This window comes from Rouxiella aceris (assembly GCF_012933545.1).
GTDB classification, from domain to species: domain Bacteria; phylum Pseudomonadota; class Gammaproteobacteria; order Enterobacterales; family Enterobacteriaceae; genus Rouxiella; species Rouxiella aceris.
This window is the reverse complement of sequence record NZ_JAADJU010000013.1, coordinates 1-56,344: the sequence shown is the minus strand read 5'-3', so window position 1 is coordinate 56,344 and position 56,344 is coordinate 1. Positions and strand designations below refer to the sequence as shown.

At 51.9% G+C, this 56,344-nt stretch carries 60 protein-coding genes (1 of these 60 cut by a window edge); 14 read left to right on the top strand and 46 right to left on the bottom strand.

Annotation, left to right across the window (positions count from 1 at the left end):
- The 5 genes in view from GW590_RS20880 to GW590_RS20860 are tightly spaced (at most 43 nt apart) and all read right to left on the bottom strand, a layout consistent with a single transcriptional unit that may run on beyond the window.
- Positions 1 to 1,134 carry the 5' portion of a 6-phospho-beta-glucosidase gene (locus GW590_RS20880; RefSeq protein ID WP_169405011.1) on the bottom strand. Its footprint begins 303 nt before the window's first position, so the window shows 1,134 of its 1,437 coding nt (coding positions 1-1,134); it begins with the start codon at positions 1,132 to 1,134; its stop codon lies beyond the left edge, outside the window.
- Positions 1,135 to 1,177: 43 nt separating this feature from the next.
- On the bottom strand, positions 1,178 to 2,617 hold the full coding sequence (locus tag GW590_RS20875; protein ID WP_169405010.1) for a glycoside hydrolase family 1 protein: 1,440 nt from the start codon (positions 2,615 to 2,617) through the stop codon (positions 1,178 to 1,180).
- Positions 2,618 to 2,631: 14 nt separating this feature from the next.
- Positions 2,632 to 2,952 (bottom strand): PTS lactose/cellobiose transporter subunit IIA, encoded by a 321-nt coding sequence (locus GW590_RS20870; protein WP_169405009.1) that lies wholly within the window; start codon positions 2,950 to 2,952, stop codon positions 2,632 to 2,634.
- 2 nt (positions 2,953 to 2,954) lie between these two features.
- Entirely contained in the window at positions 2,955 to 4,259 is a 1,305-nt protein-coding gene (locus tag GW590_RS20865) for a PTS sugar transporter subunit IIC (RefSeq protein ID WP_169405008.1), read from the bottom strand.
- On the bottom strand, positions 4,259 to 4,579 hold the full coding sequence (locus GW590_RS20860; RefSeq protein WP_169405007.1) for a PTS sugar transporter subunit IIB: 321 nt from the start codon (positions 4,577 to 4,579) through the stop codon (positions 4,259 to 4,261). Before GW590_RS20860 ends, GW590_RS20865 begins: the two co-directional genes overlap by 1 nt.
- Positions 4,580 to 4,966: 387 nt before the next feature.
- On the opposite strand from GW590_RS20860, the gene GW590_RS20855 reads away from it, so the two are divergent.
- Positions 4,967 to 5,986: a LacI family DNA-binding transcriptional regulator gene (locus GW590_RS20855; RefSeq protein ID WP_169405006.1), complete on the top strand. Its 1,020-nt coding sequence runs from the start codon at positions 4,967 to 4,969 to the stop codon at positions 5,984 to 5,986.
- Here GW590_RS20855 and GW590_RS20850 read toward each other — a convergent pair.
- The 6 genes from GW590_RS20850 to GW590_RS20825 form a co-directional block, all read right to left on the bottom strand.
- Positions 5,983 to 6,396, bottom strand: coding sequence for a hypothetical protein (locus GW590_RS20850; RefSeq protein WP_169405005.1), 414 nt, complete (start codon positions 6,394 to 6,396; stop codon positions 5,983 to 5,985). The two genes, GW590_RS20855 and GW590_RS20850, sit on opposite strands and share 4 nt — an antisense overlap.
- 134 nt (positions 6,397 to 6,530) lie before the next feature.
- Positions 6,531 to 7,922 (bottom strand): hexose-6-phosphate:phosphate antiporter, encoded by a 1,392-nt coding sequence (gene uhpT, locus GW590_RS20845; RefSeq protein ID WP_169405004.1) that lies wholly within the window; start codon positions 7,920 to 7,922, stop codon positions 6,531 to 6,533.
- Between the two features lie 138 nt (positions 7,923 to 8,060).
- A complete protein-coding gene (uhpC, locus tag GW590_RS20840) occupies positions 8,061 to 9,389 on the bottom strand; it encodes an MFS transporter (RefSeq protein ID WP_169405003.1) in 1,329 nt (442 codons plus the stop codon).
- Positions 9,390 to 9,397: 8 nt separating this feature from the next.
- Entirely contained in the window at positions 9,398 to 10,903 is a 1,506-nt protein-coding gene (gene uhpB, locus GW590_RS20835) for a signal transduction histidine-protein kinase/phosphatase UhpB (protein WP_169405002.1), read from the bottom strand.
- On the bottom strand, positions 10,897 to 11,487 hold the full coding sequence (gene uhpA / locus GW590_RS20830) for a transcriptional regulator UhpA (protein ID WP_169405075.1): 591 nt from the start codon (positions 11,485 to 11,487) through the stop codon (positions 10,897 to 10,899). The genes uhpB and uhpA overlap by 7 nt, the downstream gene beginning before the upstream one ends.
- Before the next feature lie 172 nt (positions 11,488 to 11,659).
- On the bottom strand, positions 11,660 to 11,944 hold the full coding sequence (locus GW590_RS20825; RefSeq protein ID WP_169405001.1) for a hypothetical protein: 285 nt from the start codon (positions 11,942 to 11,944) through the stop codon (positions 11,660 to 11,662).
- 385 nt (positions 11,945 to 12,329) lie between these two features.
- Between GW590_RS20825 and GW590_RS20820 the strand changes: the two genes are divergently transcribed.
- Positions 12,330 to 13,052, top strand: a complete 723-nt coding sequence (locus GW590_RS20820; protein ID WP_169405000.1) for a 2-phosphosulfolactate phosphatase — start codon at positions 12,330 to 12,332, stop codon at positions 13,050 to 13,052.
- A 24-nt stretch (positions 13,053 to 13,076) separates the two neighbouring features.
- Here GW590_RS20820 and GW590_RS20815 read toward each other — a convergent pair whose 3' ends face one another.
- The 10 genes from GW590_RS20815 to GW590_RS20770 all read right to left on the bottom strand — a co-directional run bounded on the left by GW590_RS20815 (position 13,077) and on the right by GW590_RS20770 (position 22,749).
- On the bottom strand, positions 13,077 to 13,337 hold the full coding sequence (locus GW590_RS20815; RefSeq protein WP_169404999.1) for a hypothetical protein: 261 nt from the start codon (positions 13,335 to 13,337) through the stop codon (positions 13,077 to 13,079).
- Between the two features lie 306 nt (positions 13,338 to 13,643).
- A complete protein-coding gene (locus tag GW590_RS20810) occupies positions 13,644 to 14,654 on the bottom strand; it encodes an AraC family transcriptional regulator (RefSeq protein WP_169404998.1) in 1,011 nt (336 codons plus the stop codon).
- A gap of 21 nt (positions 14,655 to 14,675) precedes the next feature.
- The gene (locus GW590_RS20805) at positions 14,676 to 15,425 is read right to left on the bottom strand and encodes an SDR family NAD(P)-dependent oxidoreductase (RefSeq protein WP_169404997.1); all 750 of its coding nucleotides are present in this window, start codon (positions 15,423 to 15,425) and stop codon (positions 14,676 to 14,678) included.
- A gap of 156 nt (positions 15,426 to 15,581) precedes the next feature.
- A complete protein-coding gene (locus tag GW590_RS20800) occupies positions 15,582 to 16,505 on the bottom strand; it encodes a metallophosphoesterase (protein WP_169404996.1) in 924 nt (307 codons plus the stop codon).
- Positions 16,506 to 16,519: 14 nt separating this feature from the next.
- Positions 16,520 to 17,362, bottom strand: a complete 843-nt coding sequence (locus GW590_RS20795) for a carbohydrate ABC transporter permease (RefSeq protein WP_169404995.1) — start codon at positions 17,360 to 17,362, stop codon at positions 16,520 to 16,522.
- A complete protein-coding gene (locus GW590_RS20790; RefSeq protein ID WP_169404994.1) occupies positions 17,359 to 18,270 on the bottom strand; it encodes a carbohydrate ABC transporter permease in 912 nt (303 codons plus the stop codon). Before GW590_RS20790 ends, GW590_RS20795 begins: the two co-directional genes overlap by 4 nt.
- 11 nt (positions 18,271 to 18,281) lie before the next feature.
- On the bottom strand, positions 18,282 to 19,562 hold the full coding sequence (locus GW590_RS20785; RefSeq protein WP_169404993.1) for an ABC transporter substrate-binding protein: 1,281 nt from the start codon (positions 19,560 to 19,562) through the stop codon (positions 18,282 to 18,284).
- A gap of 86 nt (positions 19,563 to 19,648) precedes the next feature.
- On the bottom strand, positions 19,649 to 20,752 hold the full coding sequence (locus tag GW590_RS20780) for an ABC transporter ATP-binding protein (protein ID WP_169404992.1): 1,104 nt from the start codon (positions 20,750 to 20,752) through the stop codon (positions 19,649 to 19,651).
- 145 nt (positions 20,753 to 20,897) lie between these two features.
- On the bottom strand, positions 20,898 to 21,239 hold the full coding sequence (locus GW590_RS20775) for a type VI secretion lipoprotein TssJ (protein WP_169404991.1): 342 nt from the start codon (positions 21,237 to 21,239) through the stop codon (positions 20,898 to 20,900).
- A gap of 115 nt (positions 21,240 to 21,354) precedes the next feature.
- A complete protein-coding gene (locus GW590_RS20770; protein ID WP_169404990.1) occupies positions 21,355 to 22,749 on the bottom strand; it encodes an NAD-dependent succinate-semialdehyde dehydrogenase in 1,395 nt (464 codons plus the stop codon).
- Positions 22,750 to 22,886: 137 nt separating this feature from the next.
- On the opposite strand from GW590_RS20770, the gene ptrR reads away from it, so the two are divergent.
- A complete protein-coding gene (gene ptrR, locus GW590_RS20765; RefSeq protein WP_169404989.1) occupies positions 22,887 to 23,747 on the top strand; it encodes a putrescine utilization regulator PtrR in 861 nt (286 codons plus the stop codon).
- Positions 23,748 to 23,776: 29 nt separating this feature from the next.
- Here the strand turns inward: ptrR and GW590_RS20760 are convergent, their stop codons facing one another.
- Positions 23,777 to 24,028 (bottom strand): DUF1272 domain-containing protein, encoded by a 252-nt coding sequence (locus GW590_RS20760; protein ID WP_169404988.1) that lies wholly within the window; start codon positions 24,026 to 24,028, stop codon positions 23,777 to 23,779.
- A gap of 42 nt (positions 24,029 to 24,070) precedes the next feature.
- Complete coding sequence (locus GW590_RS20755; RefSeq protein ID WP_169404987.1) at positions 24,071 to 24,808, bottom strand: siderophore-interacting protein; 738 nt, start codon at positions 24,806 to 24,808, stop codon at positions 24,071 to 24,073.
- A 67-nt stretch (positions 24,809 to 24,875) separates the two neighbouring features.
- On the opposite strand from GW590_RS20755, the gene GW590_RS20750 reads away from it, so the two are divergent.
- The 4 genes from GW590_RS20750 to GW590_RS20735 all read left to right on the top strand — a co-directional run bounded on the left by GW590_RS20750 (position 24,876) and on the right by GW590_RS20735 (position 32,136).
- On the top strand, positions 24,876 to 25,313 hold the full coding sequence (locus GW590_RS20750; protein WP_169404986.1) for a MarR family winged helix-turn-helix transcriptional regulator: 438 nt from the start codon (positions 24,876 to 24,878) through the stop codon (positions 25,311 to 25,313).
- 141 nt (positions 25,314 to 25,454) lie between these two features.
- Positions 25,455 to 26,792 (top strand): SrfA family protein, encoded by a 1,338-nt coding sequence (locus GW590_RS20745; protein ID WP_169404985.1) that lies wholly within the window; start codon positions 25,455 to 25,457, stop codon positions 26,790 to 26,792.
- A 2-nt stretch (positions 26,793 to 26,794) separates the two neighbouring features.
- The gene (locus tag GW590_RS20740) at positions 26,795 to 29,779 is read left to right on the top strand and encodes a virulence factor SrfB (RefSeq protein ID WP_169404984.1); all 2,985 of its coding nucleotides are present in this window, start codon (positions 26,795 to 26,797) and stop codon (positions 29,777 to 29,779) included.
- Positions 29,776 to 32,136: a virulence factor SrfC family protein gene (locus GW590_RS20735; protein WP_169404983.1), complete on the top strand. Its 2,361-nt coding sequence runs from the start codon at positions 29,776 to 29,778 to the stop codon at positions 32,134 to 32,136. Before GW590_RS20740 ends, GW590_RS20735 begins: the two co-directional genes overlap by 4 nt.
- A 192-nt stretch (positions 32,137 to 32,328) precedes the next feature.
- Here GW590_RS20735 and GW590_RS20730 read toward each other — a convergent pair whose 3' ends face one another.
- The 6 genes from GW590_RS20730 to GW590_RS20705 all read right to left on the bottom strand — a co-directional run bounded on the left by GW590_RS20730 (position 32,329) and on the right by GW590_RS20705 (position 37,043).
- Positions 32,329 to 32,511, bottom strand: coding sequence for a hypothetical protein (locus tag GW590_RS20730; RefSeq protein WP_169404982.1), 183 nt, complete (start codon positions 32,509 to 32,511; stop codon positions 32,329 to 32,331).
- 128 nt (positions 32,512 to 32,639) lie between these two features.
- Positions 32,640 to 33,299, bottom strand: coding sequence for a methionine ABC transporter permease (locus GW590_RS20725; protein WP_169404981.1), 660 nt, complete (start codon positions 33,297 to 33,299; stop codon positions 32,640 to 32,642).
- The gene (locus GW590_RS20720) at positions 33,299 to 34,315 is read right to left on the bottom strand and encodes a methionine ABC transporter ATP-binding protein (protein ID WP_169404980.1); all 1,017 of its coding nucleotides are present in this window, start codon (positions 34,313 to 34,315) and stop codon (positions 33,299 to 33,301) included. Before GW590_RS20720 ends, GW590_RS20725 begins: the two co-directional genes overlap by 1 nt.
- 55 nt (positions 34,316 to 34,370) lie before the next feature.
- The gene (locus tag GW590_RS20715; RefSeq protein ID WP_169404979.1) at positions 34,371 to 35,186 is read right to left on the bottom strand and encodes a MetQ/NlpA family ABC transporter substrate-binding protein; all 816 of its coding nucleotides are present in this window, start codon (positions 35,184 to 35,186) and stop codon (positions 34,371 to 34,373) included.
- Positions 35,187 to 35,317: 131 nt separating this feature from the next.
- The gene (locus tag GW590_RS20710; RefSeq protein WP_169404978.1) at positions 35,318 to 36,337 is read right to left on the bottom strand and encodes an isopenicillin N synthase family dioxygenase; all 1,020 of its coding nucleotides are present in this window, start codon (positions 36,335 to 36,337) and stop codon (positions 35,318 to 35,320) included.
- A 316-nt stretch (positions 36,338 to 36,653) separates the two neighbouring features.
- Positions 36,654 to 37,043 carry a winged helix-turn-helix transcriptional regulator gene (locus GW590_RS20705; protein ID WP_169404977.1) on the bottom strand — a complete coding sequence of 130 codons (390 nt, stop codon included), beginning with the start codon at positions 37,041 to 37,043 and terminating at the stop codon, positions 36,654 to 36,656.
- Between the two features lie 109 nt (positions 37,044 to 37,152).
- On the opposite strand from GW590_RS20705, the gene GW590_RS20700 reads away from it, so the two are divergent.
- Positions 37,153 to 37,887: an SDR family NAD(P)-dependent oxidoreductase gene (locus GW590_RS20700; protein WP_169404976.1), complete on the top strand. Its 735-nt coding sequence runs from the start codon at positions 37,153 to 37,155 to the stop codon at positions 37,885 to 37,887.
- Between the two features lie 167 nt (positions 37,888 to 38,054).
- On the opposite strand, the gene GW590_RS20695 is transcribed toward GW590_RS20700, so the two are convergent.
- Entirely contained in the window at positions 38,055 to 38,906 is an 852-nt protein-coding gene (locus tag GW590_RS20695) for an AraC family transcriptional regulator (RefSeq protein ID WP_169404975.1), read from the bottom strand.
- A 112-nt stretch (positions 38,907 to 39,018) separates the two neighbouring features.
- On the opposite strand from GW590_RS20695, the gene GW590_RS20690 reads away from it, so the two are divergent.
- A complete protein-coding gene (locus tag GW590_RS20690) occupies positions 39,019 to 39,552 on the top strand; it encodes a helix-turn-helix domain-containing protein (protein ID WP_169404974.1) in 534 nt (177 codons plus the stop codon).
- 125 nt (positions 39,553 to 39,677) lie between these two features.
- On the opposite strand, the gene GW590_RS20685 is transcribed toward GW590_RS20690, so the two are convergent.
- From GW590_RS20685 to GW590_RS20620, 14 genes are all read right to left on the bottom strand, one after another.
- The gene (locus GW590_RS20685; RefSeq protein ID WP_211186864.1) at positions 39,678 to 39,893 is read right to left on the bottom strand and encodes a hypothetical protein; all 216 of its coding nucleotides are present in this window, start codon (positions 39,891 to 39,893) and stop codon (positions 39,678 to 39,680) included.
- A 229-nt stretch (positions 39,894 to 40,122) separates the two neighbouring features.
- Positions 40,123 to 40,962, bottom strand: coding sequence for an ABC transporter substrate-binding protein (locus GW590_RS20680; RefSeq protein ID WP_169404972.1), 840 nt, complete (start codon positions 40,960 to 40,962; stop codon positions 40,123 to 40,125).
- A 97-nt stretch (positions 40,963 to 41,059) separates the two neighbouring features.
- Positions 41,060 to 41,797: an amino acid ABC transporter ATP-binding protein gene (locus tag GW590_RS20675; protein ID WP_169404971.1), complete on the bottom strand. Its 738-nt coding sequence runs from the start codon at positions 41,795 to 41,797 to the stop codon at positions 41,060 to 41,062.
- Complete coding sequence (locus tag GW590_RS20670) at positions 41,794 to 42,558, bottom strand: amino acid ABC transporter permease (protein WP_169404970.1); 765 nt, start codon at positions 42,556 to 42,558, stop codon at positions 41,794 to 41,796. Before GW590_RS20670 ends, GW590_RS20675 begins: the two co-directional genes overlap by 4 nt.
- 6 nt (positions 42,559 to 42,564) lie before the next feature.
- Positions 42,565 to 43,236 (bottom strand): amino acid ABC transporter permease, encoded by a 672-nt coding sequence (locus tag GW590_RS20665; RefSeq protein ID WP_408014953.1) that lies wholly within the window; start codon positions 43,234 to 43,236, stop codon positions 42,565 to 42,567.
- A 75-nt stretch (positions 43,237 to 43,311) separates the two neighbouring features.
- Positions 43,312 to 44,061 (bottom strand): SDR family oxidoreductase, encoded by a 750-nt coding sequence (locus GW590_RS20660; protein ID WP_169404968.1) that lies wholly within the window; start codon positions 44,059 to 44,061, stop codon positions 43,312 to 43,314.
- A gap of 185 nt (positions 44,062 to 44,246) precedes the next feature.
- Positions 44,247 to 45,014 (bottom strand): LamB/YcsF family protein, encoded by a 768-nt coding sequence (locus GW590_RS20655; protein ID WP_169404967.1) that lies wholly within the window; start codon positions 45,012 to 45,014, stop codon positions 44,247 to 44,249.
- Entirely contained in the window at positions 45,011 to 45,433 is a 423-nt protein-coding gene (locus tag GW590_RS20650) for a hypothetical protein (RefSeq protein ID WP_169404966.1), read from the bottom strand. The genes GW590_RS20655 and GW590_RS20650 overlap by 4 nt, the downstream gene beginning before the upstream one ends.
- Positions 45,434 to 45,461: 28 nt before the next feature.
- The gene (locus GW590_RS20645; protein ID WP_169404965.1) at positions 45,462 to 46,442 is read right to left on the bottom strand and encodes a 5-oxoprolinase subunit C family protein; all 981 of its coding nucleotides are present in this window, start codon (positions 46,440 to 46,442) and stop codon (positions 45,462 to 45,464) included.
- Entirely contained in the window at positions 46,439 to 47,107 is a 669-nt protein-coding gene (gene pxpB / locus GW590_RS20640) for a 5-oxoprolinase subunit PxpB (RefSeq protein WP_169404964.1), read from the bottom strand. The genes GW590_RS20645 and pxpB overlap by 4 nt, the downstream gene beginning before the upstream one ends.
- Before the next feature lie 21 nt (positions 47,108 to 47,128).
- Positions 47,129 to 48,295: a pyridoxal phosphate-dependent aminotransferase gene (locus GW590_RS20635; protein WP_169404963.1), complete on the bottom strand. Its 1,167-nt coding sequence runs from the start codon at positions 48,293 to 48,295 to the stop codon at positions 47,129 to 47,131.
- A gap of 122 nt (positions 48,296 to 48,417) precedes the next feature.
- Entirely contained in the window at positions 48,418 to 49,341 is a 924-nt protein-coding gene (gene nac, locus GW590_RS20630; protein WP_169404962.1) for a nitrogen assimilation transcriptional regulator NAC, read from the bottom strand.
- 224 nt (positions 49,342 to 49,565) lie between these two features.
- Positions 49,566 to 50,549: a hypothetical protein gene (locus tag GW590_RS20625; RefSeq protein WP_169404961.1), complete on the bottom strand. Its 984-nt coding sequence runs from the start codon at positions 50,547 to 50,549 to the stop codon at positions 49,566 to 49,568.
- 152 nt (positions 50,550 to 50,701) lie between these two features.
- Complete coding sequence (locus GW590_RS20620) at positions 50,702 to 51,304, bottom strand: hypothetical protein (protein ID WP_169404960.1); 603 nt, start codon at positions 51,302 to 51,304, stop codon at positions 50,702 to 50,704.
- A 189-nt stretch (positions 51,305 to 51,493) separates the two neighbouring features.
- On the opposite strand from GW590_RS20620, the gene GW590_RS20615 reads away from it, so the two are divergent.
- From GW590_RS20615 to GW590_RS20600, 4 genes are all read left to right on the top strand, one after another.
- Complete coding sequence (locus GW590_RS20615; RefSeq protein WP_169404959.1) at positions 51,494 to 51,823, top strand: DMT family transporter; 330 nt, start codon at positions 51,494 to 51,496, stop codon at positions 51,821 to 51,823.
- Between the two features lie 176 nt (positions 51,824 to 51,999).
- Positions 52,000 to 52,518, top strand: a complete 519-nt coding sequence (locus tag GW590_RS20610; protein ID WP_169404958.1) for a DUF2975 domain-containing protein — start codon at positions 52,000 to 52,002, stop codon at positions 52,516 to 52,518.
- 1 nt (position 52,519) lies between these two features.
- Positions 52,520 to 52,723 (top strand): helix-turn-helix domain-containing protein, encoded by a 204-nt coding sequence (locus tag GW590_RS20605; protein ID WP_169404957.1) that lies wholly within the window; start codon positions 52,520 to 52,522, stop codon positions 52,721 to 52,723.
- Positions 52,724 to 52,844: 121 nt separating this feature from the next.
- Positions 52,845 to 53,441 (top strand): Ail/Lom family outer membrane beta-barrel protein, encoded by a 597-nt coding sequence (locus tag GW590_RS20600; protein ID WP_169404956.1) that lies wholly within the window; start codon positions 52,845 to 52,847, stop codon positions 53,439 to 53,441.
- A 15-nt stretch (positions 53,442 to 53,456) separates the two neighbouring features.
- On the opposite strand, the gene GW590_RS20595 is transcribed toward GW590_RS20600, so the two are convergent.
- Positions 53,457 to 54,152, bottom strand: a complete 696-nt coding sequence (locus tag GW590_RS20595; RefSeq protein WP_169404955.1) for a GntR family transcriptional regulator — start codon at positions 54,150 to 54,152, stop codon at positions 53,457 to 53,459.
- Between the two features lie 332 nt (positions 54,153 to 54,484).
- On the opposite strand from GW590_RS20595, the gene GW590_RS20590 reads away from it, so the two are divergent.
- Positions 54,485 to 54,931, top strand: a complete 447-nt coding sequence (locus GW590_RS20590) for a MarR family winged helix-turn-helix transcriptional regulator (protein WP_169404954.1) — start codon at positions 54,485 to 54,487, stop codon at positions 54,929 to 54,931.
- A gap of 28 nt (positions 54,932 to 54,959) precedes the next feature.
- Here GW590_RS20590 and GW590_RS20585 read toward each other — a convergent pair whose 3' ends face one another.
- Positions 54,960 to 55,844: an NAD(P)-dependent oxidoreductase gene (locus GW590_RS20585; RefSeq protein ID WP_169404953.1), complete on the bottom strand. Its 885-nt coding sequence runs from the start codon at positions 55,842 to 55,844 to the stop codon at positions 54,960 to 54,962.
- Positions 55,845 to 56,344: the final 500 nt, after the last annotated feature.

Below are 56,344 nucleotides of genomic sequence, written 5' to 3'. Positions count from 1 at the left end.
GCCGTTTTCAACAATAAATAGCGGTTTTTGATAGCGTTCATATAACGCATTAAGCGTATAGCGCAAACCTACCGGGTCGATTTGCCATCCCCATTCCGAGGCAGCAACATGCGGATTACGTTTACTGCCATCAACCGACTCAATACTGGCAGCAGTATCTCTGGCCGCAAACTGTACGGCATTACTCATATAGTAACTAAAGCCCAAATAATCGGTACAGCCTTCACGCAGAATGGTGGCATCTTCCGGCTGCATGGCAATCTGGTAGCCTTTAATTTCCCACTCTTTAAGCAAATAAGAGGGATAGTAGCCGCGCATTTGTACATCACCAAACAGATAGCGTTGACGCATTTGCTGTTGTGCAAAGATCACATCATCTGGATCGCAGGACCAGGGATAAATCGGCACCATGGCCAGCATGCAACCAATCTTGAAATCAGGGTTGATCTGGTGCCCGCGTTTGACCACACGGGCGCTGGCGACGAATTGATGGTGCAGAACCTGATACATCGCCTGTTCCGGATTAGGCTGATCGGTAAAAATCACCCCGGAACAGGAGTAGCCAAACAGTGGAATTTTCCAGTTGCGCTGATTATTGATTTCGTTAAAGGTCATCCAATATTTCACTTTGCCCTGATAGCGCTGCATCACCACTTCGCTAAAATGACAAAAGAAATCGACTACCTTACGATTTAACCAGCCGCCATACTCTTTGACCAAATGATAAGGCATTTCAAAGTGCGACAAGGTAATCACCGGCTGAATATTATATTTCAGCAGCTCATCGAACATATCATCATAAAATTGCAGCCCGGCTTCATTGGGTTGCTGTTCATCACCATTGGGAAAAATACGCGACCAGGCGATAGAAGTACGGAAACATTTAAAGCCCATTTCGGCAAACAGCGCGATATCCTGTTTGAAATGCGTGTAAAAATCCACCGCCTGATGATTGGGATAACGGTAACCCGCCTGTACGCCATCGGTCACCACGCGGTCAACGCCGTGGGCGCCACCGGTCAACACATCAACAATACTTGGTCCTTTACCTCCCTGATCCCATCCGCCTTCAACCTGATGCGCGGCAACGGCTCCACCCCAAAGAAAATCATTAGGCAATTGCTTGCTAAACATATCCAATCCTTACTGTGCTAAAAAAACATACGGGTTATCTGATTCAGTATTCAACCTGGTAGTGCAGATCCTCGCCATTACTGCGGATCACCTGCTGGTACCAGAAAAAACTTTTCTTTTTAAAACGCGCCAGATCCTTCAGGTCTTTTTCGTCACGGTTGACATAAATAAAACCATAACGTTTGCCAATTCCCTGATGGGTACTGACCAAATCAATGGCTGACCACGGGCAATAGCCCATCACCTCTACGCCGTCACTGATGGCTTGTTGCAGTTGTTCCAGGTGACAACGCAAATATTCGATGCGGTAATCGTCATAAATCTTATTGCCCGATGCCAGTTCATCGAACGCTCCAAGACCGTTTTCGGTAACGATCAACGGCAGGCGGTAACGTTCGTAGATTTCGCGCGCGGTGATGCGAAAACCCAGCGGATCGATATACCAGTTAAATTGATTTTTCTGCAGATAGGGGTTATCAACCCCCACATAAACACTGCGATCGATGCCGGCCATTTGCTGATCGACCGCCCTGTTCGCCGCCCCGGACTCCGGCTTATCTTTGGCGCTATCTGCACCCACCGTCGCTGAAGCGTAATAATTAAAAGCAATGAAATCAGGCTTGCCCTGGCGCAATAACGCCATCTCGTCGTCGGTGATCTGTGGCAGATAGCCTTTCTCTTTAAGAAAGCTCCAGGCGGTGGCGTTGTAGCGACCAAAACAGGCAAGGTCGAGATACAACCAGTTACGGATAGCGCTAAAATTATTGGCCGCCAGTACATCTTCCGGACGGGAAGTGGCCGGATAGATACAGGAAATATTGGGTGCGGGGCCAATTTTGGCGGTCGGCAACATCTGATGACAGGCAATCATTGCCCGTGCCTGTGCCAACATCATATGGTGATTTTGCTGATACAGCGCCCTTTGTGGGTCCGGCGTATCCGCCGGCAAGGTGCCAATCACCTCTCCTTTAAGGATCATCATATTTTGTTCGTTGATGGTCAGCCAATACTTGACCCGATCGCCATAAAGCCTGAATGCCGTGCGGGCATACTCCTCAAAAGCAGCAATAGTCTCGGGGTTGGACCACCCTCCCTGTTGCTGTAAAGCCCATGGCAAATCAAAGTGGTATAGCGTGACCAACGGCTCAATATGATACTGCCCCAGCAAATCAATCAGACGCTGGTAAAAGGCGACGCCCAGAGGATTGATCTCTCCTGTCCCCTCGGGAAACAACCGCGCCCATGAAATGGAAAAACGGTAAGTTTTCAGCCCCAGTTCAGCAAACAGGGCGATGTCTTCTTGCAGATGATGATAGTGATCGCTGGTTACTTTAAAATCACTTAACTCTGCGTTAAAAACGGCATGGTCGATCACTGAAGGGCCTTTGCCCTCTTCGTTCCACGCGCCCTCGACCTGGTAAGCCGAAGTAGAAGCCCCCCACATAAAGCCCTGTGGGAAAGGGGTGAGCTGTTGATGTTGCATGGTTCCCTCCTGGTTCAGCGATTTTTCAACACTGAAATCTCACGGTGTAAATAAATAATTTCTTCAACCAGTTCACGGCAAAGCATGGCGTTCATCAGGTGATCTTGCGCGTGGACCAGGATCAAACTTACCGGGATATTGCCGACGCCCTCATCGGCACCGATCAGTTGTGTTTGGATCAGATGTGCTTCACGGGCGGCCGTTTTGGCAGCCGCCAGGTGTTGCTCAGCCAGCGGCCAGTCATAGGCCCGGGCGGCGCGCAGCGATTCCATGGAGAAAGAGCGCGATTCTCCCGCGTGGATGATCAATTCCATAATGATGTTTTCAAGTTCCATAATCAGTTCTCCACCGGTTGCAAACTGGGTTCTTCTTGTTCAAGTAATTGTTTTTCATATATTTTGAAAAACGGATAATAGATCAGCGTTGAGACGCAAATCAGCACAGCTACCAGAATAATGGCGCGGAAATCCCAGCCGGTTGACCAGGCGGCACCAATTGGTCCTGGCGTCGTCCAGGGTGCAAGCGAAACCACATGGTTCACCAGGCTGGTTCGGGTGGCGATGTAGGCGATAATGGCGTTGACCAGCGGCGCGGTAATAAAAGGAATAAACAGCAGCGGATTCATTACCACCGGTGAACCAAATATTACCGGTTCATTAATATTGAACATGCTGGGCACCAACCCCAATTTGCCAATCGAACGCAAATGGGCCGAACGGCTGCGCAGATAGAGGAATACCAGCCCCATGGTGGAGCCTGAGCCGCCGATCACAATAAAGAATTGCCAGAATGGCTCGATAAACACCTGGGTCAGTGGCTGACCGGCATTCAGTTCCTGCTGATTGATGCCAAGGTTGGTCAACCAGAACGCCTGCAAAATACCGCCGACAATGACCGCACCGTGAATACCGGCAAACCACAGCAAATGACAAAGCAGCACGGCAATAAGAATGGCCGGTAACGAATCCGAGGCAGAAATAATCGGGGCAAAAATCGACATAATCGCCTGCGGCAATAGCATGCCAAACTGATGCTGAATAAACAGACTTAAAGGAAAAAGCGTAATAAAAATTGCCAGTATCGGGATCAGTAAATCAAAGGACTGCCTGATTTTGGGCGGCACCTGCTCAGGCAATTTAAAACCGATATGGTATTTTTGCAGCACATGCATTAATTCGGTGGCATAGAGGCTAACCAGAATGGCGGTAAAGATCCCCTCCCCGCCTAACGAACCTACCGGCAGCGCGCCATGGCTTTGCGGCGAAGCCACCACCAGAAACGACATTAACGACAGTGACGCGGCCATAAAGCCATTCATTTTGTAACTTTGCGCCAGGTTATAAGCAATGGCGGCGGCAATATACACCGCCATAATGCCCATGGTCATATTATAGGGCATCATAATCTGATCAGAATAACGTGCCACCATGCCCAGCCACCACTGAGCAAAACCCCATTGGCTATCGGCGCCAAATGGCGGGTGGGCAAATAACAACATAAATGAACCGACAATTAAAAAAGGCATCGAAGAGATAAAACCATCTTTGATTGCCACTACATGGCGTTGACTTGAAAGTTTTGCCGCGACCGGGCTGATTTTATTTTCAATTACGCTAAACAATGACTCACTGAGTGTGCTCATTATTTTACCTCATTTGACGCGATCATTTTCAAGGTTTCATTGAGGATTTTTTCACCGTTCATCATGCCGTAGTCCATGGTATTGATCACCACCACGGGTTTGTGCTGCTGGTCGGCAATCGCCTTGAATTCTGCCAGTTTATACTTGATTTGCGGCCCGAGCAGGCAGCAGTCATAGTTTTGAATTTGCTCACTAAACTCCTCAAAACCTATGGCATTGATCTCAACGTCGATATCACTTTGTTTGGCGTATTTTTCCATGCGTTGGACAAGCATACTGGTAGACATTCCGGCGGCGCAGCACAGTAAGATCTTATTCATTTTTTATCCCTCGGTGTGGTGTCGTAATAGAAATATACAAGACAACGCCGTTTCTGCAACCGGTTTCAGATTAGTTAAGCTGATTTGTGATGGCGATCGCACAGAAAAAATACAGATATAATTTTTGTCAACAACACTGGTTTTACTGCTGAATGGGATTATTATTATGAATAAGCATACAATTAAAAATAAATGTACTACCTATTAATTATTGCATATTAATTCAGCAGTTAATAATATCAACTACTGAGGTGTGCAGAAAAAAACACTCATGCTGGTGCAATAAAGCATCGCCCTTTAGCTGATCATCAGATGATTGAATAACTTGTTAGACTCATCAGGAAAAAGGTACGATAGATGAATAAAATGTCTGCTATGGAATAAACAATGATCACCATGCTTGATGTCGCCCTTAAGGCTGGCGTTTCCAAAGCCACGGTATCACGCGTGTTAGCCGACAATAGCTATGTCAGCAAAACAACCCGCGATCGCGTATTTAAAGCGATAGCAGAAACCGGCTATCGCCCCAACCTGCTGGCACGCAATCTGGCAACCAGCAAATCGCAGAGCATCGGTTTGATGGTCAGTAACACGCTGTACCACGGCCCCTACTTTAACGAACTGTTGTTTCAAACCGCGACCATGACCGAAAGCTACGGCCGTCAGTTGGTGCTGGCCGACGGTAAACATAGCGCCGCCGAGGAACGCCAGGCCATCGAGTTTTTACTCGACTTACGCTGTGACGGTATCATTGTTTATCCGCGCTATCTGGATGCCGCGCAGTTATCGCAGATAATTGATGCCTCCTCGAAACCTATTATCATCGTCAACCGACAGCTTGAGGCGAATCCCCGCCACTGTGTCTTTGCCGAGCATCAACAATATAGCTATAACGCCGTCGAGCATCTGATTAAACAAGGCCATCGCGACATCGCTTTTATTACCGGCATTCCGGGATCGCCAACGGCAGAGAGCCGTCTGCGCGGTTATCGACAGGCACTGGAAAAATATAACCTGCCCTTTCGTCAGGCGTGGCTGGAAGAAGGTGACTGGACAATGCAAAGTGGTCTTACGGCGACTAAGGCACTGTTATCCCGCGATATCAGCTTTAGTGCTCTGGTGGCCAGTAACGATGATATGGCCATTGGTGCGGCAAATCAGCTACACGCCGTCGGCAAAGCCATTCCACAGGACGTATCGCTGGTCGGTTTTGACGATATTCAGATGGCTTGCTATTTTATTCCATCACTCAGCTCGGTACGCGTACCGGTGGCCGAGATGATTAAAACGTCATTAATCCAGTTGGTTAATATGATGGAAAACCGCCCTTTAGCACCGTTGCCGCCGTTTCCCGGTGAATTGATAATCCGCGACTCCCTGGGCGCTGGCCCTTATGCCGGATATTAATCGGGTTTTAACCAGGCACCTTCACAAAATAACCGCGTCGCGGCCAGGCTCTGTTGGTGCCGCGCTGGGGCATCCCCCGGTAGCTGGGCCAGTTGCAGCAGCATGGCAACAAAAAACTCGGCCAGCAGCGATAATGCAATATCCTGACGAAATACACCACTTTGCTGCGCCGCTTGCAGATTTTCCTGCATAATCTCGCTTAATACTCGCTGATCGCTGCGACCTTCTGCAGATAACAAAAAAAGTTGTCGGCTGGCTTGTTCATTCTGCGCCAGAAAATTCAGCAGCTTACGAAAGCTCAGGGCAATGCGATCCATCACCTGATTTTCAGGTACCTGCGGATCGATTTTCAGGGTTCTCGCCAGGGTAAATAACTGCTGGCGAAACAGAGCGGTCGGGGTAGCGGTCAAAGGTTGTTCCTGTCTGGCGATTGGAGAGAAGAATTTAGGCTGGGGTTATTATTGTGAGTCACTAAGCCGTTGTCCAGAAACCTTTCCCAAGACTAAAGGGGCTTACCGCATGCCGGCAAGCCCTGCTTGTCACTCTAGTTGCTGGCTATCGCATGCACTCGTTTATCGCGGCGGATTTTACGTTCTTCAAGCACGGCCACCATCGCCATCAGCACAATACAACCAATCGCGGCGCTGTCGAGCGCGGCAAAGGTACCGGCCCAACCGGTCAGACCGAAGACTGGTGTACCATCGGCGATCATTCCCAGTCCCAGCTTGGCAAAGCTGTCACCAATCAGATAAGCGAAGGTACCTTTAATGCCATCGGCGGCACCAATGGCTTTTTTCGGTACAAAACCTACCGCCGCCACGCCAATCAGCAGTTGCGGGCCAAACACCAGAAAACCCAAGGCAAACAGTGAAGCCAAATAGACATACTGATTACTGGCATGCTGATAAACGCCCAGGGTGGCGATAATTAATGCCAGGGCAATACAGGCAACCAGCGCCCGACGGCCGTTCGCCAGATCCGACAACCAGCCCCACAGCAATGTGCCGACCAGTGCGCCCACTTCAAACAGGGTGAAGCCCTGAATCGCCACTTCTTTGGAAAGTTTCAACTCCTGAAAAGCATAGACCGTTGACCACTGATCGATACCGATCCGCACGACGTACAGGAAGATATTGGCGAAGCACAACAGCCAGATCACTTTGTTTTTCAGCACATACTCGACAAAGATCTGCCATTTGCTCATCGACTGATCTTCGGTCTCCTGGTCTTCTTCGCTGATCTCTTCGTCGAACAGCTCTTCCGCTTTGCCCAGGCCGTAAGATTCCGGTGAGTCACTGCCGTAGCGCAGACCAATAAAGCCGACAATCAACGCGATAATGGACGGAAAGATAAACATGCCGATAACGTGCCCACCAAACAGGTAGTTCGCCCCCAGCAACGCTACCCCGGCGGCACCCGCCCCGCCAAGATTGTGCGAGATATTCCACATCCCCAGATAGGTCCCGCGCTTGCGGCGCGGCGTCCATTTGGTGATGGTAGAATAACTGCAAGATCCCCCCGCGCTCTGGAAGAAGCCGCTCAGTGCATAAAAAGCAATCATCATAAACAGGCTGATGGAACCAGCTCCCATACTGGCACTAAATCCCAACATGCAGATAGCAGACAGGATCAGCATAAACGGCAGGAACTGCTTGGTGTTTTTGCCGTCCGCATAGTAAGAAACCAGGGTTTTACCCACGCCGTAGGTGATGGAAAAACCGAGGCCGATCATGCCCAATTGCGTCATACTCAGCCCGTAGGTCGAGATCATGTCATTTTGCGCGATATTGAAATTCTTGCGGATCAGATACATGGTCAGGTAGCCGATAAAGACTACCAGGTAGGACTGCATAAAGGGTTTAAACCACATCTTGCGCCGCACTTCGAGCGGCAGATCCAGGGTCGGCTTACGCACCTGATTTAATAAGGCCAGCATTGTTTACTCCTGATTTGGTTACCTGCGTAATAGCAGGCATTGTAAAAATCAGCAGCCGCTTTGGCCTGAGACAGAGTCGTGGGCAAACCGGGAAAATTTCCTAGTTTTGCGCCTGTCGTAGTAAAAAGGCGAGATGTATCACACTTCACCTTGGACACGAGGTGCCTGGGCATGGAGAAACGGTAACAGCAACAGTGCGGAGATCCCCGCGGCGATGGCAATCACCACAAAGAAACCATTCCAGTGCCAGATATCGATCACTCGCGCCAGCGGCCAACCGGAGAGCGAAGCTCCCAGATAGGCAAACAGGCCAACAAAACCGGTTGCCGCCCCTGCAGCTTCTTTGTGTGAGCACTCCGCCGCCGCCATGCCAATCAGCATCTGCGGGCCAAAAACAAAGAAACCGGTCGTGAAAAAGCAGGCCGCCTGCATCACATAACTGGCAAATGGCATCAGCCATAGCGACCCCACCGAAAGCAGGATCCCGGCAGCAAAAATCAGGTTCATTGGCCCCCGGTTGCCATTGAAGAGTTTGTCCGAACCCCAGCCAGCCACCAACGCCCCGATAAAGCCGCCCAGTTCAAACATGGTGACCGCCGAGTTGGCAGTGACCAGATCCACGCCGAGGGTTTCAGACATATACAGGTTACCCCAGTCATTGATCGCCGCGCGTACCACGTAAACCAGCACATAACATAGCGACAGCAACCAGATATAGGGGTTAGCCAGCACGTATTTATAGAGAATTTCCCGGCGGCTAAGCCCGGCACCTTCTTGCTGCTGAGCAATTTCCAACTCGTCGTGCCGCCAGTCTCCCACCGGCGGCAAACCCACGGTTTGCGGGCGATCGCGCAAACGCCAGCAGAGGAATATTCCGGCGCATATCGCCAAGGTACCAGCGATCATCATACCGGCACGCCAGCCGTAATGCAGCGCCACAGCACCGACCATAATGGGGATCAGCGCGCCGCCGACATTATGCGCGGTATTCCATAACGCCCACCAACCGCCACGCTCGGTCCGCGAGTACCAGGCGGTCAGCAAACGGGCGCAAACCGGCGATCCCCAGCCCTGGAAAAAGGCGTTCAATGCCCATAGCAGCGCAAATGCCCAAAGAGAGGTGGAGAAGCCAAACAGAATATTCATAACACCCGTGGCGATTAGCCCCAGCCCCATAAAATAGCGGGCGTTGGAATGGTCGCTGACAATGCCGGAGAAAAATTTCGACAAACCATAGGAAATATAAAACAGCGTCGCCAGCAGGCCAATATCAGTACGCGCCATTACGCCGCTGGCGATAATTTCCGGTGCCGCAGCATTAAAGCTTTTACGGGTGAAATAAAACAGCGCATAGCCTAGCCAAATGGTAACCAGAATATGTCGGCGCCAGTAACGATAACGCACGTCAATTTCCCCCTGATCACTGATTGGGGAGGGGTTGGCGGGCACTTGCAGAAAAGTAAACATGCTCATCCTTACTTGCTCAGGGGCAAACTGACGCTAACCCGCGTACCGTGAGTACAGGAGATGGCGAGGGTTCCGCCCAGTGCGGTTACTCGCTCACACATACCGGCCAGCCCAAAACCCTGCTGTTCGTAGCCTGTCGGCATGCCGCTACCATCATCTTCAATCACCAGCATCAGTCGTTGATCCTGCTGCCAGCCCTGGAGCGTTACCGCACTGGCGCTGGCATGTTTGACAATATTATTCAGTCCTTCCTGACAGACACGAAACAGCGTGACGCGCTGCCCTTCCGTCAGTTTCAGTTCATCGATTTGCCACTGCAGATGACTGACCACACCGCAGCTTTCCAGCTCCATTTCGCGCATCAGTGAACGAATTGCCTGTTCAAGGGAGAGATCGTCCAACTGTCTTGGCCGCAGCCTTCGCAACAGGCGACGCACGGAATCATAAATCCCCAGGGAGAGCTGCTCGATAAGCGCGCCCCCCTGCTTCGCCCCTTCGTTTCCCGCTGCCAGCCGTTGCACAATTCCTGCCTGAGTGCGGATTGCCGTAATGGTCTGTCCGATATCATCGTGCAACTCACGAGCTACTTCACGCCGCACACTCTCTTCGGTTTCCAGCAAACGTTCAGTCAGTCGGCGGTTGCGCGTCAGCTCGGTTTGCAACGACTGGTTCAGTTCGCGCAAACGTTGAATACCAGCCCCCAACAGCAGCCCGGTGAGGCTTTGGGCCAACAGCGAAAGCAGCAGATCTACCGGATGGTCGTGCCAGGTCTGGCTGGCGATCAGCGCAATAGCGTTCATCAGTGTGGCAATAAGCGCGCCCTGCCAGCCGTAATGCCAGGCCAGAGCAACGATAGGTAACGCCAGACAAAATGGCATAAAGCGGGAAAGCTCAACAGGAAGCGCCAGTTGTAGCCACAGGCTGATCACGAACAGCAGCAAATACCAGATCAGATGGCGGGCGCGCCAGTTCACCGGCTGTGATACCAGCGCAGGCCCCAGCGGTTGCCAGACCGTGCTGGTCAGATAGTGCCATATTACCAGGCAGGTCGGGGCCAGCGTCAGGCCACCGGTTAAGGTTAACAACAGGGCGTTGAATGTTTGCTGTCCCTGTCCGAACCATGGCAGCGATTGTAACAGCGCGGCAGCAACTAGCGCTCCGCCCTGATGCAGCAGGGTACGCCAGTCGCGCTGATGTCGATAACGGGAAGTCAATGCCACCGGCAGCAAGGTTAACAGGCTGCCAACCATCAATAACGGCAAATGTGCCAGTGCCACTTCCTGTCCCAGCCAGCCGAGCATTAGCCACTCCGCCGCGAGCAATACAGGCCAGTAAGCGCGCGGGCATTGCAACATCAACCCCAGGCGCAGACCGAAGGGGAACAGCAATGCCGCCAGTTCTGGCTGTTTAACCAGATGCAGACTGATACTCCACAGGCAAAACCACGCGGCAGAGAAGATAAAAAAGCTGGCAACTACGGCGATAAGCCGCGAGATAAAGGATTGCTTCACCATCCGTCAAACAGCTTCCTTGCCAGCTCGACATCATTGCTGACGCCCAGTTTTTCCAGCAGGTTGGCGCGATGAACGTGAACGGTCTTCGGGGAAAGTCCCAGCTCGCAGGCAATCTCTTTTACCGCCATGCCCTGTGCCAGTTTTTCTGCAACCTGACGTTCACGTCGGGTTAGCGGATCCTGGCGTCCGGCGGCCAGTTTGATGGCAATATCCGGCGTCAGATAACAGCCACCTGACGCCACGGTATGCACGGCGGCAATCAACTCGTCCGGGCTACAACGTTTAGACAAAAAACCGCGCGCCCCGGCATTCAATGCCTGCTCCACCAATGCCGGGCTGTCATGCACCGAAAGCATTATGGTCGCCAGGCCTTTTGGCAGTTGACTCAGTAATTCCAGTCCGGAAATATCCGGCATTGAGATATCGCAGATGCACACCTGCACCCCCCGCCCCGGCAACCCGGCCAGCGCGTCACGCCCACAGCCGAACTCAACCACGACCTGAAAATCCGGTTCCAGTCCCAATAACTGCGCAAAACCCGATCGGACAATAAGATGATCGTCAATAAGGGCAATGGTTATCATCATACTTTCCCTGTGAGATAAAAAAACGCGCCTACCTTAACGATAAGCGCGTTACTGTTCAAGCCGTAAGCAATGCGGGTATTGATCCGGGCAACCAGCGAGGATATCAGGATGCCAGAAAACATAAACCTCGCCGAAGCGAGGTTTATGTTTTCCGTTAGCAGAGCTGCCGCTACATCATCGGTTTGATATGTTGATCAATTAATAAGTTGGTTAGCTCGTCAATCGGAATTTTAGGACAGGAATCACAATAACCCACCAGGTACCAGTGTCCGTCCGCGCATTTTTCGGGGCTCACTTTATAGCTTTCATTGTGCCCCCGATAAAAATCGGCATCGTTCTGTGCACGTTTGCCTGAGTTATCACCGCGAAAAAAGAGTGAAAACTGCTGATTTTCGTCGATATGTTTCTGTCCATGGCGGCTTCCGCCCAGAAGTAAATAATGATATTCAGACATTATTTTCTCTTCTCCTCCCAATAAATTGAATGTTTTTAGCGTTTTTTCACCCGATGTTATAATCCCATCATTATTACCGCAGTTCCTTCACTTCTGCTGCGTCAATTAGTCCGGGTAAATATCAAAAAACAATCACTTTCAGGGGCGAAATAAACGAGCAATTTATCGGTCAGCCTGACTCTGCACCCCTTAAAAAAGTATAGATCAGATCACTCTTAAAAGCAGATTACCGCTCAAATATGTGATTAAAATCACGCTATATTTTGACCGTTTCACTTTGGCGCAGCAAGGTTGGCAAAGTGGATTTTTGCATTTTTAGCCGTCGTTGAAAGAAAAAACTGTCGTAAGATAAATTTATAACCACACCACGAGAAGGGGGCGAATAATGAGTGATTTTGCGCAACATACTTACGATGTACGCCTTGAGTGGGGAATGGCGGCAGTAGAGCATCTGGCGCAGGATGTCGACTGCATTGTAGTGATTGATGTGATCTCTTTTGCAACCTGTGTCAGCATTGCCGTAGACAGAGGCGCCATGCTGTTGCCTTATCCCTGGAAAGACCACTCAGCCAAAGAGTACGCACAGCAAAAAGGGGCCACAGTTGCCCATGCAGAGCGGCGCGTTGACGATGCTGAATTTTCTCTTTCGCCACAATCATTATTAACCTTGCCGGCAGACTACCGGCTGGTACTGCCCTCACCTAACGGCTCGGCCATTACCTTTAAAGCAAAAGAGACTGCAGCCACTATTTTCTGCGCCAGTCTGCGCAACCTACAGGCTACAGCGGCAGTCTGCCAGAAGTTTTCGCGTATTTTGCTGGTACCCTGTGGAGAGAGATGGCCGGATGGTAGCCTGCGCCCGGCACTGGAAGATTTAACTGCCGCCGGCGGTATTGCAGCCGGTTTGCGCGGCAAACAGCTGTCACCAGAAGCGCAGGCCGCCGCTGTGCTCTATCAACATTCTGACCTGTCCCGGCTTAAAGACTGCGGCTCTGCGCGAGAGTTGATCGGTCGGGGATTTGCCCGCGATGTCGACTTATGTTTACAACAAAATGTCAGCAGCCTGGCGTGCATACTGAAAAATGACGCTTTTATCGCTGCTGCTTGAGTGTGCGTTATGTAGCGGAGATCTTTATTTTAAAGCTGGCCAGAAAAGTAATAACGCGGACGGTAGAAATATAACAAGGGCAATAATGATCTCTTCGCCTGCACCATACCCTGCGCGGGTGATGCCGATGATCATATTTGCCAGCACAATGCCGAACCAAAAAATGGCGAGAGTAAAAGGCACCAGTCTCAACAGCATTGGATAGGGCTGAATAAGGGGGCTGATTAAAAACCGGTATGCAGCGCAGGTAAAAACCCCGACTAATAGAAATAACAATGTTCGCATAACTCTGGTCACCCGATTGCAAAATAGCCTGTTTGTTGTCAACACAGACCTGGAAAAAACTCCCGGCCAGCTTCTCGCGCCCTTCTCTGCGTAAGAATAAGGCCGAATGATGCGGATTAACAAGTCCCCCAGGACGATACGCAGGAGAAGCTCTCCGCTGTTTATCTGAATGAGTAAGTTAGGTGCTTTCAGCCATCCCTACTGAGTTCGATTGATATATTAGCGTTTATCTGAGAAGGATAAAGAGAGGGGATTGGATATGATAATTCCAATATTATTAATAATGGAATTATCACAAAGGGAAAGTTAAGCGTTATTTAGCTGCAAGCTACGCCAGGCAGAAGGCGTTTGGTTTTCCCAAAGTTTAAAAGCGCGAAAAAACGAACTCTGATCTTCGTAGCCAAGCAATAAAGCCACTTCCGTAAGATCAAGTTCAGGATCGGCCAGCAATTTATGAGCGCGCGTTCGCCGAACAGTCGACAGAAGGCTGTTGAAACTGGTTCCTTCTTCGCTGAGCCGGCGTTGTAACGTGCGCTCACTGACGCCCATCTCCCTGGATACGGCAGGAATATCAGGACGCCCGGCACTAAGTTGGCGGCCCAGTAACCAGCAGACCGTATCGCTAAATGAGTGTTGATGCTGGTGCTCAACAAGTTGCTGATCGAGGGCCGGTGCCAGCATTGCCAATAGTTCAGCGTTATAGGAAACAAAAGGACGATCCAAATCGGAACGATGCAAGTGCAGGCGATTATGTTGCGCCCCGACACGGACACGACAGCCAAACCAGGCTTCATGTAGCGAAACATCCATTGGGGTATGTCGCAGTTCAACCAGGCTGGCGTTGAGGGCGACGCCAGTGCCGCGCCGCACGATCTCCATCAAGGTTGCTAAACTGGCATCAACTAAAGGCGCAGGTTCAGCCTGTTCAGCGTAAAGCCAACTCAGTTCGATAAAGCATTGATTGTCTTCTTCTTCGAGGTGCAGTTGTTCAGGAATACACAACCTTTTGTAGCGTGCTATACGCAGTAGTGCATCACGAAAATCGCGCGCGTGATAAGCCGCCAGCAGGCTGGGTGGCAACTTCCCGGTGGGCAGTGCAGCAATCAATTTAAGACCGATGCTCGCATCTCCGCTAATATCAAATATCCCCTGCCAGATTGCAAAATACTGGCAGGTAGTGATAGCCCCGGGGTTGGTGAAAACCCCCAGGGGGAGTTGCGCCTGACGAAGTAGCGCAGATACGCTAATGCCCACATTTTCCAACCCGAGCCATAAGACTGCCGGGACTTTAATACGATCAGCAAAATTCTCGGTCATAAATAGGGCTCGGTGATTAATTTATAAAGCCTGCAGGCCGCCATCGATGGAAAGAACATGCCCTGTCACAAACAAAGACTCATCCGATAACAACCAGGCAATACCCTGGGCAATTTCCAGTGGCTCCCCGATGCGTTTAACCGGATGCATCGCTGCCACCGCTGCTTCGTCGAACTGCCCCAACGCGAACAACCCTTCAAGCAGTTCAGTGCGTACGCCGCCCGGTGCCACGACATTAATACGAATATTCCTGGCTGCATATTCCAGCGCGGCTGATTTGCTCATGCCTATAACGCCGAACTTGGTGGCGGCATAAGGACCAAACAGTGGTGAACCCTTAAGGCCGGCGATGGAGCTGATATTAACGATAGCACCGCTATCCTGCTGCAGCATTTGGCGAATTGCATATTTCATTACGTAATAGGTGCCCATCAGGTTGATGTCGACCATGGTTTTGAACACAGCGGTATCCGCATCGGCAAACAGTTTAGCCTCAAGAGAAACCGCAGCGCAATGTGCCAGCCAGTCAATCCGGCCATGCTCAGCCACTACATTATCGATCAGGCTGCGGACCGCCTCTTCATCGCTGACATCGCAACGAATAAACTGCGCCTGGCCGCCAGCGGCAAGAATCTCCTCTACAAGCTGATTGCCTTCTGGCACCCGACGGCCGCTGATAATCACCATGGCGTTTTTTGACGCAAGAAGTTTAGCAGTGGCTTTACCAATGCCGGAAGTTGCGCCGGTAACAAGGGCGATAGGATGATGCATAGTGGAGTACTCCTGTCTGGGATGAGATGTTCAGTCGTGCTGAACCAATATCCATCAGGTTACAGGCTTACTTTGTAGGGGTAAGTAACAAGGCGCGCCACTCTTATTGCATAACGCGCCAATTTTTATCAGCCAGATCGCTTTCTGGTCCAGCTATCATTCCAGAGGCAATACGCGGCTGATTTCCGGGCCATAACCGTTGACTGTCAGTTCACCATTTTTCAGCTCCACCATGGCAAACGGCAGGCGGTCCGCGCCGTCAACCATCCCTTTAAGGGTGATAAAGTCGGTGCTGCCAATACGGGTATAACCGCCCTGGTGATCGTGACCGGCAAAATAGGCCCGCACCTGGTAGCGGCAAAGCAAATCAATCAGGGTGTCACTATTCCACAGATTATGGCGATTAATAGGTGCCAGCGGAAAATGACCGAATACCAGAATGGTTTCTCCCTGCTCACGGGCCTGTTGCAGCGTTTGTTCTAACCATACGAGCTGCTGTTCCCCTACCGCGCCGTTCCAGCTTTGCGCCTGGGGTTGCTGTTGTGCACTAAGCCTGGTCAATATCGCCTCGGCCTGCTGGCGCTCATCGCCGTTGGCCGCGTTGCAATAAAGGCTAATATCGTTGCCATCAATAACAATAAAGCGATAACCAGGCTGACTAAACTGGTAATAGCTTTTTGGCAGCGGCAGCTTCGGATTGTGCGCCGCCAGATTGTCGCTGATCACTTGGGCATCATGATTGCCTATCACCACCGCATGGGGATGACGAAGCCGCTGATACAGCGGCAATAAGGTGGCAAAACTTGACCAGTCACGGTCGACCAGATCTCCCAGTGTCACCACAAACTCAAGGCGTAACTCATTGAGTTCACTAATCGCCTTATCCAGTTTGCCCAGGCTGTTACGGTAAAAGCACTGTTGCGATAAGTTAGCATCGGCGTCGGCATACTGCGGATCGGCAATCAAACCAAAACGTAGCGTGGTTTTGGAATGTGGCAGATTGGCCAACTGCGGCGGTGAATAGAGGGCGCTAACCGGCCCTAATGCGTGACACTGTAACGAAGTTAATGGAAGCGTCATAGCCTGACTCCTGCTTAGCGAATACCTGCGCGCATAAAGGATTGCACAAACTGGCGTTGAAACAGTAAAAACAATAGTAACAGCGGTAATGAGGTCATCAGTGTCGCTGCGCCAATAAGCGCCCACTGTATCCCCTGTTCCGGCGCGGAAAACAGCTGCAAGCCGACGGTCAAAGGACGCACCTTGACTGAATCGGTGATCACCAGCGGCCAGAGAAAATCGTTCCAGTGAAAACTAATGGAAACCAGCGCAAAGGCCACATAGATAGGTTTTGCCAGCGGAATATAGATACGCCGCAAGATATAAAACCGGCTTGCCCCTTCAACAATTGCCGCTTCTTCCAGTACCAGCGGAATACTTTTAAAGGTCTGGCGCAGCAGGAAAATAGCAAAGGCCGAGGCAAAATAGGGCAGCGCAATACCCAGCAAACTGTCGCGTAATCCCAGCGCGCCAATGGTCTGGTAATTTTTAAGGATCAACACATCGGGGCTGATCATCAATTGCAGCAAAATCAGGGCAAAAATTATCCCCGCCCCGCGCAGGCGAAAACGCACCAGCGCATAGGCTGCCAGGGTCGCCAATATCAACTGGCAGACCACAATCATCAATACCAGTAGCGTGGTATTGAGAAAATAGCGGCCAAAGGGTGCCGCTTGCCAGGCATGAACAAAGTTCTCTAAGGTCAAGGGGGCAAACAACCTAAAACTCCCCTGCTCTGCGGCGGGATGAATGGCCGCCCAGACTGCAACCAGAATGGGCAAGAACCATAGCAGCGCCGCCAGACACAGTGTCAGATTCAGACCTGCGCGGCCAAAGGAGAACGCGGCTGGCGGTGCCACTGTTATTGTCGACTTCATTGGTAATGTGCTCGCTTATCCAGTAAATGAAATTTAACCAATGCAATTGAGGCGAGGATCACCAGCAATACGGTGGTCATTGCCGAGGCATAAGGCAGATCCCAAAAACTGAACGCCGTGCGATAGATATAAAACAGTAACAAACTGGTGCTGTTATCCGGCCCGCCGTTGGTCATGGCGATCACCTGATCGACAATGCGAAAGGCATTCATCGACGCATTGATCAAAATAAACAGGGTTGTTGGCATCAATAACGGCCACTGTATTTTACGAAAGAAGTAGTGCCGTGAGGCCCCTTCTATCTCCGCAGCTTCCGCCAGTCGCGGGTCAATTTGTTGCAGGGCGGCGAGATAAAAAATCATAAAAAATCCGGCTTCGCGCCATACCGATACCGCCATCAGGCTATAAAGCGCGGTATGGGGATCCCCCAGCCAGTTAACCGCAGGCAGTGAGAATATCGATAATAATTTATTTAACAGACCCAGTTGCGGGGTGTAGAAAAACAGCCAAAGATTGGCAATGGCCACCATCGGCAATAGTGACGGGATAAAAAATGCCGAACGGATCAGCGCATTACCCCGCACTCGGCGGTTAACCCCCAGCGCCATCAGCAACGCCAGCCCTACCGCCAACGGAATAGTGATTAACGCATAGAGTAAATTGTTGCGCAGTGACAGCAGAAAGGTGTCGTCATCCAATAACGCCCGGTAATTATCCAGCCCGACAAACTGGGCTGGATGTCCATTTCGCGCCGCACTGAATACGCTCTGCCAAAGGGTTGCCAACGCCGGATAGTGGGTAAAAAGCAGCAGAAAACCCACCGCCGGTAAAACCAGCAAATACCCGTAAACTTGCAGCGACACCGTTTTGCCGGGTGCCGTCGGTGCCAGAGAATAGAGCGTACTCATAGCGGCATCCGTTATTGGTAAGGTTTTAACAGGCGATCGGCCTGTTGCTGAGCCGCTGACAACGCCTGCTCAGGGGTTTTGCTCTGCGTTACCGCAGCCTCGACGGCATGGTTTAGCAGTTCCTGAATTTGTACACTGTTATAGGTCGACAGCTCAGGCTGGGAATATTTTAACTGCTCACGCGCCACCAGTGCCTGTGGTACCTGTTGCACATAAGTTTTCATGGCATCCGTCTCCCAGGCCGCAGGCGAGGTTGCGACATAACCGGTAGCAATGCTCCAGCGAGCTGCCTGCTCAGGTGCCGATACCCAGCGAATAAACTCCATCGCTGCCTTTTGCTGTTCCGGGCTGGCATTTTTAAACACATACAGGTTACCGCCGCCGGTCGGGCTGCCGCGCTGAGTCTTCTCCGGCAGCATGGCGACGCCAAACGGGAACTTGGCGTTGTCATGGACGGTGGTCAAGTTGCCGGTAGTAGTGACCATCATGGCAGTTTTACCGTCGATAAAATCTTGCGGTGTCGTTCCCCAGGCAATCGCACCTTTGGGAGAAACGCCCTCTTTTTGTGCCAGGTCGGTCAGCCATTGCAGGGCTTCGACGTTAGCTGCCGTATTAAAGGTTACCGCCGTGCCTTTGCCGTTATCCAGGTGACTGCCGTTGGTGGCTGCGATCCCCTGAAAGTTCCAGTAACCGTTTGGCGTCGACGGGATCTCAATGCCCCACTGTTTAACGTCGCTACCTTCACGCATTACCAGCTTTTTGCCGAACTCCACCACCTGCTGCCAGTTTTGCGGCGCGCTTTCGCCGTTTAATCCGGCTTTTTCGAAGGCCTGTTTGTTCCAGTACAGCACCACCGTTGAACGCTGGAACGGAATACTCCACACCTTGTTCTGGATATGACGAATAAACGCCGGATAGAAACCATCGATCCAGGCTTTACCGGCAGCATCGTTGGCGAGATCACTGACCGGGACAATGGCACCGGCATCAATCAACGAATAGGCTTCAATATCGCCAATCACCGCCATTTGTGGCGCATTACCGCCGCGAAATGCGGTTAATGCCTTGGTCACTGTGGTTGCGTAGTCGCCGGTATACACCGGTTGAATGCTGATATCCGGATGGGTTTTCTCAAAATCCGCCACCAGACTCTCAACGGTATGGCTGATTTTACCGCCCACCGCGATGGGGTAATACATTTGCAGCTTGACGGCATCAGCGGCAAAAGCCGACGTAGCCGAGACTAAAACCAGCGCAGCAGCCAGACGTGACAAGCGAATTGCAACAGACATATTGTTCCCTTCAGCAATGGAGAGTTATAGGTAAAAGATGGTTTGCATAGCCATTATCATTTTAAAAATCGGTACTCAGGCGGGGGTCACACGGCCAGCCGGTTGGTCATCGTCAGAATATTTTCACCAAAGTGGCGGCAGCGTTTGCCGCTGCTGGTTGAGAAAAAATATTGCGCCGCTGGCGACCATTGCAGTCCTATCTGGCTGCCTTCGGCCATTGATTTCATACCGGGGATTTTTACCGTGATGGTCGCCGGAGTTTGCGCCAGGCGGCAGACTACCAGGGTATCTGCGCCCATATATTCCAGACTGATCACTTCACCGTGCAGCGATGCATTTTCTACGGCACAGAGCTGAATATCTTCGGCACGCAGACCCAGGCTAAGCGCCTGATCTGCGGCATTCTCCAGTAGCGGCAACGTCATATCGGCCAGATAATGCTGACGCCCTTCCGCGCGTAGCGGCAGGATATTCATTGGCGGCGCACCGATAAACTGGGCGGTAAACACGCTCGATGGGTTGTTGTATAAGTTGTCGGGAGTATCTTGCTGCTCAATGGCACCGTCATTAAGCAGAATAATTCGGTCAGCCATACTCATGGCTTCGGTCTGATCGTGGGTAACGTAAATCATGGTCAGCCCAAGTTTTTTTTGCAGCGCGCGGATCTCGCGACGCATACTTTGCCGCAGTTTGGCATCGAGGTTGGATAAGGGCTCATCCATCAGACAGAGTTTGTTATTGGCGATCACCGCACGGCCCAACGCCACCCGCTGTTGCTGGCCACCGGAAAGCTGAGACGGCAGGCGATCCAGCAAAGTTTCCAGCTCCATCAATTTGGCCACGTCAGCCAGACGCGGCGCAAATTGGCGCTTGTCTTCGCCCCTGGCGCGCAGGCCAAACAGCAAATTTTCTCGGACGCTCAAATGCGGAAAAAGAGCATAGGACTGGAATACCATGGATAACTTACGCTGCGATGGTGAGAGTCGGCTGACATCCTGCTGCTGAAAATAGATGGCACCGCTATCAGCAAATTCCAGACCGGCCAGGGTACGCAGCATGGTCGATTTGCCACAGCCCGAGGGGCCGAGCAAGGCGATAAACTCCCCTTCCTGCACATCAAAACTGATGTCATTTAGGGCGATTTTTTCGCCCCAGGCCTTGCTGATACGATGAAGTGATAAATAGCTCATAAGCGCTGCGCATCTTTGCAGTGAGTGATGGCCATAAATTAACGAGCTTGTATGTACTTTTTATTAACAGAATATGACGCTTGCACGATGGCCGGAGGCTTGGGTACTGGCAGACCGCGGCCAGCATGCGCTTTATGTAAAACAATTATTGCCGCCATGGACGTAACCTCAGGCGATTTTCCCGCAAATCGATAATACGTGCGGCATTCGCCTTCAACTCGCCGCGTGATAGCACCAGACGCCAGGTGTTTTGGCTGAGATCCGGGGACTGAAAAAAACCCACCACGGCGATAAATTGTGCCTCGGCATGCAAGGGCATCTGTACGCTAAGCTCACGTCCCGGCAGAAATGCCTGTTTTTTATCATTAGGCTGACTTCTGCGCGAGGCTTTATAGGCATCTGAAAGCGAGTTATTAAGGGCTAAAAAGCGATATAGAAGAGAAAAAAGGGCAAAAGAGAGTGGGATGGAAAAATATGGCGATCGCAACCTTCGGTCGCTACAAAAGAAAAACCCCACATAATAATGCGGGGTTCTTTAGCAGTCTGAATCCACGCCGTAGCGTGGATTTCGTTCAGGACTCAAGGGAACAGGGTAACGGCGATTAAGGTTGTTCAATCCACAAGGTTTGTGGATTGGTAAACTCACGGAGACCAAAGTGGGAAAGTTCGCGACCAAAACCGCTTTTCTTAACACCACCAATAGGCACACGCGGATCGGAAAAACTCGGGCTGTTAATAAAAACACCGCCGGTATAGATCTGCAATGCCAGCTTACGAGCCTTCTCGATATCGCGACTCCACAGGCTGCCGCCCAAGCCAAACTCGGAGTCATTAGCCAGACGTATTGCCTCGGCAGCATCCTGTACTTCAATCAACGAGGCGACCGGACCAAACAGCTCCTGGGTAAAACTGGTCATACCGGCTTTAACATTAGTTAACACCGTCGGCGCATAGTAATTACCCTCACCGGCTATTTTCTCGCCGCCAAGCAGCAAGGTTGCCCCTTCTGCCAGCGTGGCCTGTACCTGTTGGTGTAATTCTTCGCGCAGATCGTATCTGGCCATCGGCCCGATATAGGTGGCGGTTTCACGCGGATCGCCGATTTTTAGCGCCTTGACGGCAGCGACAAATTTCTCGGTGAACGCCGCCAGCACTGGCGCTTCAACCAGAATACGTTTGGCGGCAATACAGATCTGCCCATTATTGACAAAGCGACCGGCAATGGCACCTTTAACCGCAGCATCGAGATCGGCGTCGGCCAGCACAATAAAGGCATCGCTTCCACCCAGCTCCATAACGCATTTTTTCAATGCGGCACCGGCCATGGCGGCAATAGCAGCCCCGGCACGCACACTGCCGGTCACGGTGATCGCCGCAATGCGTGCGTCCTGAATACTGGTTGCCACTGCTGCATTGTCGGCATTAATCACCGCAAACAAACCTGCAGGCGCACCGGCAGCGCTAATAATCTCCTGCAATAACCAGGCGCAGCCCATGACATTTGGAGCGGGTTTTAACAGATAGCTGTTACCCGCCAGGATAATCGGCACCGCACCGCGCATCACCTGCCAGACCGGAAAATTCCACGGCATTACCGATAACACCGGCCCCAACGGCAGATAATTGACCCAGGCCTTGTTATCCGGCACCAGAGTTGGCTCAGGGTCGAGCATCGCCGGTCCGTGTTCGGCGTACCACTCACACAGGCTGGCGCTTTTTTCCACTTCGGCCAGACCCTGGCTGATCGGTTTGCCCATCTCCAGCGTCATCATCTCCGCCAGTGCGTTGGCATTTTTTCTTAAACCGGCGGCAATGCTGATTAACAGTGCAGTGCGCGCAGGCAAGGCGCTGTTCTTCCAGCGACTAAACGCCTCGGCAGTTTGTTGCAGTGCGCTTTCCAGTTGGTCTGCACTGGCAAAAGGGTAATGTTTAATGATTTCGCCGCTGGTCGGATTGCGGGAAAAAGCCCCTGTCGGGGTAGCAACTGATTGGGTCATGGATATTCTCTCGTTGGCGGCAAAAAATTGTCGGCACCCTGCAGGTGCATCGCTTGTCTGTAGAAAATCCTATGCTTGTTAAACCTTTTTTTAAAATGAATAATAAAGAAAATAACTGTCTCAATTCGAGAATACCTATGGACCTGACTCAACTGGAAGTCTTTGCCACCGTAGCCGCCGAAGGCAGCGTCACCGCGGCCGCCGAGAAGCTGCACCGCGTTCCTTCCAATATCTCTACCCGCATCAGACAGTTGGAAGAGGAGTTGGGCACCTTGCTGTTTCATCGTGAAAAGCTCAGGCTGCATATTTCCGATCAGGGGAAAACTTTTCTCAGCTATGCCCTGCGTATTTTGGCACTGGCGGAAGAAGCAAAACAGAGTGTTTCCGGTCAACGACCGATGGGTATTTTCACCCTCGGATCGATAGAAAGTACCGCTGCCGTCAGGATCCCGCCGGTATTGGCCCGTTATCATCAGGCCTACCCCAGCGTGGAGCTGGATCTCTCCACCGGTCCTTCCGGCGATATGATTGAGGGAATGCTTAGCGGAAGATTTAGTGCCGCCTTTGTCGATGGTCCCCCACGACATCCGGAGCTTGATGGTGTGGCGGTATTTGATGAGGAGATGGTATTGATTGCGGCACTTAACCATGCGCCTATTCAACGCGCACAAGATATTTCAGGTGCCACCATTTATGCCTTTCGCGCCAACTGCGCCTATCGGCGTCTGTTTGAAAACTGGTTTGCCGAGGATCAGGCGGTTCCGGGAAAAATTTATGAGATGGAGTCCTATCACGGCATTTTAGCCTGCGTGACCGCCGGTGCCGGTCTGGCGCTGATCCCGGCCAGCATGCTGGAGAATATGCCGGGAAAAACCGGCGTACATGCTTATCCACTGGCTAACGAAATGGGAAAATTGCAGATTTGGTTGATGTGGCGTAAGGGGCAGACTTCCGCCAATTTGCAGGCCATGGTCAGTCTGCTGGCAGAAGCGCATTAATTATCTGCCCGGCGAGAGAACACCGTCGCTCACTGGGGTGCAGAGTTACAGCCCGCAGGCTTAAGCACACGTTGGGTCGATGCCGGGTTGTTAACCAATTTATTTATAGGCCTTCGCGGACGTGCCACTAACTCGCCACCACAGTTGGGACACAGCCCGCCCAGGGTGGTTTCTGCACAAGAGACACAGAATGTGCATTCAAACGAACAAATTCTCGCCTCACTTGAAGTCGGTGGCAGATCTTTGTCACAACACTCACAGTTTGGTCTTAGTTCGAGCATACTTATGTCTCCTCTCATAGATGGCCGCGCCAGCCTCCCGAATTATTGCACTTCCTCATGGAAAGCGGCGGTTCTCATCTTCCAGTAGGCAGAAGTGCGGATTGCGTTCTGATCATGACCTTTATCATCAATAAAAATCGTGCGCAACGATTTAATGATACTGGCCTCGGCGGCGCACCAGACAAACCCTTCACCGGCGGGCAAGGCAAAAGACTGCGCCCAGTCAATAAGTTGTTCTGCCGTGTCAACCCAGATGATGTCCACCTGAGCGCGGGAGTCAAAAGCCCGGCGATCGCGCACATCGTGGGCCAGTGCCACCAGGGTCACCTTGGCTTGCGCCGGCAATTCTTCCATACGGCGCGACATGGCGGGAAACGCCGTTTCATCACCAATCAACAGGTGCCAGGCATAATCGACGGGTATCACACGGGAGCCGCGCGGTCCGGCGATCATCGCCTGATCTCCCGCTTTGACATTTTCAGCCCACTGGTTGGCGGGCCCCTCGCCGTGCATGGCAAATTCAATCACCAGCTCTTTTTTCTTATTATCATAAGAGCGCGGCGTGTAATCGCGCATTACCGGCTCAGCTGCCTGGGGATTAACAATAAATTTTATGTGGTCATCAAAAGAAGCGCTGATAAAATCAGCCAGCGTGTCGCCACTCAAGGTAATGCGCTTAAAGTGTGGACTGATGGTTTCGACGCTGACCACATCCAGGGTACGCCTTTTGATTTCATGGCGAATAAGTTGCACACGGCTGGTTGTTTCGTTATTGGTCATAGCTAAAAGATTCCCTTTGGTTGATAATATCAACAATCTACCGAAAACCAGGAGACATTGTCAACTAATGACTAACTCGCATAACGATGATGTGATGTGGTTAATGCATATGATTATGCATCGCTATCGGGCCAGACAATTTGAGCAATTGCGTGACGGCCCGTACAACATCACCCATATGGATGGCAAAGTGCTGGCCTATCTGGGGCGTAATCCTGGCGCCAGCCAGGGCGATCTGGCGCGTTTCATGGAGCGGGATAAAGCGCAAATGGCGCGTTTAATCAAGGGATTGCGTGATAAAGACCTGCTGACCAGCGAACCAGACGCGGACGATCGCCGGATTGTCCGTTTAACCCTGACTGCGCGCGGGGCAGGCATCAAAACCGAGATGCAGCAACAGGGTAAACACTTGTCGCAACTGGCTCTAAACGGACTCAATGTCGAGGAGCAGCAGCAATTACTGGCTCTGGTACGTCGCGTTTATGATAATTTCGAGCAGGTGTGAGCCGCACGTCTGACGAATATGTCGCAGTTTTGCTATCTATTCAGGCGTTTGATTTCCCCTCAGCCACACTAAAATAACTAAAGTAGCAGATATCGCATTATTTTCTGCCCCCAGGCATCTCTTATAAAGGGTCTTTTTTGCGTGGCAAAATTATTTTTACGCAGCGGTAGTTTGGATGATCTCCTGGCATTGGGCGAAAATGGGCAAGCAGTTTATGCCTCAGCCCTTCAGCTTCGGGAAACATTACGCCTTCGGAAAAAGCAGCATATTGCTGACTGTCTGGCTATCCCCCAACCAAATGAACAAGGCGACCGCCTTGACTGGTATGCTCCCGTCGAGGGCAAAGTCACCTCCTGGGCAACCAGTAGTCATAGCGAACGTCAGCAGGCACTGCGTCAACTCGAAGCCTGTCAGACGGAGGTCAGCCAGATCGTCAGTCGGGCGCAGGCTTCGGAAAAATCTTCGCAAAAACTGTTTGGCGCTCTGCTGTCAAAAGCCATTCAGTTCCCCGATCAGAACTATGTCTATTTGGTGGGCGGACAACCGGTACTGACCTTTTGGGGATTCGTCAAACTCGATAAAAAATCGCGCGGCGATGCCCTGGAGGCGCTGCGGCCAACGCAGGACGACGTGGAACCTATCCGCCCGCGTTCAAAAATCGAACTGTCGGCACCGCTAATTTCTCGCCCGGTGGCACCCGCCAAAGCAGCGGAAAAACCGGCAGCGAAACCGATGGAACCCGCTACCGCCAGCAGCGAAACGCCGCCGGTACTGGCGGCCCCTGGCGCAACCCCACGCCGCGGACGTTCGCTGTGGTTATTACCTGCCGCTGCCCTGGCCATTGCCCTGGTCAGCGCTGTCGCGTTGCACAATTATTCTCCGAGTCCAAAACTGGCAGAAGTCAAACCTGCCCCGCAGGTAAATAACGATATCGTTAAAGCACCAGCTCCGGCAGCGATCGCCGTCGCACAGCCGCCAGTAGCAGAACCGGCACCGGTCGCCGCACCGACATTACCGGTGGCGCAAGCAGCAGTCATCCCTGCGCCTGCCGTACCGGCAGAAAAAACCGCGCCACCGGCTCCAGTAGCGATTGCCAAAAATGCCCTGGTGTTACCTGCCGATGAAGTGAAAATTGGTTCTATCAAGTTTCTTGATGGTAACTGGCGGGTAACGGTGGACAGCAAGGACCCATTGTTTGGCAAACCCCCAATGTTTAAATATCAGATTAAAGATGGTATCGGGTTCGCCAAAATCACCTACAGCAGCGGTGTCAACTGTCGGGTACCGGTAACTGCCGGGCTGATGAAATCAGGTAACCTGGTGATTAATACCAAGAGCAAGGCGCGGTGCAGCGATGATACCCGTTATCAAATGCCTCAAATCGTCTGTAGTCAGGATGCGACCGGCGCGGCGGTATGTAATGGCCGCTTTAATAATGACAGCGTCTACCCGATGACGATAAAGCGCGAGAGTAAATGACCATGCTGGCGACAATCACCGACTATAAGCAAAAAATCACGCTGATTCAGAACAGCGGCATCCAGTTTTTGGATTTTGCCTTAAAACCGCAAATTGACAGCCAACTGGCCAATAAATTTGTGCGCAAAAGCGCCAATGGTCCCTTGCTGCGTCTGGCCCTCAATGAGGAAAACGGCAAGTATTCCTTGCCCGGTATCGCTGGCGGCGCACCAGAAATCGTCAAACCCGAGTTTAGTTTTACGCTGGCACAGTCTCTGCATTTGCTTGACCAAATCTGGCTACCGGTACCTTTTTTCCGTTTTAATGCCCCGCGCACCTTTATGACCGGCCCGGATAACTGGGCTCGCGTACAAGTGCTGGCGCTGGATAAACCGGATAACGACGGCAATACCCACCGTATCTGCCTGGCATTCGATACCAAGGTGTACCCAGAAGGTCAGGACAATGAGTCGCTGGCTCCCAATGAAAATGATATCAAAACCGGCCTCAGCTTTGCGCTGGCCTGGCACAATGAAGAATTGGTCGATTTTCTCGATGCTACCTGGGTAGACGGCTGGCTGCGCGAGGTGTTTAGCCAGCAGGCGATGCAGCGTGAAGATCGTTCAGCGAAAACCGTAAAAGATGCGCTGAAAGAGTTTGAATACCAGGCGCACTATCTCAATCTGCTGGAAATGCTCGGTCTGCAGCTCGGGGTGCCGGAAATCAAATTGATCACCAGTACGCTGCAAGAACCGGCGGTCAACGTCGATTTTATTCTCGATGTCGGCAACTCGCATACCTGCGGCATTTTGGTGGAAGATCATCTCGACGAGAATAACGGCCTGAAGCAGACCTATGAGCTGCAACTGCGCGATATGAGCCAGCCGCATCTGCTGTATAACGAGCTATTTGAAAGTCGCGTGGAATTTTCGGCGGTGAAGTTTGGCAAGCAGAACTTCTCGGTAGAAAGCGGCCGCGAAGACGCCTTTGTCTGGCCATCAATCACCCGCGTTGGCCGTGAAGCCACGCGCATTGCGCTGCATCGTGAAGGCAGCGAAGGCTCGACCGGCATCTCCAGCCCGCGCCGTTATTTGTGGGACGAAGAAAGCTATGCCCCCGGCTGGCGTTTCAGCCATTCGGCAACGCAGCACACCGAGTCCCCGGCGACTGCTATGCCGTTGACCAATCTGTTTAACGACGAAGGCGAACCGCTATATAAAGTGGCGCTTGACGAGCGTTTACCGGTATTTTCGCCGCACTATAGTCGCAGTTCAGTGATGACCTTTATGCTCTCCGAACTGCTGGCTCAGGCGTTAATGCAGATCAACAGCGCGGCGCAGCGTCTGAAAATGACCCACTGCAATGCCCCGCGCCAGTTGCGTAATATTATTCTGACCCTGCCTTCGGCCATGCCAAAACCGGAACGCGAGATCTTTCGGCGCAGAATGCACGAAGCCATTGGCATTGTCTGGAAAGCGCTCGGCTGGCACCCGGCTGACGACGATTTTCTTAGCGCCGCCGACAAAAGCAACAGCCTGATCCCGGTTCCCGATGTGCAAATGGAATGGGACGAAGCCACCTGCGGACAAATGGTCTATCTGTATAACGAAAGTCAGGTTAACTTTGCCGGCCGTACGGAAGAGTTTTTTGCCAGTCAGGCCCGCCCTGATAAAGAACTGGCTCCCGGTGAGAGCGTGGGTAAAACCCTGCGCGTGGCGTCGATCGATATTGGCGGTGGCACTACCGATTTGGCCATCACTCAATATTGGCTGGACGACGGTGTCGGCAGCAACGTTAAAATCACCCCGCGCCTGCTGTTCCGCGAAGGCTTCAAAGTAGCCGGTGACGATATTCTGCTGGATGTGATCCAGCTGTACGTCCTGCCATCGCTGCAGGCGGCGTTAAAAAAAGCCGGTCTGGCCAATCCCGATACCCTGATGACCCGCCTGTTTGGCAGCGAAGGTCGTCTCGACGGCCAATCGACCCTGCGCCAACAGGTTACGCTACAAATTTTTATGCCCATTGCCCAGGCGATTCTGGAAACCTACGAAGGCTATGATCCTCTCGATGCCAGTGCAGAAATCGAAGCCAGCTTTGGCGAACTGCTCTTGCAATCACCGACCAAAAAGGTGATCGAGCATATCAATAGCGAAGTCCAGCGCGAGCTGCACGGTCAAGATACGCTGTTTGATATTCTGCAAGTGCCGATGGTGCTCAAGTTGGCAAAACTGCATGCCGAATTCTTGTCTAATCGCATGAGTATCACCCAGCATCTGCGTTCGCTGTGCGAAGTGGTGTCGCTCTATTCTTGCGATGTGTTGCTGCTTACCGGACGTCCTTCGCGTTTCCCCGGTATTCAGGCGCTGTTCCGCTATCTGCAACCTTTGCCAATTAACCGTATTCTGTCGCTGGATGGCTATCACACCAGCGACTGGTATCCGTTTAACAAACAGGGGCGCATCGAGAACCCGAAATCCACGGCGGCGGTTGGCGGTATGCTCTGTCTGCTGGCGCTGGATTTACGTCTCTCCGGCTTCTATTTCAAATCCGGCGACTTCCAGCCCTATTCGACTATTAACTATCTCGGCAAGCTGGATGCCCAGCAAAGCCTGTCCAATGACGATGTCTACTACAGCGATATTGATCTCGACAGCAAAGGCTTTGAACTGGACAAGAAAAACAGTTTCCAGATGCGTGGCTCGCTTAGCCTCGGCTTCCGTCAGTTGGACAATGACCGCTGGCCAGCGTCACCGCTGTATACCCTGTCGATTGTCGATCATGAACTGGCGCGTAAAGTCGCCGGCGATCATACGCTGCGCGTCAAACTGGCGCTGATTAAAGGTGAGGATAACCAAAGCCCGGAACGTTTTACCATTGCCGAAGCGACGCTTAACGACGGCAGCCGGGTACCCACTCACCACTTGCGACTGAAATTAAACACGCTGGGCAATAATGGCACCGGTGCAACCCATTACTGGATCGACAGCGGGAGCGTATTTAAAAAATGAAATCCCTGACCCCGAAACCAGCCGGTACCCCCCTGTCGACACACCTGGCACGGGTACAGCAAGGTATTGAGCAGGCACTTGCCTGGATAGACAATACTCGGCAAAGCGCGACATTACTGGATCTGGAGGCCGACAGCCTGTCGGTCAGACTGCGCCGCTGTGCCAGCCGCACCGCTTATCTTGCCGCCACGGCGCAAAAACCGCTGACCCTCGGATTCTATGGCCAGTCCCGCGAAGGCAAATCCTATTTGATTAATGCACTGGCAACCGATGCCAGCGGCAAGGTTCAGGCGCGACTGGGGGGCAGAACCCTTGACTGTGCGGCAGAGATCAATCTGACACCCCACGCCAACAGTCTGACGCAACATCTGGTCACGCGTTTTACCCATCAGCCAGTTAGCGAGGATAAAGAATTTCCGCTGCATATTTCGCTGCTGGCAGAAGTAGACCTGGGTCGCCTGATCGCCAATCTGTTTTTACAACAGACTGCCGAGCTCGGGAAACCGCTGGCGCTGGATGAAGCGCAAGTGATCGAACACGTCAAAAACCTGCATATGCTGCGTCAGTCAGGCAACGTAGCCGGGATGACCGCCAACGAGGTGGTAGATTTTCAGCAACATATGGCCCGCCACGACCGTCGCCGTCACCGCGTGCTGGCCACCCACTTCTGGCCCGCAGCTATTGAGCTGGCTCCTTCACTGAATATCGAAGAGCGGGCACGCCTGTTCTCGGTACTGTGGAATGAGCAACCGGCGTTCACCCAGGCCTATCGTCACTACGCCGAGGTGCTGCAACATCTGAGCAATGCTCCCGAACTGCTGGCCCCGGTCGCCCTGCTTAACGCCGTTGATCGCGACAGCGAATGGCTGGTATTGCCAATGCAAGACGGGCATAGCGGCAAGGCGGTGTCGCTGACTCTGGATGAGATCACCCTGCTCGGCACAGAATTATGCGTGCCGTTGCACACCCTGACCCGCGAATTTGCCTTCGAGACCGTCGACCTGCTAAATATCCCGGGCTACCGGGTGGCAGATCCGGCGGAAAATCTGCCTTTCGACGAACAGATCCACAACAGCAAACGCAGCTATTTGCTGGAATATTATACCGAGAAACAGGCAATCAATTTGCTGCTGGTTTGCACCGCAGCACGCGCCCGCCGTGACGCCAAGGCCATTGGTAACCTGCTCGACTATTGGGTCAAGCAGACGCAAGGCGAGAATGCGCAAATCCGCAGTCGACGTAAACCTGGTTTGATTTGGGTGCTAACCCCTTTCGATCAGCGTCTGGCAAAAGCACAATATTTTGATGAAGCGGTACAGCGTTATGTCGGCAATCCCGGCGACAGCTGGGGCTCGCTGCTGGCCAGCGACGCCCGCGGCCTGGAACGGATGGTCACCTATCTTATCAGTGAGATCGGCCGTGAAATAAAACGCGAAAGGCTCGATGAGCAACTGCATGAAATTCAGCGTGAATTAACGGATAACCTGCTCGGCAGTTGGGCACAGGCACCGACCGCTGAAGATCCGCAACACAAACAGCGCATTTCCGAAACGCTGCTCAAGGCATTGCAAAGCCGCACCGGTGTTCACGGTGAACTCCTGGAGCGTCTGTTACCTTCAAGGGAAGAGTTGCGTCGGCTTTATCTGCAACAGCAGACACCGCATAGCGCCACGCCTCATGACAGCCCGGCTTTCGAGATTGCCGATCCTTTTGGACTTAATCTGAATATCGATCTGTTTAGCGAGATGAACGCCGAAGAAAACCTGCCGACGGAAAACGATATTGCCACCAAACTGCGTAACCAGACCGATTATGCCTTAAACGTGCAGCGTTACTGGATCAATCATCTGCGTAATCTGCCGGAAAATGCCCCGCTGATTGAACTGCTGGGGGTGGGTAAAGCAACGGTGGAACTGCTGGTCGCCGAGATGATCACCGCCGCCTATCGTCTGGGTATTGAGCAATCACTGGCGCAGGTATTGGGTGAAACGGAAACTAATCTGGCGGAAAGAGAAAGTGCCGCCGATCGTCAGGTTTCGCGGGTACTTAGTGTGCTGGGTGACTTTGTCGCCTGGCTGGGATTTCTTCATGTACCGGAAGCACAGCGTCCACTTAGCCGCGTCAATCGGGGTGCGAAAATCTTCAGTCAACCGGCCAAACAGGAACTCTCCTGGGGTGCCGCACAGCGACTGACCAAGCTGGCGGCCACGCCAACCAATACCACGGCCTTTTATATCTATGACTGGTTAGTGGGACTTAATGAAATGATTGTGCAAAATGCCGGATACTCCGCCTCGCGCGAGATCAGCGACGCGCAGCGCAAGGCGTTGGGTAAGGTGATGGCGATGTTCCGTTAACTGAGCAGATAAATAAAAAAACCTATGACTGGATCTCAGTCATAGGCTCCACAATTGGGAGAACAACACATTCGACAAGATCGGGGAGATCTCAACAACAATACTGCCTACTTCAGGAGAAAATTCATGTGCCCGGTTGCTTATTAGCACAGCTCATTCCAATAGCTGCGACGTAATAAGCGCTGATATTGACTACTTCTGGCGATACCAGGCAGGGTCAATATTACCAAATTCAATACCATATAAAGATCCTGTTACAAGAAGCGAATCCAGCATTTGTGAACTGTCGGCTGTGCTCTGCGAAAAAAATGTCGCCGAACATAGACGTTTTATTTCTTGCCACAAGGTGTTGATTGACAATTTTTTAGCCATCATGCACTCCTTATTTCAGTTGGCGACGGTTGTCACCCCTTGAGTATCAGTAAAACAATAAAACCGAATAAAAGAAAATAACCCTTTGTGCATTAGTTATCGACAATTCGCATAGCGCAGCCACTAAAGGTTTATTCACGACGCAAACGACGAGAAATCACATTGCCCAGGGACTGCAACCCCTGTACCACCACAATCAGCACCAGCGCCGTCGAGACAGTGGCAAAGGTATCAAACCGTTGATAGCCATAGGTGATCGCCAGATCGCCGATACCGCCGCCGCCCACAGTACCCGCCATTGCCGTCGCGCCAATCAGGCCTATGGTGGCGGTGGTTAGTGCCAATACCAGCGAAGCCAGGGCCTCCGGCAAGAGAAAATGCCAAATCGCCTGCAGCGGTGTTGCCCCCATCGACCTGGCCGCCTCGATAATGCCGGGATTGATCTCCAGTAATGAACTTTCCACCAGACGGGCGATATAAGGCGCGATAAAAATAATCAGCGGCACAATGGCACCGGTCGTACCGATGGTGGTATGCACAATAAAGCGGGTAAAGGGAATAATAGAAATCAGTAAAATAATAAAAGGCAAGGAGCGGATGATATTAATAATCGGGTTGATTAGCGCATAGAAAAAACGATGATTAACCAAACCTCCGGGACGGGTGATCACCATAATAATCCCTAAAGGTACGCCAAGTAAGGAGCCAAGAAAAAGCGAGATGCTGACCATAATCAGCGTGTCTTTCATCGCGGTGACAAATTGCTCCAGTGTAATAGCGGTTTCAAACATTATGGCAACTCCTCTACCCGCACACCGGTGCTTTGTAAATAAGTGATAGCCTGAAGTAATAAGCTTTCATCACCGGTCAGTTGGATAATCATAAAACCCAGTACGGTATCTTGTATTTCCGACATGCTGGCAAACAAGATATTGAATTCGACAGCAAAGCGTTTAAACATTTGATGGATCACCGGCTGCCCCGCTGTTTCGCCGACAAATTCCAGACGATAACGGCGCACCTGCTGCTGATGTGGTGACGGGCGGACAATAGTGGCAGGCAGGCTGTCGCGTACCAGCGTACGCACAAAATTCAGCGTGGTGGCATGCTGTGGATGGCCAAATACCGACAGCACCTCACCTTGCTCGACGATGCGTCCCTGCTCCATAACCGCCACTTTATTGCAGATCTTCTGGATCACCGACATTTCATGGGTGATCACCACCAGAGTCAGGTTATATTGCTGGCTGATGCGCTTGAGTAGCAGCAAAATTTGTGTCGTGGTTTGCGGATCCAGAGCCGAGGTGGCTTCGTCGCAGAGTAAAATAGAAGGATTGGTAGCCAGCGCGCGAGCAATGCCTACACGCTGTTTTTGACCACCAGAAAGTTCAGAGGGATAGCTGCCTGCGCGGTCGGCCAGACCGACAAACTCCAGCAGTTCGCTAACACGAGCGGCAATAAAGCTCTTGCTTTTGCCGGCGAGGATCAGCGGGATAGCGACATTCTTCCAGACAGTTTTTGACTCCAGTAAGTTAAAGCCTTGGAAAATCATACCAATATCTTTTTTTATCTCTCTTAGCTGTTTTGCCGTAAACTCGCTTAACACTTTGCCGTTAATGATCACTTTGCCAGCCGTCGGCGTTTCCAGCGCATTGATCAGTCGTACCAGCGTGCTTTTCCCTGCCCCGCTATAACCAATAATGCCGTAAATATCCCCTTGTTCAATTTTTAAATTGATATTATTTAAAGCCTGGGTGGTTTTGCCCTTACGTTGAAAATGCTTGTCAACGTTTTGTATCTCTATCATTGCCCGATCCCAATAAGCTGCCGCCCGGCCATAAGAGTGCGGACGGCTATTATGTTTATTTTAAATAATCAGGTAGCAGATAGCCCTGATACTGCGGATTGCTGAGAATATAGTGTTTAAATTCAGCCGAGTGGTATCCGGCAATAATATCCTGGGCAAACTGTGCGTCTTTATTTTTAGCGGCAATAGTGACGACATTAATAAAACCCTTGACCGGATTTTCAAGCTTGAGGGCAGTATTGAGTTTAATACCGCTGGAAACGGCAAAGTTACCCTGAATGGCACCATAATCAACGTCGGGGAGTGCGCGTACCTGCTGGGCGTTATCCATCTCTTTAAACACCAGCTTATAAGGGTTTTCGACAATATCTTTCTGCGAGAAAGTGGCGGGATCGGATTTGGGCGAAATTTTTATCCAGCCAAGATCCTGCAGCAACAAGGCGGCACGATATTCGTTAGATGCCTGATTGGGAACGGAAATAGTCTGACCGGCTTGTGGAACCTCACCGGATTTATGCTTTGATGAGTAAAGCCCCATCGGCGGCGTCGGCACCTGTACAATGCCAATATTATTGATCCCCAGGCGATCGTTTATCGCCTTGAGATAAATCGGGTGTTGCATGATATTGCCGTCAATCGCGCCGGTATCAACGGCATTGTTGACCTGAATGCCATCACTAAAATCTTTATAAACCAGCGTATAACCTTTGGCCTTTAAAAAAGGTCCGACGCCTTGGGCAAACTGCTCCTGATAGGGACCGGGATTAAATCCCAGCGTAATGGTTTTCTGGTTACTCTCTGCGGCCTGGACGGCACTGCTTAGCGCTAAAAGTAATACTGACGCCAAAATTCTGATCTTGCCTGTCGACATAACAATAAGCCCTTCTCTGTGGTTAGCATAAAGGGCTATCCAATCATATTGCCTGACAGGCACTAACCAATTAAATCTGCATAGCAAAGTTAAATATTAACTAATAAATAACATTTGCACTGCTCGTGGCGTTAAGAAACCAGAATATCCGCATAGTAACGCTCGGCTACATCCGGGTGGGAACGTAAACGACCTTTAAGGTAGTTCCAGCCAACATCACGCAACAGCGGGTTCTGCGGATCGCTTTCCGGGCCATTGGCCTGGGCTGCAAGTTCGGCAGGTAACTGGAATACTGGCACCACCGCATCCAGTCGCGCACCGAGAAAGAAGGCAATGGACAATCGCTCTTCCCCGGCCGCTGGTGCAATCACCCGATGCACAGTGGCTCGCAAATAACCGTTGGTGGCCAGCTCCAGCAGCTCGCCAATATTCACCACAAACGCCCCCTCTATTGGCAGCGCATCGACCCACTGCCCGTCGGCAACTTCGACCTGCAATCCCTTTTGCTGATCCTGCAGCAGAAAGCTTAAAAAACCCGAGTCTTTATGGGCACCCACGCCCTGACTGCTTTGTGCAGCCTCGCGGCCCGGATAGCGGATCAGTTTAATATGTTCATTGGGTTTATCGCCGTACAGTGGGTCAAAAGCGTCCGCAGGCAGATCCAGCGACTCGGCAAAGGCGCGCAGGATTTGCAATGACATGGCGGTCATCACCTGTTGCCATCGCAGTAGCAAAGGTTTCAGCTGTGGCAAGGATGCTGGCCATTGATTAGGGCCTTGCAAGCGAGTCCAGGCGGGCAGATCGTCATGCTGTCGGATAGGCAGACGTTCAGCACCGAGATCAAACTGTTCACGCCAGTCCGGCTGGCCGCGCGTGCGTTCTGACGCAGCACGGTTATAGCCACGAAAATGCGGCGAATGGATCATCGCCACCTGCTCTTTTTCTTGCGTGGGCAGCGCAAAAAACGCCCGTGACTGGTTCTGTACCTGCGCAAGCAGACTGTGGTCGACACCATGATTAATCAGATAGAAAAAGCCGATATCACGGGCGGCAACGCGTAACGCCTGCAAAAACTCGGTGCGCTCTGACGGGCTACCGGTAAGTTTTGACAGGTCAAGGACAGGAATAGAAGAAGCAATTTTGTGATTCATAACCGGCTCCATAGCTAAGTCTGAATTCACTCTATCATCGCGCAACAAGGGGCTTAAAGTACTTAAAATGCATTAGTTATGCAGGATCGAAGACGTTGATTGATCTTCCCCCCTGCTTACTAACTCCCGTCCCTGTTTGTCTGCCAGGCTGATTTAACGCTGTGGCTGGAGAGATGGCAAAGGGTAAAAACACTAGTATGTTGTAACTAAAATAATTCAAAATGCTGCACTGAGCTTCGTGCACCATGATTTATGTTGTGTGCTTCAAAGCGGCCCCCTGCCAGCTTCTCCCCTACGACAGCAGATGTCGCCCAATTCAGGATCCTTTAGCATCCTGCCTGGCCAAATTGTCGCGCTCGGCGAGCATGTTCACCATATCAGCCATATTCTCTGTCCCCCATGTGCATAGCGGGACAATCTTGTCGGCCAGACTTTGTCCGAGCGGCGTAAGCATGTAGTCGACACGTGGCGGGACCTCCTGGTAGTCGGTCCGTAGCAGCACGCGATCGACCTCCAACTCCTTCAATTGCTGGATCAGTACCTTGGCGCTAACGCCGTGGACATTACGTTTGAGTTCGCTATAGCGCTTTGGGCCGTCGAGCAGGAAATAGAGGATCAGCGGTTTCCACTTGCCGGCGATAATGCTTAGCGTAGCGGCGAGGCCGTAAGAATAGCGGCCACCGCATTGTTGAGAACAGTCTGTCATTTCATGGTTACCAAAAGGTGCATACTTGTCCTTAAGTTATCAGAAATGCATACTTGGCTCAAGTAAGCAATTCCCTGCTTTCGTACAACACCTACCAAGGATGCATGATATGAACAGACTAAATGGTAAGACCGCAGTGATCACCGGTGGTGCTACCGGCATCGGCCTGGCAGCAGCAAAACGCTTTATTGAAGAAGGTGCCTTCGTCTTTATCTTTGGCCGTCGGCAGGAAGCGCTCGATGCGGCCATGGCCAAATTAGGAACCCATGCCCGCGCGGTGAATGGCTCGGTCACCAATCTGGCCGACCTCGACCGACTCTACGCGGCAGTAAAGGCTGAACGGGGAACCCTCGATATTGTTTTCGCCAATGCCGGAGCGGGAAGTCAGCTTGCGCTTGGCCAGATCACTGCCGAGCACATTGATGAAACCTTCGACACCAATGTGAAAGGGACAATTTTTACGGTCCAGAAGGCGCTGCCACTGATGAGCGCAGGTGGTTCAATCATCCTGACCGGCTCGAGCGCGGGTACCACGGGAGCGCCGGGGATGAGTGCCTACAGTGCCAGCAAAGCGGCAGTACGCAACCTCGCCAAGACCTGGGCGGAGGATCTGAAAGGTACTGGCATCCGGGTTAACGTGCTGTCGCCCGGGGCGACTGCGACCGACCTGGCGAAGGAAGCACTGGGCGAGGAAGGTCAGAAAATCTTTGCTGCAATGACGCCACTTCTGCGCATGGCCGATCCGGCGGAGATTGCAGCGGCGGCAGCTTTTCTCGCGTCGTCGGACAGTAGCTTTATGACCGCCAGCGAAGTCGCCGTTGACGGTGGTCTGGCCCAACTCTGACCCGCTACGTCTGGCCGGACACTTGATCTTTAAGGACTTGGTCAAGTTTGACTAATTGATCGTAATCGCAAATTTCAATGCAATCTTGCCTTACGGGTCAACAAGGCGAACAGTTTTTCAGGCGGCCGCCGATATTATTGTGTCTTGAAAACCCGCAAGGAGGCCCGTTAACCCATGCTTTCAGACAGTGAGAATCCCCCCTGCATTGGCGATTCCTGACAGTTGGCACAATCAGACAGGTAGCGAGCTGGGGGTTTGCCCTGCGCCTTGCGGAACATGGTGACAAAGCTGCTGGCACTTTCATACCCCAAATCGAGGGCAACCGCCTGCACGCTGGTGCCTTTCGACAACTTCTGCAATGCCAGGATAACATGCAGCTGCTTGCGCCAGCGGTGAACGCTGATCCCCACCTGGTGAGCAAAGGTGCGGCTCAAGCTGCGTTCGCTCATGCCGATGCGTCCGGCCCACTCCGCCAGCGTCGATTTGTCGGCTGGATCCTGTAACATGCCGTCGGTCAACTGACGTAAACGGTTGTCGCGGGGTAATGGCAAATACAGATCTTCAACGCGGGCCACGGACAACTGATCGAGCAATGTATTGATTACATTACCTTCAGCGCCATGCTCATCATAAAGCAACGGGAAATGGGCCGCATGCAAGAGCAGCTCCCGCAACAACGGGGAGACCGATAATGTGCAGCAGGTGGTCGGCAAATTGCGACCTGCTTCAGGTTCGACAAACAGGCAATAACATTGATTGACCCCGGTTCCCCTGGCAGAATGCATCAGGCCACCGGGGATCCACACCGCACACTGGGGCGGAACCACCCACACCCCCTGCTCCAGTTCACAGCTGATAATCCCTTGCAGGGTATAGATCAACTGTGCTTTGCGATGCTGATGCATTTCCAGCTCCCATACCCCGTCCACCCGTGAAGCGCCAAGGGCAATCACCGGTCGTTCGATATCGTCAATAGCAGTACGTTTGCAGTCTATGGTTTCACACTGAATGATCGGCATAGGTTAAACCCTATCTATGATTTGGCTGGATTGGTAAATAATATGGCTGAATTGCGCATTGTAGTCCAGACAACTCGATGGCTAAATGACATGCTTAACGGGGGAATCATCTATGTACCACGAAAGTATTGTCAGTGAACTGCTGGATTGGATTGAACATAACCTGGATCAATCCTTAACCTTAGAGACCATTGCCGCGAAATCGGGCTACTCGAAATGGCACCTGCAACGCCTGTTTAAAAGCTACACTGGTCATACGTTGGGCACTTATACGCGTCAACGTCGACTGACCATGGCCGCGACTGAACTGCGCATGTCACAAAACTCGGTATTGCGCATTGCCGATAAATACCAGTTTGACTCACAGCAGACCTTTACCCGCACCTTTAAAAAGCAGTTTAAAACCACGCCTGCAGTCTATCGTCGTCTGCCTGAATGGCCTAGCTATGGCTTATGTCCCAAAATAGAGTTGGATGAGAGAGTGATGGCACCGCCAGCGGAGGAAGTGGTCGCCGAGGCGCCACTGCCAATACCGCCAGAGCTGGAATGGGTTGGACTAAAAACAGCGATCAACTATCCCTGTAAAAATAGTGCCTGGTCGAACTGGAAATCTTGTCCTCAGAGTGCGATGTCCAAGTCCTGCTGATTATTTTGTCGTCCGGGGGGCTTTCCTCCCCGGCGCACAGGTGCTGTTAACGGCTTACTGCAGCTTCACCGTTTTGCCGGCAGCGTGATAATAGTGACACCGTCACCTGTAAAATTCTTCGTCCCTTAATATCTTGGCCGGATCATGGTCTGCATTATCGCCATGCGGTCGCGTTCAACGCTGGTTTTCTGCATACATTGTGCAAAGGCGTCTGTTCCCGGCTGAAAGCCATACAGAGCACATTGCTGCCGGTCTTGCTGTAACTGGTAGTTTGCCAGACCACAGCCAGATAACAGTGTCACCGCACTCAACACCGCCGCCATCATATAAAATCGCATCATCACCGGGTCCTCCACCTTGGGATTATCATTTGCCAAACAGAGCACAGGTCGGCGGCGATAAGCGACACCGGCCTGTTTTTTTAACGAAATGAAATATACGTGGGGGATATGGCGAGAGGCTATCTGACAAGTCAGGAAAACGGCAGGATATTGACAACTTTCAGGTGAACTGCCAACCCGGGATACCCCTCCCTTTACAATATAAAAGGGAGAGGATCGTGGGTGCAGCTTATTCCAGCGGCTGGAATTTCAGATTGCTCAATGGCTGGACTTTATCTTCACGAACCATTTTGTACTCGGTATTAGGGCCAATCCATTTATTCCAAATCTGGTCAATCTCACCCTGATCGTCCATCGCCTTCAGGCTGGCATTAACTTTGGCCAACAGAGCCGGTTCACCCTGCTTCATCCCAATGCCAATTGGCTCCAGCGCCATTGGGAAAGAGGTCATGGCCAGATCGACCCCCCCCTTTTTGGCCTGCGAGATCATTTTAATGGCGGTCATGGTATTGGTGACAAAACCAACAGATTTATTTTGCTGTAAAGCCAGATAAGCGGATGCCGTATCCTGAAAAGTAATGGCCTTGGCACCGGCCAGATAGATTGACTGTTCGGAGGTGGTGCCCTTGGTGGCGCTAATGCGTTTGTCTTTAAAGAAGCTTTTCGGCTGGTCGGCGTTAGGGCTCTTTACCACCAGCATCTCTTTGGCGACATAGTAGGGATCGCTAAACTGAATTTGCGATGCGCGAGTTTTGGTATAAGCCAGATTGGCGATCAACACGTCGACGCGACCAGTGGTCAATACCGGAATACGCGCTTCCACCGAGGTTGGCATTAAATTAAGTTTCAGGCCCATCTGTTTGGCCAGCGCGGTACAGAGATCGACATCCATGCCCACCAGTTGCCGGGTCTGGGCATCCGGCGAAGAAAACGGCGGTACATCGGAATAGACGCCACAGTTTAACTGGCCCCGCGCCTGAATATCCGCCAGCATATCTGCTTTTACCGCTAAGGTAGTCAGCGCCAGTGGGCTGAGTAATAAGGCAACGGACAGTGTTTTGAGTTTCATAAGCAAATTACCCCTGATGGTGGCATAGCATTAAGTGACAATGTCACGAATTAATAGAAAAAACAGTTATCGGCTGGCTGGCAAAAGCGATAGCAAATCAATGCTGGCGTAAATCACTCAAAAAACGCTGCGCACGTTGGTGCTGCGGTTGTGTAAAAAACTGCGCCGGCGGTGCCTTTTCGAGAATTTTCCCCTCATCCATAAACCAGATAGTGTCAGCCACTTCACGGGCAAAATTCATTTCGTGGGTCACACACATCATGGTCATACCCTCCTGTGCCAGGCCGCGCATAACGCTAAGCACCTCGCCGACCATTTCTGGATCGAGGGCGCTGGTTGGCTCATCAAACAGCATCACCGGCGGTTTCATCGCCAGCGCACGAGCAATAGCCACACGCTGCTGCTGTCCGCCGGAGAGTTGTAAGGGATACGCCTCAGCCTTGTGTGCCAGTCCGACGCGTTCAAGCAACAACATGGCCTCTTTTCGCGCCTGCGACTTGCGGACACCCAGCACTTTGAGCGGCGAAATCATCACGTTTTCCAGCACCGAGAGATGCGGGAACAGATTAAAATTCTGAAAGACAAAACCGATACGGGTGCGCAGTTGATTCAGCCGCGTGCTGCTGCCGTTAATATCCAGGCCATCAAACAGGATCTGCCCGTCCTGGATTGGCTCAAGGCGATTGACGGTACGGATCAGCGTTGATTTACCGGAGCCTGATGGCCCACAGACGACAACCACTTCACCACTGCGAATTTCAGCGCTCAAATCGGTCAGAGCCTGATACGCGCCGTACCATTTATTGACCTGGTTAAATAAAATCAGCGGGATCATTTCGGCTCCTTGATAATAAATTGCGAGGTGAGCGGTGCGGCTATGGCCACCGGCACGGCCCCTTGCGGACGAGTACGTTGACGGGCAATACGTTTTTCCAATGTATTGGCCAGCCAGGTGAGACTAAAACAGATCACGTAATAGCTGAGCGCCACAATGGCAAACACCTGAAAAGGCTTGGTCAACAACTGGTTACTGACCTGATTGGCGGCAAAGGTCAATTCCTGCACGTTAATGACATAACCCAGGGTGCTGTCTTTAATAATCGACACCAACTGACTGATCAGACTGGGTAACATGTTGTACAGCGCCTGCGGCAGAATAATCAGCCGAAAGGTTTTCAAATAACTCATGCCCAGAGCACGCGAAGCTTCGTACTGACCGGAAGGCAAGGCCTGGATCCCGGCGCGGACAATCTCGGCAATATAGGCACTTTCATAGACCACCAGCGTACAGGCCATGGTGGCAAAGCCGTTAATATCGTGCCCCAGCAGCATGGGTACACAAAAATAGGTCCAGAACACCACCATCATCAGCGGAATACCGCGAAAGACATAGACCCACACTGCCGCCGCGCGGCGCACACCGCTAAACGGCGAAATACGTGCCATGGCCAACACAATGCCCAGGGGAAAAGCAAACAGCATGGCGACCACAGACAGCAACAGCGTATTGGCCAGGCCACCCAGCGCCCCGTGCGGATACTGCCCCACCAGAAACAGCATCCAGTATTGATGAACAATCGCGAAGAAATCAGTCATCAGCCCTTACCTCGCCAGCGTGCGCTGAAAACGTTTGGCGATCAGCGCGCCGCCGCCCATCAACAGCAGTGAGAAAAACAGGTAAATCACCGAAGCCACCAGATAAATTTCAAAGGTTCTGAAGGTCTGGTTTTCAATTTCGCGGGTGACATAAGTCAGTTCTGCAACACCAATCACCATCGCCAGACTGGTATTTTTAAACAGCAATACCGTGTGATTGATCAGTGAAGGCAACGCATTGCGTAAGGCCTGTGGCAGAATAATCAGACGCATTGACTTGATATAACTCATGCCCAAGGCGCGAGACGCTTCGGTTTGCCCGTCGGGAATGGCGCGCAGACCGCTGCGAATATCTTCCGAGAAATAAGCCGCCTGACACAGACCCAGTGCCATCAGAGAAAAAATAAACTCGGCGTTCTGATCGTTGATCCAGTTTTGCAGACTTTCCGGCAACAGCGTCGGGATAGCGAAATACCACATCATCAATTGCACCAGCGTCGGCACATTGCGGTGGTAAGAGACATAAATACTGACCAGCGCCACGGCGATACGTTGATGCGACAGGCGGATAATCACCAGCAGCAACGCCAGCACCATGGCAAACAGCCAGGCACCTATCGCCAGCTTTAGCGTCAGCGCAATGCCATTCAGCAACAGGTCGCCATATTGCCCCTGCATCACGGCCGCCAGATCAAAACTATTTTTCACTGTCGCCATTCCGTCCCCCTGTCAGCAAATTAGCGGATACCATCCTCAGCGCACATCACCGGGCCGCATGGTGGAAAGACCGCCCGGCACCTGCAGCGTGGGGGTAATTTCAATATTGCCAATATTGACGGCGACCGGCATTGCCAACGCAAAGGCCACAGTATCGGCAATATCTTTGGCGGTAGGCAGCTCAAAACCGTCAATAAACTGTTTTTTGGCCCCCTCTTTATCGCCGGAGACATTGCCGAAAATATCGGTAGCCACGCGACCAGGACAAATTTCGGTAACGCGCACCCGTTTGCCATAACAGTCGACGCGCAGCTGACGAGAAAGAGCATGCACCCCGGCTTTGGTGGCGTGATAAATCGAATTGCCGCCAAAGTTATAAATCGCCGCAATGGAGGTAATATTGATAATATGGCCGCGATCGCGGGCCATCATTCCCGGTACGGTCAGGCGGCACAGATGCAACACCGCCCGTAGGTTGACATCAATCTGCGCATCGATATATTCCTCTTTGGCATTGGCAATCGAACCGGGATGAGAGATACCGGCGTTATTAACCAGCACATCCACCTCAATTTCACTGCATAGTCGGGTTAGTGCGGCAATATCAGTGACATCAATAACATGAGGAATACAGCCGGTTCGCGCTGCCAGGGTCGCCAACTCACTTTCACGACGCGCCACGGCATGGACAATCAATCCTTCCTGGCATAAACGTTCGACGATAGCTTCACCCATACCGGCAGAAGCGCCAGTGACTAGCGCGGTTTTATAATCAGAAAACGGCATAACAATTCCTCTTAAATAATGCCATTGGCAATCAGGTGGCCAACGGTCGGCATAAATCGAATGTAGCGGCTAACTTAGGCAACGGATAAGACATAAAGGCTGTGTGGCAATAAGGCCCGCTTATGAAGCTTGTCCGTACTGATGTTATTGTTGTTTTTTAATGTTTTTTCCCACTTTCACGGTAGTTACTGTCGCGAAATGGCCCGAATTTCACAGCCTGGCGTCTGTTCTATCTCACGGCGGATTTCTCGCGCCAGCGCTACCGCCCCGGGGGTATCGCCGTGCAGCAAAATAGAACTGACCACCATTGGCATTACCTCGCCTTCGATGCTGGTCAAGGTACCGCTGGTCAGCCATTGACGGATACGGGCGCGCACCTGCTCGCTATCGTCAATCACCGCGCCCGGCTGGCCGCGGCTGACCAGCATGCCGTTACTGTGGTAAGCACGATCCGCCAGCAACGTGCAGGCAACGCGCATGTTGAGCGCCCGCGCTCCCCGTTCAACGGCGTTACCGGCCGTCGTGCTGATAATCAACGCCGGATCAAACGCCTGCACGGCCCGCAATAACGCCAAAGCCAGAGTGTCATCCTCCGCCGCCATATTGCCCAGCGCACCATGGAAACTCATATGGGTTAGCGGGTAGTTATGCACGCGGGCAAAACCGGCCAATGCCCCCAGTTGATAGGTGACGTAATGGGCCAGAGTGCGATGTTCAATCTGCATACGTCGACGGCCAAATCCCTGCAGGTCGGGAAAACCGACGTGAGCACCGAGATCGATCTGGTTCTCTTTGGCCTGCATCACGCTTTCGGCCATGGTCACGGCATCACCGGCATGAAAACCGCAGGCGATATTGGCAGAACTGATAATCGACATCAGCGAGCGGTCATCCGCAATGCGGTAGTCGCCAAAGCCTTCGCCAAGATCGGCATTTAAATCAATCAGTCTCATAACATCCCTCCTGATGCTTTATCCGCGACCGTCGGGGTCAGCCAGAACAACACTTTACTGCGACCCACCTCGTCACCAGGGTTAACCAGACAGCGTGCGATCTCGCCAGTGCCGGGACTGCGCACCGGCAGCAACAGATCGCCCTGCTGTAAAAATCCCAGGCAGTCGCCACCCTGAACGCGTTCCCCCGCTGCTGCTAAAACTTTGCTCTGCATCGGGTGCGATGCCAAAAACACCCCCTTGCCTGCCGCCTTGATGACCACGGGTTTTGCCGATGTCTCTTGCTGCGGCGTCCGCTGGGCGTTATGGGCATCACAACGCATACGCAGCGAAAAATCCTTGCCGCTAATTTCAATGTCTCCCAGACCTGACGCCTGCATGCGACGGGCGATTTGGCGGATTTCGTTTATGGCTATCATCTGCTGCCCTGAAAATATGAAATATCGATCATGACATCACGCTATATGCTGTACCGCGTAGCTGCCGCAATTGTTGCGCTACCTGCTGTAGATAAGCCTGCTGCGTCTCCCAGGCCTCACGCGCCTGGTCATAGTTGCAGGCCACAAAGCGAATACGACGTCCCGGCGGGATCTGCCCCAGCAGCCATAAATCGGCTTCAATCACGGTGGCAAACTTTGGATAACCGCCGCTGGGCTGGGCATCGCTCATCTGGATAATCGGCTGGCCGTTATGCGGTACCTGGATCACACCAGGAACAATGCCATGTGAGCGCATTTCCATGGTTTCCAGCGCCACCAGCGCCTCACCCTCCAGGCGGTAACCATAGCGATTGCTTTGCGGGGTGATTTTCCATGTCTGCTGCCAAAATTTTTCCCGCGAGGCGGCGGTATAAGCCAGATGTTCGGCGGCAGGCAGTACACGCAGGGTCTGCACTTCCGCGCTGATATCGGCAAAACGCAGCCACGGTGAGGCAATGCCAATATCACTGGGTAGTACACGATCCGGCTCTTTTGCCGCCAGCCGATCGCCCTTTTGCAGGCCGCGCCCCTGGTAGCCGCCAAAGGCACCACGTAATTGGGTGCTGCGCGATCCCAGCACCTGTGGCACATCAATGCCTCCCGGCAGATGCAGATAGGCGCGGGCCGAATGGCGTGAAGCGTTAATGGTCAGACTTTGCCCGGCTTTGGCTTGTGCCACCCACCAGGGCGGCAAGCGCTTATCATCCAACAGGATATCGCCATCATTACCGCTGACCGCAAAGGCGCAGTCGCGCAGAAAACGTACGCGAAAAGGGAACAATGGGATTTCGATCGCCGCCGCCTGCGGGTCATTGGCCAACAGCAGATTCCCCAGTTGCAGCGCTAACGGATCCATCGCCCCGGCACGGCCAACGCCGTAATTCAGACAGCCGCTGCGGCCGAGATCCTGAATGCTCGACAGCGCCGTCGTTTTTTCAATTTCAATCATGACAGCACCTTTTCGACCCGAAAACGCAGGCTGTCACCGGGACGTAACATCACCGGCGGCTGGGCCTGAGCATCGAAAAACACAAACTCGGTATGACCAATAGTGTTCCAGCCGCTTGGTCCGGCGGAGGCAGACACCCCGGTCTGCACACCACCAATGGAGACGGAACCACCGCGAATATTCAGCTCCGGCGTTTGTCTGCGCGGCGTGGCCAGGGCGGGATCCATCCCTCCCAGATAGCAGTAACCGGGATGACTGCCCAGGGCATAAATCGGGTACAGCGGTTCCGTGTGGCGGCGAACAATTTCGGCAATACTTAGCCCGGTGTGTTCGGCAACATCACGCATATGCGGGCCGTACTCGCCACCGTAACAAACCGCCAGTTCGATCACCCGCCCTTGCAGGGTCTGTGCCTCGCCGCGTTGCCACTCATCGAGCAGCGCCTGATACAAGGGCGCAAGCTCCTCGGGAGGACGGTGAAAAGTCAGCATCAGGTTATTCATTCCCGGTACCGATTCCGCCACCAACGGCCACTGGGCTACCTGGCTGGATAACGCCCAGATGCGTTGCTGGTTTTCCAGCCCCAACACGCCCGGCGCTTCAAACAGCATGGCGCGACTACCCAATAAGCTGATCGCCGGCTGACTTAGCGTTTCAATAGACATCTCGCGTTTCCCCCGGCGCTATCAGGATAAAGAAGCCAGCCCCAGTTTGAGTCGTGCCAGACCTTCGGCAATGACTTCTTTACTGGTGGCATAGGAGAGACGAATATGGGACTCACCGGCAGCACCGAATTCGCTACCGGGGCGCACGGCAATACCAAATCCGCGCAAAATGGTGACCATCTCCACCGAGGAAACCGCCGCCGAGTAAGATGGAAAACAGTAAAAGGCGCCCTCAGGCTGATTCAGCGTCAGCCCCGGAATGGCACTTAACCCGGCGATCATCAGTGCGCGGCGTTCACGATAAATTTTGTGCATCTCCAGCACGTCCTGATCGCACTCCTCAATTGCAGCCAGTGCCGCATACTGCACCGCCGTATTGACCGAGCCATTAGCCGTGTTATGCACCCGTGCGGCAGCGGCAATCATTGCTGCCGGCCCGGCCAGATAGCCAACGCGCCAGCCGGTCATGGCATAACTTTTTGAGAAGGTCTGACAATAGAGGGTGCGTCCACGGAAAGCGGGAATATCCAGGGCAGAGGTAAAGGGTTGGTCGGTAAACACCAGATCGCTGTAGGCCTCGTCGGCGATCACCAGCGTGTTGCTGGCCTGCACGATATCGCCGAGCGCCATCATTTCTTCGCAGGTATGCACGATACCGGTCGGATTACCCGGATTGCAAAATACAAACAGCTTTGCACCCTGCATGGCCTGTTTCAGCGCAGCAAGATCCCAGTGCAAATCGGCCTGACAAGGTACTGGTACGCAGATGCCACCGGCCATATTGACCAGATCGGCATACAACGAGTAGGTCGGATCGGGGATCACCACGCGATCACCGGGATTGACGATCGACAGGATCGCCGCCGACAGACCACCGGTCCCGCCGTGCGTTACCAGGATTTCTCCCGCCGAGACAGCTACGCCCGAGCGAGCTGCTACCCTGTTGGCCAGTGCCTGGCACAGCGGTTTTTCTCCCAGCAGCGGCGCATAGTGGGTCAATCCCTGCTTCAACGCCCGTGCAGCCGCGGCAATAATACGCGGAGGTGTATCAAAATCGGGTTCACCCACGGCCAGTGACACCATATCCGCAGTGGTCGCCGGTTGCTGAACCCGTAGCGAAGTACGTTCAACGCGAAGCACCGCCTCAGCGGCCGTAAAATCGATTATTGCGTCCTGTTGTGAAACCATGTAGCCCGCCCTCAAGTGTACTCATCAGATAATAACGGCAACTGTAGCCTGCCGTTTTCTCAGTCTGAAAGAGGGTTTCCCTGTGCCGTAATAAGCACGTCTTATAGGCCAGGGAGCACAGTTTAATGAACCAGCATCAATGGACGATTATCCTGGGTACGCTTGACCATCAGTGACAGCAAAATATCTTTCACCGCCTGCGCCGGAGGCGATAAGGCCAGATGGTCGGACATGCAAAACGAGAGCGGAGCCTGAATACCCGGCGAGGTAATGCGTGACAGCCAGATCCCCGTTTGTGTCGCCATGGAGCGCGCGGCGGATTCAGGCACGATGGTGACGCCGAGACCGTTAAGTACCGCGGCGTTCAGGGTTGAAGGGGATTCAATTTCAGCAATAATATTGGCCTTTAACTTTTCGCGCAGCAGGGTCTCATCCACCAGCCTGCGCACCACGTTATAAGGCCGGGGCATAAAGAGATCGTACTTGATCACCTCGTTCAACTCGACAGTGCCTCCCGTTGCGGGCGGGGTTCCCGCACCAACCAAAAACAGCTCTTCCTTCATAAGCGGAACGAATGACAGGCCGTGCACCGCTTTATCGCCATAGATCACCGCCATATCCATGCGGCCATTCATTATTTGCTCACTCATTGGCGAGCCGAAGTTTTCATTAAGATAGAGCACAATAGCGGGATGCCGGGCTTTCACCGCCTGGATTAATGGCATTGCCAGCAGCGAAGCCGCGGTGGAAGGTGCCAGCCCCACTGAAACCTGACCACTTAACGCGCTGCCGGCGTTATCCACCGCGGTTTGCGCCTGTTCACACTGGCGTAAGATAGTCTGGGCATGACTGTAGAGGATTTTGCCCGCTTCGGTTGGGGTCACGCCGCGCTTGGTGCGGATCAATAATTGTTGATCCAGTTCGCCCTCCAACGCTGCCAGTTGCTGGCTTAATGCCGGTTGCGCGATATGTAGCACTTCCGCCGCCTGAGTCAGGCTGCCGATATCGACAATTTTCACATAATACTTTAAACGTCTGAGATTCATCACCGCCCCCACCTGAACTGAAAACCTATGGGGTCAAAGCAATATTCAGGCCAGTGCCGCAGCAACCCGAGACTTTAGCCGCTAATACCCGTGCCATACCCGCGCGCAGACATAAGCAACGGCAATGACAAATTGCCTGTCAGTCTGCGATTACAGGCAATTTGTCCACTTAAAACACCATAATGCACTTTATTAGTGCACTGACCATCAGTTCTGCTTATTGGCTAGCGGGTTTCATTTTCCTTGTTATCGTTAAGGATCAGATTAATTTGCCGCTCATCCATCGCCAGCGCCTGTTCGCGCAGGGCAACTTGGTGGGTTAATTCATTAATACTGTCCACCATTTCTGCGGCCTGCCGCAAATAATTGGTGATGACTCGGAGAGCGACCCTGGCCTCGGGGTGTCGGTCATTCCATGTCTGCAGACAGACCCGCAGAGTGTTTATGACATTTCTGGTTTCTGCCAGTGACTGATTAAGGATGCGATATTGCCGACGATAAGCAGCAAGTTGATCGCTCTCGCGGGCTATTTGCTCATGATTGCGCGTCTGTAGCGTCTCTCTTAGACGATCGATAAACAGGTTGGTTGCGTTGCTCAACGCAGTGGCATGATCGGAGGCAGATTGCAGCATTTGATTGGCTTGTCGCAGCAGATGCCATATGCCACCTACCGGCGGTTGCCGACCCGAAGGTCCTGGGACAGGATCGCCGCCCCCCGATAATCCCACTGACCGCCACTGGCCACGATTATCGAGGTAAACCAGCCCAGTGCGCAGCGGCTGCTGATATCTTCCCAGATGATATAACTCAAAGATATCTGCCTGGCCACTGGGCCTGATATAGGCACTTTGCCCCTGGAAGGTAATTTGACGAAACCCCGGTAATGGCGGTCTGGCAGGTGCCGGGCTAACGGTTGTAGTCGCTTGCGGTGTAGGCACGCCTGGCGCTGTTCGCCCGCCAAATATGCGCCTTACCGCCCCCATAGGATTAATATCCCTGACTCCGGGAATAAACTCCAGAATACCGCCCAGACTCAGTCGCACATACCAGGGGTCACTGGTTTGGATACCATTTAACGTCCCACGTTTTACCCGCCGACTGCGCACAACAAAAACCTCCTGCTGTTGAACGTCAGTCTTATTTTCATTTACGTTTTGCGCATAATAACGATTAATAGCATTTCCCCGATTAAAACTGCCAATTTCCATAATAAACTCCACGCTAATGGTTTTATGATTTAAATATAATCAAATTAACAATACCTGAATGCTTAGTTGGAAACGGCAGTAAAAAGTTTCTTATGCTATAAAATTAATTAGTTAGGCTCACTGAGTTTATTTGCGAGCAGACAGTAAGTTAATTAAAAAAGCGGTTTTTTCAGTAAAAACGAATTATCCTCTTCATTCTCACTGTGTTTATTATCATTGTGGCTGATATCGTCGCCAGCCACGCACAATCCCGCAGCCCGCCATTCACCATGTTGAGTGGGGTAATAAAGCCCGGCCCGTATTGGCTGGTTATATCTGTCCAAGCGGTATAGCTCAAAGATCCCCGCCTGCCTGCTTGGCCTGACGTAGGCACGTATGCCTTTATACTCAATTCTGCGCAAGCCTGGCAATTCCGTACTTATCGCTGCCGCCACAACCTGCCTTTTTTGAGTGGCTTGGGTTATTGCTGGCATTTTAGGTACTGTTTTCGATTCAAGGAGGAGAAAAATGCGCCTGAGAAAAATCCCCATCGGGTTGATATCCCGAAGCCAGGGGACATACTCCATAAGTCCGCCCAATCCCAGGCGCACGTGCCAATGATCGCTGCTTTCAATACCGTTTAATACCCCGCGTTTCGCCCGCTGAGTGCGGACAACATCAGGTTTATGCTGTTGGGCATTTACTTTTTCCTGGTGTAGCTGTGATACCTCATCGTTCGTCACAGCAATTCCCCGTTGAATATGATTTATTTCCATAAACTATTCTCCGCAAATTATTTAATGTTTTAAATATAATTGAATTAATTACTGTCGAATAATTAGTTGCTGACAAGAGTACAAAAGTTTCTCTTGTGTAAAAATTAATCAGCCAGGGTGGCGGTTTTGTCTGACAGAACACCGTACTTTGGTCTAAAATAGCGGTTTTACTATTTATGACGAAAACTTATGACCTATCTCTACCTGTTTATTGCCATTATATCTGAAGTGATCGCCACCAGTTCGCTTAAGGCCTCCGCCGGTTTTACCCGTCTCTACCCTTCTATCGCGGTAGTGGTCGGTTATATCCTCTCCTTTATTCTGCTCTCTTTGGTATTGAAGTCGATGCCAGTAGGGATTGCCTACGCCATATGGGCCGGAATGGGTATTGTGCTGGTTGCCTGTGCCGGTTTTGTCTTTTTTGGACAAAAACTGGATGCCTATGCCATTGGTGGCATGGTGCTGATTATCGCCGGCGTATTGATGATCAATCTGTTATCCAAGACTGCCGGACACTAAAGGCAAGTTGGGCGGGGTTGTTTGCCGTCCGCGCAGGTAGAGGTTATCGCTGCGGCATCTGAGCCAACTGACAACCGAGCTTAAACGGGCGAGGAAGTGAGGCAAAAAATTATTGTAAAACGATAATTTTTACCTATTATCGTTTTACGATAATTTCTAGATAAAGGGATGCTGTAATGGTCAGGACGCAAACAAAATTAACCCGCTGGTGTCGCGCGCTGGAAATCGCCATGCTGGCCGGCATGCTGGTCATGCCACTGCTGGGCCAGGGAATGATCTGGCTAAGCCATCTGTCCCTGGCTTCCGTTAGCCTGGTCAGCTCACTGCCAGCCGATCTTACTCTTGCAGATACCCTGCTCTATTCCGGGGTGTTTTTGATTAGTGATCTCTTAAATGGTTTTATTTTGTTTCAGTTTTATCAATTTTTTAAAAGCATTCGCTGCGGAGAGATATTTAGCGATAAACAAGTGCGAAAAATCCTGCTGGCCGGTATCGGTTTTATTATTATTCCAATCTTAAGCCTGATTAACTCGGTCACTCTATTTTTATTTATTGAAACGCCCTCACAAGCCAGAAACTTCACTTTTACCTCTAATGATATAAGTTATGTGATTATCGGCGCCGGATTAATTATCATGAGCCATATTATTAATCTTGGCAAAAAAATTCAGGATGAACAGGACTTGGTAATTTAACATGCCTATACATGTCAATCTGGACCAGCTCTTAAAAGAGCGACATATTAAAGCCAAGGACCTGGCGCTAGCGATTGATATTACCGAAGCCAACCTCTCTATTCTCAAGAGTGGCAAGGCAAAAGCAATCAGATTCACGACCCTGGAGGCTATCTGTCAGGCACTCAACTGTCAGCCTGGCGATATTATCGAATATATTCCCTAAATACTGATTAACGCCATTTTAATTTTATTAACGAGAAAGCAGCCATAATAGCTGTTTTCTCGCCGCACGCCCATCGCGTTTTAAAGATTATTCATTCAGACTGCATTCAAAGGAATTGATTATGAAAATATCATTACTTAAAAAAATAGCTTTTATTGTTGTTATTGTTTTAATATTTCCGTCACCGTTGCAAGCGAATACGTTATCTTTAGGTTATGCGCAAACTCGCTTTACGCCACCCTCATCAATAAATGATAAAGGCGATATTAACAATAAAAAAGGTCAGGGTATTAATGCACGTTTAAATTATATGATCGATAACGATTGGGGGATAATAACCGCCCTCACCTACACCCAGCGTGAAGGCAAGACCGAGAGCAATAACCTGGGCAAACAGAACCGGGTTACACAAACCTACGGTTCCCTGAGTGTCGGACCCAGCTACCGTTTCAGCCATTTCTTAAGCGTCTACTCAAGCGTTGGTATCGCCGTTACCAATAGTTATCTTGAACAGGAGAACAGTGGCAGCAGGCGACAAAATGGCGGTGGGAAAAAGCGAAGATATACCAGTAAAGAGAACGACTGGGGCGGTGTGGCATCAGCAGGGTTTCAGTTCACACCCGGCGATAAATGGGTGATCGATATCGGCTATGAATATGCCCAACTCAGGGACAATCGTGCCGCCAGTTGGATAGCCGGAGTTGGCTACCATTTTTGACTCCCGATTGGTTATTTAGAGATCGGCCAACGCCTGGCGCAGATTGATTTCGCCAGGTGACGGTTCTTCAAGCTCAAGCTGCGCTTCAAGCTTGATAAGGTGTTCCTGCAATACGGCAACTGCCTGTTGCTTATCACCGGCTTCCAGCGCAGTAACTATGGCCTGATGTTCGGCGGACTGACAAGATGGCACATCATTACGCTGATAAAGTGCCACAATCAGCGAACTACGCACCATGAGATTGGCAAGGATTTCACTCAGCACCTGATTACCACAAATCTCGGCAAGCAGCAGATGAAACTCGCTAAGTTCACGCACAATGGCACGACGATCGCTGGCACTGGTGGCGTCGCGTTCAACGCGCAGTTGGCTGACAACGCGATGCCGATGGCGGCGCATCATATCAGGAGAGATGTTTTCAACAATGGCACGTTCAATCGCACGGCGAGCGATAAAAATCTCCCGCGCTTCTTTGGCCGAAGGTTGAGAAACCATGGCACCACGGTTGGGTTCAATATCGACGATACGCAGCATGGCCAGACGTTGCAGGGCAACCTGGACATGATTGCGGTTGGCGTTGAGGGCATCAACAATCTGCGCCTCGATCAGCCTGCAACCCGGACGTAGCCGATGCTGAGCAATGGCTCTGGAAAGCACATCGACAATGCGCTTGACTTCAAGTTGTTTGGCCGTAGTCGACTGATTGCTCATTGATCCCTCTGTCTGTGAAACCCTTCTGCCTGAGCAGATCCTATGCGCAGCATTATCTGCTTCGCATGGGTTGTGGTCAAACGTGCGACGGTCAGATACCGCAAAATATCCCTGCTCACAGTCTGGCCATAACAACGGACTAAACTAAAGGAAATTAATGACATTTTTATTAACCCCTAATAATGCATTCGCCATATATTCACAACTAAATAACATTTACCGACAAAAATTTTCTTATTTCGTCGCATAGCGCTTTATTTCCAGGCAGGCCTTCGTGTTAGGCTTCATCTTGCCTACAGTTTTTATCGACCTTACTGTGAGATGAGGACTATATGACCCATTATTCTGATAAATTGGCAACGCTGCGTTTTTTACCGGAAAATATGCGCCTTGGTCGCAAATTGCGTGTCTATTCCGATGCGCGTTTTAAAACCATTGGTCTGACTCAGGCACGAGGTCAGGTATTGTTACATCTGCAAGCAGCCGCAGGCAGTTTGCCACAAAGCGAGCTGACGGCATTACTGGAAGTTGAGCATCCCACCGCTATCCGTTTGCTTGATCGTCTACAGGCTCTGGGATATATCACTCGCAGCCAGGGGGAAAACGATCGCCGGGTTAACGATGTCATGCTTACTGAAACAGGGACTGCACTGGCAAATCGGGCCAGTGAGATAAATGATGATATTATTTTGCAGGTAATGGCGGGGGTTTCAATGCAAGATATTGAGCATGCCCGCCAGGTGATCGCGCTGATATCGGCTAATCTTGATAATTTGTAAGCGCGGCGACGCCGCGCCTGGCTGCGAGTTATTGCTTATTTTGATTGCCAAGATAACGGTAGACCACCGCCAAATCACTATCGCCATACCCGGCATTTACCGCTTGCTGCCAAGTCTCGCTGATGCGAGTCATTACCGGCAGTCGACAGGGTCCGCTGGCATCCAGTGCCAGATTAATATCCTTTAAGGCCCAGTTGAGCTGCATCTGTGGCTGATAGTCATTGCTTTTAAACATGGCCATTTTGCCTTTGATATAAGGTGCCGCCAGTGGCCCGCCGTCCAGCACATCCCAAAGTTCATCAATGCTAAAGCCGAGTTGCTGTGCCAGTTGAGTGCTCTCGGCGATACCCTGCATCATGGCAATCAACCACGCATTGACCACCAGCTTCATTTTGGAGGCCCGCCCTGCCTCACCCAGCCATTTCACCGCTTTGGAGATGGCGGCAAATACCGGCTCAACCGCTGCTGCGGCCTGGCGGTCGCCGCTGGCCAGCACCACGATCTGCGCCTGTTCCGCCGGGCCTTTGGTGCCGGAAACTGGCGCATCAATTAATACCACATCGGGGCGCTGTTTTTTTACCAGCGCAATCAGCGCGTCGGTAGCCTCAACGCCAATGGTGCCCATCTGCACCAGTATGCCATTTGGTTTCAGGCCAGCGAGGATACCATCCGTTGCAGTGATAACTGCCAGGGTGGTGGCCCCGTCAGCAAGCATGGCAATCACCACATCCGCTCCGGCCACGGTTTCGCGCGGGTTACTGCCAGCTATCGCCCCGGCAGCAACCAGATCGTCGCCGCGCGACGCTGTTCGGTTCCAGACGTGGGTAGTAAAGCCTTTTGTTAACAGATTGGCGGCAAAAGCGTGCCCCATGGCACCCAATCCTATTACGGCCACTGTCGGTTGCTGGATCATGTTTTTTCCTTTGAATTTGGCTTATTGGCTTAAATGTCAATTTTGCTTAAAGGGTAATTTTTGATTTTAAAGTTAATTTATGGGTTTAAAAGGGTATTGGCTTTAGAGAAATTGTTTCGGTTTGGGCTTAAGTGTCAGTTTATGTTTTAAAGTCAATTAGCTATGAGGAGTTGTTTCTGTTTTAGCTTAAATGGCAATTTATGGCTTAAAGTCAATTAACTCCGAGGAGCTGTTTCGGTTTTATAATAGCAGTGGCAACTTAACCCGCTGTGCCGAACCGAGTTAAGGAGCGCTGGCCCGCTCCTTAACAATCCTGGGCCTTTTGGTGTCTTTGATGCGTCTGCTGCCTATTACCGGCTATGTTTCAGTCACTCCGCGCGTGGCACGAGCCGCGCTGCTGCGCAGTCCCCTTGCTCGGTCGGGAGCCAAAAGCGTCTCCCTCCGCTTCGCGCGGCGCCGTCTCTGAATGTGCCAGTCAGCATGTCTTAAATGGCAATTTT

Coding starts and splice junctions, on each gene's coding strand:
- GW590_RS20875 (WP_169405010.1), bottom strand. CDS start 2,617: ATGCAACATCAACAGCTCACCCCTTTCCCACAGGGCTTTATGTGGGGG.
- GW590_RS20615 (WP_169404959.1), top strand. CDS start 51,494: ATGACCTATCTCTACCTGTTTATTGCCATTATATCTGAAGTGATCGCC.
- GW590_RS20685 (WP_211186864.1), bottom strand. CDS start 39,893: ATGATGCGATTTTATATGATGGCGGCGGTGTTGAGTGCGGTGACACTG.
- GW590_RS20705 (WP_169404977.1), bottom strand. CDS start 37,043: ATGACAGACTGTTCTCAACAATGCGGTGGCCGCTATTCTTACGGCCTC.
- GW590_RS20760 (WP_169404988.1), bottom strand. CDS start 24,028: ATGCTCGAACTAAGACCAAACTGTGAGTGTTGTGACAAAGATCTGCCA.
- GW590_RS20690 (WP_169404974.1), top strand. CDS start 39,019: ATGTACCACGAAAGTATTGTCAGTGAACTGCTGGATTGGATTGAACAT.
- GW590_RS20665 (WP_408014953.1), bottom strand. CDS start 43,236: ATGCAGGGGCAATATGGCGACCTGTTGCTGAATGGCATTGCGCTGACG.
- GW590_RS20675 (WP_169404971.1), bottom strand. CDS start 41,797: ATGATCCCGCTGATTTTATTTAACCAGGTCAATAAATGGTACGGCGCG.
- pxpB (WP_169404964.1), bottom strand. CDS start 47,107: ATGTCTATTGAAACGCTAAGTCAGCCGGCGATCAGCTTATTGGGTAGT.
- uhpA (WP_169405075.1), bottom strand. CDS start 11,487: ATGATAACCATTGCCCTTATTGACGATCATCTTATTGTCCGATCGGGT.
- GW590_RS20755 (WP_169404987.1), bottom strand. CDS start 24,808: ATGACCAATAACGAAACAACCAGCCGTGTGCAACTTATTCGCCATGAA.
- GW590_RS20605 (WP_169404957.1), top strand. CDS start 52,520: ATGCCTATACATGTCAATCTGGACCAGCTCTTAAAAGAGCGACATATT.
- GW590_RS20625 (WP_169404961.1), bottom strand. CDS start 50,549: ATGGAAATTGGCAGTTTTAATCGGGGAAATGCTATTAATCGTTATTAT.
- GW590_RS20815 (WP_169404999.1), bottom strand. CDS start 13,337: ATGCGAACATTGTTATTTCTATTAGTCGGGGTTTTTACCTGCGCTGCA.
- uhpB (WP_169405002.1), bottom strand. CDS start 10,903: ATGGTGAAGCAATCCTTTATCTCGCGGCTTATCGCCGTAGTTGCCAGC.
- GW590_RS20635 (WP_169404963.1), bottom strand. CDS start 48,295: ATGGTTTCACAACAGGACGCAATAATCGATTTTACGGCCGCTGAGGCG.
- uhpC (WP_169405003.1), bottom strand. CDS start 9,389: ATGTTTACTTTTCTGCAAGTGCCCGCCAACCCCTCCCCAATCAGTGAT.
- GW590_RS20740 (WP_169404984.1), top strand. CDS start 26,795: ATGCTGGCGACAATCACCGACTATAAGCAAAAAATCACGCTGATTCAG.
- GW590_RS20770 (WP_169404990.1), bottom strand. CDS start 22,749: ATGACCCAATCAGTTGCTACCCCGACAGGGGCTTTTTCCCGCAATCCG.
- GW590_RS20600 (WP_169404956.1), top strand. CDS start 52,845: ATGAAAATATCATTACTTAAAAAAATAGCTTTTATTGTTGTTATTGTT.
- GW590_RS20735 (WP_169404983.1), top strand. CDS start 29,776: ATGAAATCCCTGACCCCGAAACCAGCCGGTACCCCCCTGTCGACACAC.
- GW590_RS20795 (WP_169404995.1), bottom strand. CDS start 17,362: ATGAAGTCGACAATAACAGTGGCACCGCCAGCCGCGTTCTCCTTTGGC.
- GW590_RS20860 (WP_169405007.1), bottom strand. CDS start 4,579: ATGAATAAGATCTTACTGTGCTGCGCCGCCGGAATGTCTACCAGTATG.
- GW590_RS20650 (WP_169404966.1), bottom strand. CDS start 45,433: ATGATAGCCATAAACGAAATCCGCCAAATCGCCCGTCGCATGCAGGCG.
- GW590_RS20865 (WP_169405008.1), bottom strand. CDS start 4,259: ATGAGCACACTCAGTGAGTCATTGTTTAGCGTAATTGAAAATAAAATC.
- ptrR (WP_169404989.1), top strand. CDS start 22,887: ATGGACCTGACTCAACTGGAAGTCTTTGCCACCGTAGCCGCCGAAGGC.
- GW590_RS20810 (WP_169404998.1), bottom strand. CDS start 14,654: ATGACCGAGAATTTTGCTGATCGTATTAAAGTCCCGGCAGTCTTATGG.
- GW590_RS20700 (WP_169404976.1), top strand. CDS start 37,153: ATGAACAGACTAAATGGTAAGACCGCAGTGATCACCGGTGGTGCTACC.
- GW590_RS20750 (WP_169404986.1), top strand. CDS start 24,876: ATGACTAACTCGCATAACGATGATGTGATGTGGTTAATGCATATGATT.
- GW590_RS20585 (WP_169404953.1), bottom strand. CDS start 55,844: ATGATCCAGCAACCGACAGTGGCCGTAATAGGATTGGGTGCCATGGGG.
- GW590_RS20785 (WP_169404993.1), bottom strand. CDS start 19,562: ATGTCTGTTGCAATTCGCTTGTCACGTCTGGCTGCTGCGCTGGTTTTA.
- GW590_RS20715 (WP_169404979.1), bottom strand. CDS start 35,186: ATGTCGACAGGCAAGATCAGAATTTTGGCGTCAGTATTACTTTTAGCG.
- GW590_RS20720 (WP_169404980.1), bottom strand. CDS start 34,315: ATGATAGAGATACAAAACGTTGACAAGCATTTTCAACGTAAGGGCAAA.
- GW590_RS20790 (WP_169404994.1), bottom strand. CDS start 18,270: ATGAGTACGCTCTATTCTCTGGCACCGACGGCACCCGGCAAAACGGTG.
- GW590_RS20655 (WP_169404967.1), bottom strand. CDS start 45,014: ATGAGACTGATTGATTTAAATGCCGATCTTGGCGAAGGCTTTGGCGAC.
- GW590_RS20825 (WP_169405001.1), bottom strand. CDS start 11,944: ATGTCTGAATATCATTATTTACTTCTGGGCGGAAGCCGCCATGGACAG.
- GW590_RS20730 (WP_169404982.1), bottom strand. CDS start 32,511: ATGATGGCTAAAAAATTGTCAATCAACACCTTGTGGCAAGAAATAAAA.
- GW590_RS20725 (WP_169404981.1), bottom strand. CDS start 33,299: ATGTTTGAAACCGCTATTACACTGGAGCAATTTGTCACCGCGATGAAA.
- GW590_RS20780 (WP_169404992.1), bottom strand. CDS start 20,752: ATGAGCTATTTATCACTTCATCGTATCAGCAAGGCCTGGGGCGAAAAA.
- GW590_RS20710 (WP_169404978.1), bottom strand. CDS start 36,337: ATGAATCACAAAATTGCTTCTTCTATTCCTGTCCTTGACCTGTCAAAA.
- GW590_RS20800 (WP_169404996.1), bottom strand. CDS start 16,505: ATGACGCTTCCATTAACTTCGTTACAGTGTCACGCATTAGGGCCGGTT.
- GW590_RS20620 (WP_169404960.1), bottom strand. CDS start 51,304: ATGGAAATAAATCATATTCAACGGGGAATTGCTGTGACGAACGATGAG.
- GW590_RS20660 (WP_169404968.1), bottom strand. CDS start 44,061: ATGCCGTTTTCTGATTATAAAACCGCGCTAGTCACTGGCGCTTCTGCC.
- GW590_RS20670 (WP_169404970.1), bottom strand. CDS start 42,558: ATGACTGATTTCTTCGCGATTGTTCATCAATACTGGATGCTGTTTCTG.
- GW590_RS20805 (WP_169404997.1), bottom strand. CDS start 15,425: ATGCATCATCCTATCGCCCTTGTTACCGGCGCAACTTCCGGCATTGGT.
- GW590_RS20595 (WP_169404955.1), bottom strand. CDS start 54,152: ATGAGCAATCAGTCGACTACGGCCAAACAACTTGAAGTCAAGCGCATT.
- GW590_RS20695 (WP_169404975.1), bottom strand. CDS start 38,906: ATGCCGATCATTCAGTGTGAAACCATAGACTGCAAACGTACTGCTATT.
- GW590_RS20820 (WP_169405000.1), top strand. CDS start 12,330: ATGAGTGATTTTGCGCAACATACTTACGATGTACGCCTTGAGTGGGGA.
- GW590_RS20855 (WP_169405006.1), top strand. CDS start 4,967: ATGATCACCATGCTTGATGTCGCCCTTAAGGCTGGCGTTTCCAAAGCC.
- GW590_RS20645 (WP_169404965.1), bottom strand. CDS start 46,442: ATGATTGAAATTGAAAAAACGACGGCGCTGTCGAGCATTCAGGATCTC.
- nac (WP_169404962.1), bottom strand. CDS start 49,341: ATGAATCTCAGACGTTTAAAGTATTATGTGAAAATTGTCGATATCGGC.
- uhpT (WP_169405004.1), bottom strand. CDS start 7,922: ATGCTGGCCTTATTAAATCAGGTGCGTAAGCCGACCCTGGATCTGCCG.
- GW590_RS20590 (WP_169404954.1), top strand. CDS start 54,485: ATGACCCATTATTCTGATAAATTGGCAACGCTGCGTTTTTTACCGGAA.
- GW590_RS20870 (WP_169405009.1), bottom strand. CDS start 2,952: ATGGAACTTGAAAACATCATTATGGAATTGATCATCCACGCGGGAGAA.
- GW590_RS20610 (WP_169404958.1), top strand. CDS start 52,000: ATGGTCAGGACGCAAACAAAATTAACCCGCTGGTGTCGCGCGCTGGAA.
- GW590_RS20680 (WP_169404972.1), bottom strand. CDS start 40,962: ATGAAACTCAAAACACTGTCCGTTGCCTTATTACTCAGCCCACTGGCG.